Annotated in this window: 59 protein-coding genes; 40 read left to right on the forward strand and 19 right to left on the reverse strand. The window is 67.9% G+C overall.

Translation table 11 applies throughout. The features are described 5' to 3' along the window. The 26 genes from ACEQZY_RS19775 to glpK form a co-directional block, all read left to right on the forward strand. A partial coding sequence (locus ACEQZY_RS19775) for a beta strand repeat-containing protein (RefSeq protein WP_370156646.1) occupies positions 1-1,090 on the forward strand: 1,090 nt, incomplete at its 5' end. A gap of 63 nt (positions 1,091-1,153) precedes the next feature. Then, positions 1,154-1,804, forward strand: a complete 651-nt coding sequence (locus ACEQZY_RS19780; protein ID WP_341703521.1) for a TetR/AcrR family transcriptional regulator — start codon at positions 1,154-1,156, stop codon at positions 1,802-1,804. A 147-nt stretch (positions 1,805-1,951) separates the two neighbouring features. Continuing rightward, a complete protein-coding gene (locus tag ACEQZY_RS19785) occupies positions 1,952-2,965 on the forward strand; it encodes a tripartite tricarboxylate transporter substrate binding protein (protein ID WP_341703522.1) in 1,014 nt (337 codons plus the stop codon). Positions 2,966-3,046: 81 nt separating this feature from the next. Then, entirely contained in the window at positions 3,047-3,559 is a 513-nt protein-coding gene (locus ACEQZY_RS19790) for a tripartite tricarboxylate transporter TctB family protein (RefSeq protein ID WP_341703523.1), read from the forward strand. An 11-nt stretch (positions 3,560-3,570) separates the two neighbouring features. Next, positions 3,571-5,106 carry a tripartite tricarboxylate transporter permease gene (locus ACEQZY_RS19795; protein ID WP_370156647.1) on the forward strand — a complete coding sequence of 512 codons (1,536 nt, stop codon included), beginning with the start codon at positions 3,571-3,573 and terminating at the stop codon, positions 5,104-5,106. An 82-nt stretch (positions 5,107-5,188) separates the two neighbouring features. After that, complete coding sequence (locus tag ACEQZY_RS19800) at positions 5,189-6,028, forward strand: sugar phosphate isomerase/epimerase family protein (RefSeq protein WP_370156649.1); 840 nt, start codon at positions 5,189-5,191, stop codon at positions 6,026-6,028. Continuing rightward, the gene (locus ACEQZY_RS19805; protein WP_370156650.1) at positions 6,025-7,494 is read left to right on the forward strand and encodes an enolase C-terminal domain-like protein; all 1,470 of its coding nucleotides are present in this window, start codon (positions 6,025-6,027) and stop codon (positions 7,492-7,494) included. Before ACEQZY_RS19800 ends, ACEQZY_RS19805 begins: the two co-directional genes overlap by 4 nt. Before the next feature lie 12 nt (positions 7,495-7,506). Beyond that, the gene (locus ACEQZY_RS19810; protein WP_370156652.1) at positions 7,507-8,661 is read left to right on the forward strand and encodes a Gfo/Idh/MocA family protein; all 1,155 of its coding nucleotides are present in this window, start codon (positions 7,507-7,509) and stop codon (positions 8,659-8,661) included. Between the two features lie 4 nt (positions 8,662-8,665). Then, positions 8,666-9,832: a dihydrodipicolinate synthase family protein gene (locus ACEQZY_RS19815; RefSeq protein WP_341703528.1), complete on the forward strand. Its 1,167-nt coding sequence runs from the start codon at positions 8,666-8,668 to the stop codon at positions 9,830-9,832. Further along, a complete protein-coding gene (locus ACEQZY_RS19820; RefSeq protein WP_341703529.1) occupies positions 9,829-10,665 on the forward strand; it encodes a sugar phosphate isomerase/epimerase in 837 nt (278 codons plus the stop codon). The genes ACEQZY_RS19815 and ACEQZY_RS19820 overlap by 4 nt, the downstream gene beginning before the upstream one ends. Before the next feature lie 74 nt (positions 10,666-10,739). Continuing rightward, on the forward strand, positions 10,740-11,312 hold the full coding sequence (locus ACEQZY_RS19825; RefSeq protein WP_341703530.1) for a dTDP-4-dehydrorhamnose 3,5-epimerase family protein: 573 nt from the start codon (positions 10,740-10,742) through the stop codon (positions 11,310-11,312). Positions 11,313-11,314: 2 nt separating this feature from the next. Further along, positions 11,315-12,166: an urease accessory protein UreD gene (locus ACEQZY_RS19830; protein WP_341703531.1), complete on the forward strand. Its 852-nt coding sequence runs from the start codon at positions 11,315-11,317 to the stop codon at positions 12,164-12,166. Positions 12,167-12,460: 294 nt separating this feature from the next. Next, positions 12,461-13,753: an urea ABC transporter substrate-binding protein gene (urtA, locus tag ACEQZY_RS19835; RefSeq protein WP_341703532.1), complete on the forward strand. Its 1,293-nt coding sequence runs from the start codon at positions 12,461-12,463 to the stop codon at positions 13,751-13,753. Between the two features lie 146 nt (positions 13,754-13,899). Then, positions 13,900-15,864, forward strand: a complete 1,965-nt coding sequence (urtB, locus tag ACEQZY_RS19840; RefSeq protein WP_341703533.1) for an urea ABC transporter permease subunit UrtB — start codon at positions 13,900-13,902, stop codon at positions 15,862-15,864. Beyond that, entirely contained in the window at positions 15,857-17,008 is a 1,152-nt protein-coding gene (gene urtC / locus ACEQZY_RS19845) for an urea ABC transporter permease subunit UrtC (protein ID WP_370156654.1), read from the forward strand. Before urtB ends, urtC begins: the two co-directional genes overlap by 8 nt. A 73-nt stretch (positions 17,009-17,081) precedes the next feature. Further along, the gene (gene urtD / locus ACEQZY_RS19850; RefSeq protein ID WP_341703546.1) at positions 17,082-17,861 is read left to right on the forward strand and encodes an urea ABC transporter ATP-binding protein UrtD; all 780 of its coding nucleotides are present in this window, start codon (positions 17,082-17,084) and stop codon (positions 17,859-17,861) included. Between the two features lie 5 nt (positions 17,862-17,866). Continuing rightward, on the forward strand, positions 17,867-18,562 hold the full coding sequence (gene urtE, locus ACEQZY_RS19855) for an urea ABC transporter ATP-binding subunit UrtE (RefSeq protein ID WP_341703535.1): 696 nt from the start codon (positions 17,867-17,869) through the stop codon (positions 18,560-18,562). Between the two features lie 39 nt (positions 18,563-18,601). Next, a complete protein-coding gene (locus ACEQZY_RS19860) occupies positions 18,602-18,904 on the forward strand; it encodes an urease subunit gamma (protein ID WP_341703536.1) in 303 nt (100 codons plus the stop codon). A gap of 12 nt (positions 18,905-18,916) precedes the next feature. Beyond that, positions 18,917-19,225 carry an urease subunit beta gene (locus tag ACEQZY_RS19865; RefSeq protein ID WP_341703537.1) on the forward strand — a complete coding sequence of 103 codons (309 nt, stop codon included), beginning with the start codon at positions 18,917-18,919 and terminating at the stop codon, positions 19,223-19,225. Positions 19,226-19,239: 14 nt separating this feature from the next. Beyond that, complete coding sequence (gene ureC / locus ACEQZY_RS19870) at positions 19,240-21,012, forward strand: urease subunit alpha (protein ID WP_341703538.1); 1,773 nt, start codon at positions 19,240-19,242, stop codon at positions 21,010-21,012. A gap of 89 nt (positions 21,013-21,101) precedes the next feature. Continuing rightward, positions 21,102-21,689, forward strand: a complete 588-nt coding sequence (gene ureE / locus ACEQZY_RS19875; protein WP_341703539.1) for an urease accessory protein UreE — start codon at positions 21,102-21,104, stop codon at positions 21,687-21,689. Beyond that, positions 21,598-22,362 carry an urease accessory protein UreF gene (locus ACEQZY_RS19880; RefSeq protein ID WP_370156657.1) on the forward strand — a complete coding sequence of 255 codons (765 nt, stop codon included), beginning with the start codon at positions 21,598-21,600 and terminating at the stop codon, positions 22,360-22,362. The genes ureE and ACEQZY_RS19880 overlap by 92 nt, the downstream gene beginning before the upstream one ends. After that, positions 22,359-22,970 (forward strand): urease accessory protein UreG, encoded by a 612-nt coding sequence (ureG, locus tag ACEQZY_RS19885; protein ID WP_370156659.1) that lies wholly within the window; start codon positions 22,359-22,361, stop codon positions 22,968-22,970. The genes ACEQZY_RS19880 and ureG overlap by 4 nt, the downstream gene beginning before the upstream one ends. A gap of 144 nt (positions 22,971-23,114) precedes the next feature. Further along, the gene (eda, locus tag ACEQZY_RS19890; RefSeq protein ID WP_370156661.1) at positions 23,115-23,780 is read left to right on the forward strand and encodes a bifunctional 4-hydroxy-2-oxoglutarate aldolase/2-dehydro-3-deoxy-phosphogluconate aldolase; all 666 of its coding nucleotides are present in this window, start codon (positions 23,115-23,117) and stop codon (positions 23,778-23,780) included. A gap of 3 nt (positions 23,781-23,783) precedes the next feature. Continuing rightward, complete coding sequence (locus ACEQZY_RS19895) at positions 23,784-24,032, forward strand: DUF1272 domain-containing protein (RefSeq protein ID WP_341703544.1); 249 nt, start codon at positions 23,784-23,786, stop codon at positions 24,030-24,032. 18 nt (positions 24,033-24,050) lie between these two features. Beyond that, positions 24,051-25,538: a glycerol kinase GlpK gene (gene glpK, locus ACEQZY_RS19900; RefSeq protein WP_370156663.1), complete on the forward strand. Its 1,488-nt coding sequence runs from the start codon at positions 24,051-24,053 to the stop codon at positions 25,536-25,538. Positions 25,539-25,542: 4 nt separating this feature from the next. On the opposite strand, the gene ACEQZY_RS19905 is transcribed toward glpK, so the two are convergent. Then, positions 25,543-26,586: an AraC family transcriptional regulator gene (locus ACEQZY_RS19905; RefSeq protein WP_370156665.1), complete on the reverse strand. Its 1,044-nt coding sequence runs from the start codon at positions 26,584-26,586 to the stop codon at positions 25,543-25,545. A 288-nt stretch (positions 26,587-26,874) separates the two neighbouring features. Here ACEQZY_RS19905 and ACEQZY_RS19910 point away from each other — a divergent pair, with 288 nt between their 5' ends. From ACEQZY_RS19910 to ACEQZY_RS19945, 8 genes are all read left to right on the forward strand, one after another. Beyond that, positions 26,875-27,744 (forward strand): flagellin, encoded by an 870-nt coding sequence (locus ACEQZY_RS19910; RefSeq protein ID WP_341705700.1) that lies wholly within the window; start codon positions 26,875-26,877, stop codon positions 27,742-27,744. A 16-nt stretch (positions 27,745-27,760) separates the two neighbouring features. Beyond that, on the forward strand, positions 27,761-28,183 hold the full coding sequence (locus ACEQZY_RS19915) for a hypothetical protein (RefSeq protein ID WP_341705699.1): 423 nt from the start codon (positions 27,761-27,763) through the stop codon (positions 28,181-28,183). Positions 28,184-28,448: 265 nt separating this feature from the next. Beyond that, positions 28,449-28,838 (forward strand): hypothetical protein, encoded by a 390-nt coding sequence (locus ACEQZY_RS19920; RefSeq protein WP_370156668.1) that lies wholly within the window; start codon positions 28,449-28,451, stop codon positions 28,836-28,838. A 441-nt stretch (positions 28,839-29,279) separates the two neighbouring features. Further along, positions 29,280-29,840 carry a F0F1 ATP synthase subunit delta gene (locus tag ACEQZY_RS19925; protein WP_341705298.1) on the forward strand — a complete coding sequence of 187 codons (561 nt, stop codon included), beginning with the start codon at positions 29,280-29,282 and terminating at the stop codon, positions 29,838-29,840. Further along, positions 29,840-31,369, forward strand: a complete 1,530-nt coding sequence (gene atpA, locus ACEQZY_RS19930) for a F0F1 ATP synthase subunit alpha (protein WP_341705299.1) — start codon at positions 29,840-29,842, stop codon at positions 31,367-31,369. Before ACEQZY_RS19925 ends, atpA begins: the two co-directional genes overlap by 1 nt. A gap of 25 nt (positions 31,370-31,394) precedes the next feature. Further along, positions 31,395-32,294, forward strand: coding sequence for a F0F1 ATP synthase subunit gamma (locus tag ACEQZY_RS19935; RefSeq protein ID WP_341705300.1), 900 nt, complete (start codon positions 31,395-31,397; stop codon positions 32,292-32,294). A 45-nt stretch (positions 32,295-32,339) separates the two neighbouring features. Continuing rightward, positions 32,340-33,764: a F0F1 ATP synthase subunit beta gene (gene atpD, locus ACEQZY_RS19940; protein ID WP_341705301.1), complete on the forward strand. Its 1,425-nt coding sequence runs from the start codon at positions 32,340-32,342 to the stop codon at positions 33,762-33,764. Positions 33,765-33,787: 23 nt separating this feature from the next. Continuing rightward, entirely contained in the window at positions 33,788-34,189 is a 402-nt protein-coding gene (locus ACEQZY_RS19945) for a F0F1 ATP synthase subunit epsilon (protein ID WP_341705302.1), read from the forward strand. Between the two features lie 152 nt (positions 34,190-34,341). On the opposite strand, the gene ACEQZY_RS19950 is transcribed toward ACEQZY_RS19945, so the two are convergent. From ACEQZY_RS19950 to thiC, 3 genes are read right to left on the reverse strand one after another with little or no spacing between them, the layout of a single operon-like run. Further along, a complete protein-coding gene (locus ACEQZY_RS19950) occupies positions 34,342-35,934 on the reverse strand; it encodes a Na/Pi cotransporter family protein (protein WP_370156671.1) in 1,593 nt (530 codons plus the stop codon). A 2-nt stretch (positions 35,935-35,936) separates the two neighbouring features. Next, positions 35,937-36,605 carry a 5,6-dimethylbenzimidazole synthase gene (bluB, locus tag ACEQZY_RS19955; RefSeq protein WP_370156673.1) on the reverse strand — a complete coding sequence of 223 codons (669 nt, stop codon included), beginning with the start codon at positions 36,603-36,605 and terminating at the stop codon, positions 35,937-35,939. Continuing rightward, entirely contained in the window at positions 36,602-38,431 is a 1,830-nt protein-coding gene (gene thiC / locus ACEQZY_RS19960; protein WP_341705084.1) for a phosphomethylpyrimidine synthase ThiC, read from the reverse strand. The genes bluB and thiC overlap by 4 nt, the downstream gene beginning before the upstream one ends. Before the next feature lie 406 nt (positions 38,432-38,837). Here thiC and ACEQZY_RS19965 point away from each other — a divergent pair, with 406 nt between their 5' ends. Beyond that, positions 38,838-40,505, forward strand: a complete 1,668-nt coding sequence (locus tag ACEQZY_RS19965; protein ID WP_370156675.1) for an ATP-binding protein — start codon at positions 38,838-38,840, stop codon at positions 40,503-40,505. A gap of 8 nt (positions 40,506-40,513) precedes the next feature. Here the strand turns inward: ACEQZY_RS19965 and ACEQZY_RS19970 are convergent, their stop codons facing one another. The 9 genes from ACEQZY_RS19970 to sfsA all read right to left on the reverse strand — a co-directional run bounded on the left by ACEQZY_RS19970 (position 40,514) and on the right by sfsA (position 47,387). Next, a complete protein-coding gene (locus tag ACEQZY_RS19970; protein ID WP_341705086.1) occupies positions 40,514-41,152 on the reverse strand; it encodes a LysE family transporter in 639 nt (212 codons plus the stop codon). A gap of 26 nt (positions 41,153-41,178) precedes the next feature. After that, complete coding sequence (gene radC / locus ACEQZY_RS19975; protein WP_341705087.1) at positions 41,179-41,883, reverse strand: DNA repair protein RadC; 705 nt, start codon at positions 41,881-41,883, stop codon at positions 41,179-41,181. A gap of 42 nt (positions 41,884-41,925) precedes the next feature. Next, positions 41,926-43,509 (reverse strand): MFS transporter, encoded by a 1,584-nt coding sequence (locus ACEQZY_RS19980; RefSeq protein WP_370156678.1) that lies wholly within the window; start codon positions 43,507-43,509, stop codon positions 41,926-41,928. A gap of 84 nt (positions 43,510-43,593) precedes the next feature. Beyond that, entirely contained in the window at positions 43,594-44,319 is a 726-nt protein-coding gene (locus ACEQZY_RS19985; RefSeq protein ID WP_341704958.1) for a thioredoxin family protein, read from the reverse strand. A gap of 22 nt (positions 44,320-44,341) precedes the next feature. Continuing rightward, the gene (locus ACEQZY_RS19990) at positions 44,342-44,968 is read right to left on the reverse strand and encodes a glutathione S-transferase family protein (protein ID WP_370156680.1); all 627 of its coding nucleotides are present in this window, start codon (positions 44,966-44,968) and stop codon (positions 44,342-44,344) included. A 22-nt stretch (positions 44,969-44,990) separates the two neighbouring features. Then, entirely contained in the window at positions 44,991-45,437 is a 447-nt protein-coding gene (locus ACEQZY_RS19995) for an SRPBCC domain-containing protein (protein ID WP_341704955.1), read from the reverse strand. Beyond that, positions 45,332-45,766, reverse strand: a complete 435-nt coding sequence (locus ACEQZY_RS20000; RefSeq protein ID WP_341704954.1) for a metalloregulator ArsR/SmtB family transcription factor — start codon at positions 45,764-45,766, stop codon at positions 45,332-45,334. Before ACEQZY_RS20000 ends, ACEQZY_RS19995 begins: the two co-directional genes overlap by 106 nt. A gap of 80 nt (positions 45,767-45,846) precedes the next feature. Beyond that, entirely contained in the window at positions 45,847-46,638 is a 792-nt protein-coding gene (map, locus tag ACEQZY_RS20005) for a type I methionyl aminopeptidase (protein WP_370156851.1), read from the reverse strand. A gap of 44 nt (positions 46,639-46,682) precedes the next feature. Next, positions 46,683-47,387 carry a DNA/RNA nuclease SfsA gene (gene sfsA, locus ACEQZY_RS20010; protein WP_341704953.1) on the reverse strand — a complete coding sequence of 235 codons (705 nt, stop codon included), beginning with the start codon at positions 47,385-47,387 and terminating at the stop codon, positions 46,683-46,685. A gap of 10 nt (positions 47,388-47,397) precedes the next feature. Between sfsA and ACEQZY_RS20015 the strand changes: the two genes are divergently transcribed. The 5 genes from ACEQZY_RS20015 to ACEQZY_RS20035 all read left to right on the forward strand — a co-directional run bounded on the left by ACEQZY_RS20015 (position 47,398) and on the right by ACEQZY_RS20035 (position 49,878). Then, the gene (locus tag ACEQZY_RS20015; RefSeq protein WP_341704952.1) at positions 47,398-48,270 is read left to right on the forward strand and encodes a molybdopterin-binding protein; all 873 of its coding nucleotides are present in this window, start codon (positions 47,398-47,400) and stop codon (positions 48,268-48,270) included. A 10-nt stretch (positions 48,271-48,280) separates the two neighbouring features. After that, positions 48,281-48,703 (forward strand): Rap1a/Tai family immunity protein, encoded by a 423-nt coding sequence (locus ACEQZY_RS20020; RefSeq protein ID WP_341704951.1) that lies wholly within the window; start codon positions 48,281-48,283, stop codon positions 48,701-48,703. Positions 48,704-48,830: 127 nt separating this feature from the next. Continuing rightward, positions 48,831-49,208 (forward strand): hypothetical protein, encoded by a 378-nt coding sequence (locus ACEQZY_RS20025; RefSeq protein ID WP_370156683.1) that lies wholly within the window; start codon positions 48,831-48,833, stop codon positions 49,206-49,208. After that, positions 49,205-49,540: a hypothetical protein gene (locus tag ACEQZY_RS20030; protein WP_370156685.1), complete on the forward strand. Its 336-nt coding sequence runs from the start codon at positions 49,205-49,207 to the stop codon at positions 49,538-49,540. Before ACEQZY_RS20025 ends, ACEQZY_RS20030 begins: the two co-directional genes overlap by 4 nt. Before the next feature lie 2 nt (positions 49,541-49,542). Then, positions 49,543-49,878, forward strand: coding sequence for a hypothetical protein (locus ACEQZY_RS20035; protein WP_341704947.1), 336 nt, complete (start codon positions 49,543-49,545; stop codon positions 49,876-49,878). Here the strand turns inward: ACEQZY_RS20035 and ACEQZY_RS20040 are convergent. Genes ACEQZY_RS20040 through ACEQZY_RS20065 form a run of 6 tightly spaced genes read right to left on the reverse strand, consistent with a single transcriptional unit; the run spans position 49,862 to position 54,545 of the window. After that, the gene (locus ACEQZY_RS20040; RefSeq protein ID WP_370156687.1) at positions 49,862-50,869 is read right to left on the reverse strand and encodes an ABC transporter ATP-binding protein; all 1,008 of its coding nucleotides are present in this window, start codon (positions 50,867-50,869) and stop codon (positions 49,862-49,864) included. The genes ACEQZY_RS20035 and ACEQZY_RS20040 overlap by 17 nt on opposite strands. Further along, positions 50,866-51,876, reverse strand: coding sequence for an ABC transporter ATP-binding protein (locus tag ACEQZY_RS20045; protein ID WP_370156689.1), 1,011 nt, complete (start codon positions 51,874-51,876; stop codon positions 50,866-50,868). The genes ACEQZY_RS20040 and ACEQZY_RS20045 overlap by 4 nt, the downstream gene beginning before the upstream one ends. 4 nt (positions 51,877-51,880) lie before the next feature. Next, the gene (locus ACEQZY_RS20050) at positions 51,881-52,726 is read right to left on the reverse strand and encodes an ABC transporter permease (RefSeq protein WP_370156691.1); all 846 of its coding nucleotides are present in this window, start codon (positions 52,724-52,726) and stop codon (positions 51,881-51,883) included. Next, positions 52,719-53,669 carry an ABC transporter permease gene (locus tag ACEQZY_RS20055; protein WP_341704613.1) on the reverse strand — a complete coding sequence of 317 codons (951 nt, stop codon included), beginning with the start codon at positions 53,667-53,669 and terminating at the stop codon, positions 52,719-52,721. The genes ACEQZY_RS20050 and ACEQZY_RS20055 overlap by 8 nt, the downstream gene beginning before the upstream one ends. A 19-nt stretch (positions 53,670-53,688) precedes the next feature. Further along, positions 53,689-54,348 (reverse strand): class I SAM-dependent methyltransferase, encoded by a 660-nt coding sequence (locus ACEQZY_RS20060; protein ID WP_370156693.1) that lies wholly within the window; start codon positions 54,346-54,348, stop codon positions 53,689-53,691. Next, positions 54,345-54,545: a DUF1289 domain-containing protein gene (locus ACEQZY_RS20065; protein ID WP_341704611.1), complete on the reverse strand. Its 201-nt coding sequence runs from the start codon at positions 54,543-54,545 to the stop codon at positions 54,345-54,347. Before ACEQZY_RS20065 ends, ACEQZY_RS20060 begins: the two co-directional genes overlap by 4 nt. Positions 54,546-54,675: the final 130 nt, after the last annotated feature.

A 54,675-nucleotide genomic window follows, 5' to 3' on the forward strand; every position in this document is an offset into this window, starting at 1 on the left:
ATTCGGGCGGCCTGCCTCGACGCTCACGCCGATGGAGCGCCGCATGGCCGACCCCATCATGCGCGATGTCGACATCGTCAGCCAGGCCGGCGCCTTCGGTGCCGTCGAGACGGCGACCAGAACGGCAAATGGCAGCGCCATCACCGTGACCAGCAGTGCCAACACCAACAACACCAACGGCCTGGCCAACGCGGTCACGGCCGCGGGTGCCAATTCGACGGTCATCCTCTCTGGCGACTTCAGCTCCACCAGTCAGATCTCGCTGGCTGCCGGCCAGAGCCTGATCGGCGGCGGGTCGGTCACGGTACGCAGCGCCTCGGGCCGCACCGCCGTGCTTACCATGCCCGGCGCCACGCTTACAGATACCAACACTACCAACAATGTCGGTGCCATCACCATGGCCAACAACAGCATGGTCAGCGGCCTGACCATCACCCGCACCTACAGCCCCAGCTCGCAGAACAATTACGGCATCGTGGCGGACGGCGTCAGCGGGGTTACCATCGCCAACACCACGGTTACGGTGCAGTCGACCTCGAACAGCACCGCGCAGGGAATTCGGGTCATCAACAGCTCCGACGTCACGCTCACCGGCAACACCGTCACCGCGAGGAGCAGCAACGCTCCCGCTGTCGCCCTGCAGCTTGGAGGCGTCACTACTCTCACCGCGAGCGGCAACAGCTTCTCCGCCACCCAGGGCACCAACACCGTCGGCATCGGCAACGGTCTCGCCAGCACCGGCATCACGCTCAGGAACAACAACATCGAGGCCAGCGGCTCGGTCCAGAACAACACCGCTCTCCAGTTCAACGGCGACACCACCGGCAGCCTTTCGGGCAACACCCTGACCGCGACCGGCGGCCTAAACGCCCGTGCCATGGAATCGGTCGCCACCGTTACCATGACCGTCAGCGGCAACACCCTGAGCGCCAGCGGCGGCAGCGGCGTCAACCGCATCGTCGATGTCAGCGGCGGCACGTTCACGGCCAATGCGGGTTCCACCGGCAACCTGCGCAACGGCGGCACCTGCAGTAATGCAGCCACGTTCAACGGCACGGTCGACTTCACCAACGGTACGAGCTGCCCGTAAGCCGCGCCGCCGCTTGACGACACCCCCCGTGGCCCGGCAAGACTGGTCGGGGGAGAGTGCCGCATGACCAAGTCCAAAGTTGCCAAACCGGGACCGAAGCGCAGCCGCCAGCCGGAGGTGACCCGCCGCAACATCCTCGATGCGGCTTTGGTCGAGTTTGCCGAGAAGGGCCTAGCCGGCGCCCGGGTCGACGAGATCGCTGCCCGCTCGGGCAGCAACAAGCGGATGATCTACGAGTATTTCGGCAACAAGGACGGCCTGTGGCTGTTCGTGCTGGAACGCGCCTACGAGAAAATGCGCGAGGAAGAACATGCCATCGACGTGGCGCGCATGAAGCCGGAAGACGGCATGCGGTACCTGATGGAGTTCAATTTCAAATTCTGTTCGCGCAACCCGGAATTCATCGCCCTGCTGAACGCCGAGAACCTGCACAAGGCCGGATTTCTGCGCAATTCGAAGAAAATCCGCGAATTGTACACCCCGCTGCTGGCGGTGATCACCGACCTGCTGGAGCGCGGGGCGAAAGAGGGCGTGTTCCGCAAGGGTGTCGATCCGGTGGAAATGTATATCACCATCGCCGCGTTGGGTTTTTTCTACTTCTCCAATGTCCATACCCTGTCGACCATTTTCGGCCGCAACCTGCTGGGCCAGAAAAGCCAGAAGACCCGTCTCGACCACTCGATCGAGGTGGTGCTGGGATATCTGCGCCCGTGACCGGCGGGGATATCCGGCCGCTGCATAAAATTCTGTAACTGACCGGTTACTTGGTTGTTGACATCGCTGCCCGGCAACGGAATGCTGGGCGGCACCCGAAAGTGCGCGCCGCAGAGCAGCGCACGCAAACCAAGGAGGAGGAACGCCATGGCAGGCCATCATGTCATTCGTGCGGCTATTGCCGGTCTTGCGCTGGGGGCATTCGCCGCCGCCGCACCGGCGCAGGCCGATTGGAAGCCGAGCAAGCCGATCACCATCATCGTGCCCTGGGCGGCCGGCGGTTCCACCGACCAGGTCACCCGCGTCACCGCCGCCGAACTGGAAAACGCGCTCGGCCAGAAGGTCGTGGTGGTGAACCAGCCGGGCGGCTCGGGCTCGATCGGCACCAAGTCGGCACTGGATGCGCCCAAGGACGGCTATACCTGGACCGCCGGCGCCGCCAAGGATCTCGGCGCCTATCCGGTTTCCGGCCTGCTGGATACCCGCATCGGCGACTGGAATCTCTATCTCAACGTCGCCAACCTGACCGTGGTCGGCGTCAATGCCGATACGCCCTACAAGACGATGGATGACCTGCTGAAGGCCTTCAAGGCCAAGCCGGGCGAGATTCCGGTGGCCACCGCCGGCGTCAATTCGGCCGGCCATTACGGCATCGAGGGTCTCGCGCGCGCTGCCGGCATCACCTACAAGCACGTTTCGTATGACGGCGGCAATCCGGCGGTGATCGCCACGGTCTCGGGCGAGACCCAGGTGACCACCCAGCTCGGCGTCGAGCAGGCGGAAATGATCCGCGCCAAGCGCATCCGTCCGCTGGCCGTGCTGGCCGGCCGGCCGCTGACCCTCGACGGTTATGGCGACATCCCGCCGATCACCAACTGGATCAAGAACTTCCCGAACGACACGAACTATTTCGGCATCTTCATCCCGAAGGGCGTGCCGGCGGAAGTGACGGCCACGCTGGACAAGATCTGGGCCGAGAAGATTTCGAAGTCGGAAGCCCTGAAGAAATACGCCGCCAGCAAGGGTGCGCTGTTCGCTCCCGAGCATGGCGACGCCGCGCAGAAGGCGGTGTTCCCGGCGATCCAGAATGCCGCCTGGCTGCTGCAGGCCGGCGGCAAGGCCAAGGTTTCGCCCGACACGGTCGGCATCCCGAAGCCCTGACCGGATGATCCCGTCGCGGCCGCCCGGGTGCCGACCCGGGCGGCCGTTTGTTTCCATCCAGCGGTCCAGCAGCGAGCAAGCATGATGCAAGAGGACAAGCCGTCGCCCCGTGCCGACCTGTGGTCCGGCCTCGCCTGGATCGTGCTGGGGCTGGCCATTGCCTGGGGTGGCTGGACCATGGACCGGCTGGCCTATCTGAACGTCTCCTTCTACACGATACCCGGTCTGGTGCCGATGCTGCTCGGCTTTGCCATTGCCTTCATGGGTGCCGTGCTGCTGCTGCGCGCGGTGCGGGCCGGGGCGCTGGCGCCGGCGGCAACCGGCGGCCCGGTCAGGCTGGCCGACCACTGGCGCATCCTCACCATGCTGCCGCTCTGCCTGATCTTCGCAGTCGGCCTGCTCGGTCAGGGCGTGGTCTTCTGGCTGGCTGCCGCCCTGTTCATCGCCGCCTTTGTCTTCATTTTCGAATACCAGGACCGCCGCGCTGCCGGACAGCGGCTGCGCGGTGCCGTCGTGGCCGTGGCCTATGGCGTGATCGTCGGCCTGACCATCCAGTATGTCTTCGAAGACCTGTTCCTGCTGCGTCTGCCTTAAGGATCGGCATCATGTTTGACGGCCTGTTCGCCTTCGGTCACGCCATTGCCGGCATGCTCAGCCCGATGACCATTCTTTATGCGCTGGGCGCCACGCTGATCGGGCTGGTGATCGGCGCGCTGCCGGGCCTGACCGCCACCATGGGCGTGGCGCTGATGACCACGCTGACCCTGAAGATGACGCCCAACGAGGCGATCCTGGTGCTGATCTGCACCTATATCGGCGCCATCTATGGCGGCAGCCGCAGCGCCATCCTGCTCAATATCCCCGGTACGCCGGCCTCGGCTGCATCCTGCCTTGACGGCCATGCACTGGCCAAGCAGGGCCTGGCCGGCCGCGCCATGGGTATCGCCACCTCCGGCTCCGTCGTCGGCACCTGGATCGGCATGCTGTGCCTGGCCCTGTTCACCCCGGTGCTGGGCGAGATGGCGCTGAAGTTCGGCGCCTACGAATTCTTCTGGCTTGCGGTGTTCGGCGTGGTGATCTCCGGCAACCTGACCGGTACCGACCCGCTGAAGGGCTGGATCGCCGGCTTCCTCGGCCTGTTCATCGCTGCGATCGGCCAGGAGGGCATGTATGCCTATGACCGCTTCACCTTCGGCATCCACGACCTGTCCGGTGGCATCGGCCTGATCCCGGCGCTGGTCGGTGCCTTCGGATTTGCCGAGGTGCTGACCGTGATGAAGGATCCCCCGCGCAAATACATCATCAACACCTTCGACCGGGTGATCCCGAGAATCCGCGACGTGCTGCAATACTGGCGCACGGTGATCCGGTCGGGCCTGATCGGCACCTTCATGGGCATCGTGCCGGGCGTCGGCGAGGATGTCGCGGCCTGGAGCAGCTATGCCGCCGCCCGCCGGGCCAGCAAGGAAAAGGAAAAATTCGGCAAGGGCTCGGTCGAGGGCCTGATGGCGGCCGAGACCGGCGACAATGCCTGCATTCCCGGCGCGGTGATCCCGGTGCTGACCCTGGCGGTGCCGGGCTCGGCGCCGGCCGCCGTGCTGCTCGCGGCCATGCTGATCCACGGCGTGCGGCCCGGCCCGCTGATCATGATCGAGAATCCCGGCTTCGTGTACGACGTGGTGGCGATGATGCTGATCGCCAGCTTCGGCATCCTGTTCTACGGCCTGACCCTGACCAAGCTGCTGGTCAAGATCCTGCTGGTGCCGCGCACCCTGATCATGCCGCTGATCTTCGTGCTCTGCGCCGTCGGTGCCTTCGCCATCGCATCCCGCATGTTCGACGTCTATGTGATGCTCGGGTTCGGTGTGATCGGTTTTCTGCTGCGGCTGTTCAACTATCCGGTAGCCCCGCTGGTGCTGGGCATCGTGCTGGGCGACATCCTCGACAAGAATCTGCGGCGCGGCCTGGTGCTGTCGGATGGCGACCTGACGCCTTTCATCACCCGGCCGATCTCGGCGGTGATGCTGGCCGCCATCCTGTTCATCATCCTCATGAATGTGCCGCCTTTCCGGCGCCGCTTCGATGCCGCCTCGGCGGCCGTGAAGCTCCGGCTGCGGCAGCTTTTCGGCCGCACCGCCTGACGCGGAGCGGGGATTGACGCCGGCACCGGCCGGCTGCTAAAAGTAACTGGATAGTTACTTAACGACGGGGTGAAGGGGTCCGATGCGGATCGCGCTGTGCAACGAGGTGCTGGCCGGACGGCCTTTCCAGGCGCAATGTGCGCTGGCGGCCGAACTCGGCTATGACGGCCTCGAACTGGCGCCGTTCACGCTGTCAGATGATCCGCTGTCGCTGACCGCGGCCGAGCAGCGGGTGATCCGCCGCACGGTGGAGGAGGCCGGGCTTGCCGTTACCGGCCTGCACTGGCTGCTGGTGGCGCCGAAGGGTCTGTCGCTGACCGATCCCGATGCCGGGACCCGCCGCCGCACCATCGCGGCGATGCAGGCCCTGTGCGATCTCTGCGGCGAACTCGGCGGCCGCTATCTGGTGCATGGCTCGCCGCTGCAGCGCCGCCTGCCCGATGATGAGGGCGATGCCCGCCGCGCGGCCCGTGGCTGGGCGCTGGAGGCCTTCGCCGCCGCTGCCCGCGCGGCGGAACAGGCCGACGTGCTCTACTGCCTCGAGCCGCTGGCACCCCGTGAAACCAATTTCATCAATACCGTCGCGGAAGCCGCCGGCATCGTCGAGGGGATCGGCAGCCGGCATTTCCGCACCATGATCGACTGCAGCGCTGCCGGCCTGTCCGAGGCGCAGCCGGTGCCGGAACTGATCGGCCAGTGGCTGCCGACCGGTCTGATCGGCCATGTGCAGGTCAACGACCCGAACCGGCAGGGACCGGGTCAGGGCGAGATGGTTTTCGCGCCGATCCTCGCCGCCCTGCGCCAGGGCGGCTATGCCGGCGACATCGCCGTCGAACCTTTCGACTACCGGCCGGACGGTCCCGGTGTCGCCGCCCATGCCATCGGCTATCTGCGCGGCCTGCTGGAGGCGCTGCCGGCATGAGCACTGCATCTGTTTTCCGCATCGCCGCCATCGACCTTTTCGAGCGCCCGGTCACCCTGCGGCTGCCCTTCCGCTTCGGCGTGGTCACCCTGACCGAGGCGCCGCAGGCCTTCATCCACCTGCGCATCGAGACGCCGGACGGCCGTTCCGCCGAAGGTGCCGCTGCCGAGCTGATGGCGCCGAAATGGTTCGACAAGGACCCGGCGCTGAGCAACGGGCAGAATTTCGCCCAGCTGCGGCTGGCCCTGCAGAATGCCGCAGCAGCCTATCGTGCGGACGCCGCGCCGCGCACCGCCTTCGGCCATTCCGCGGCCCATCATGCCGCACTGGTCGCGGCCGGCAGCCGGCAGGGACTGAATGCGCTGGTGGCATCCTATGGTCCGGCGCTGGTCGACCGCGCGGTGATCGATGCCGTCTGCCGGCTGGCCGGGCAGAGCTTCGCCGCCATGCTTGGCGCCAATGGTTTCGGCATTGCGGCCGATGCGCTGACCCCGGATCTCGCCGGTTTCGACATCGATGGCTGGCTGGGCGCATTGCGGCCGGTGCGCGAGATCGCGGCGCGGCATACGGTCGGCATGGTCGATCCGCTGGCGGAAACCGACATTGCCGCCGCCGACCGTCTGGATGATGGCCTGCCGGAAAGCCTCGAAGGCGCCATTGCAGCCTATGGCCTGCGCTGGTTCAAGCTGAAGGTCGGCGGCGACATGGCGGCCGATCTCGCCCGCCTGCGCGCCATCGCTGCCGTGCTCGACCGCAGTGGCGCAGTCTATCAGGCCAGCCTCGACGGCAACGAGCAGTATGACGATGTCGACGGCATTGCCGCCCTGTGGCAGGCGATGCGCGGCGACCCCGCCCTCCGGCGCCTGTGCGACTCCATCCTCTATATCGAGCAGCCGATCCGGCGCGCGGCCGCGCTGAACCGTCCGGTCAGCGCCCTGGCGGCGCAGATTCCGCTGATCGTCGACGAATCCGATGCCGACTACGGTGTCTTCCCGGCGGCGCGCAGCCTCGGCTATGCCGGCATCTCGTCGAAGACCTGCAAGGGCGTATACCGGGCCCTGCTGAATGCCGCCCGCTGCAGCCGCTGGAATGCCCAGGCCGGCGGCAGCCGCCATTTCGTCACCGGCGAGGATCTGACCTGCCAGGCCGGCCTCGCGCTGCAGCAGGACCTGGCGCTGGTGGCGATGCTCGGCCTGACCCATGTCGAGCGCAACGGTCACCATTATGTCGACGGCTTCGGCACTGCGCCGGCGGCCGAGCAGGCGGCCTTTCTCGCGGCCCATCCCGATCTCTACGCCGCCGCAACAGGCACCGGCCGGCCGCGGCTGGCCATCCGCGGCGGCATGATCGCGCTGGGCAGCCTGCTCGATGCCAGCGGCTTTGCCTCGGCGGCGATGCCCGGCTGGGCCACGCTGGCGCCGATGCCGCCATCCGACTTCCGGCCCGATTTCAAGTCTGCACCATAAGGACAGAAGACCATGAGCAAGGATATCCGTCTCGGTATCATCATGAACGGCGTCACCGGGCGCATGGGCATGAACCAGCACCTGATCCGCTCCATCGTGGCGATCCGCAAGGATGGCGGCGTGGTGCTGAAGAACGGCCGCCGGGTGATGCCCGACCCGATCCTGGTCGGCCGCAGCCTCGACAAGGTGGCCCGGCTGGCGAAGCAGTACGGCATCGAGCGCTATACCGACGACCTCGATGCCGCGCTGAAGAACAAGGACGACACCCTGTTCTTCGATGCCGCCACCACCCAGGCCCGCGCCGGTCTGCTGAAGAAGGCGATGGCCACCGGCAAGGACATCTACTGCGAGAAGCCGACCGCCGAAACGCTGGCCGTCGCCATGGATCTGGTGAAGGCGGCCAAGAAATACGGCGTGAAGAACGGCGTGGTGCAGGACAAGCTGTTCCTGCCCGGCCTCGAGAAGATGAAGGTGCTGATCGACAGCGGCTTCTTCGGCAAGATCCTCTCGGTGCGCGGCGAATTCGGCTACTGGGTCTTCGAGGGCGACTGGCAGCAGGCGCAGCGGCCGAGCTGGAACTACCGCGTCAAGGACGGCGGCGGCATCATTCTCGACATGCTGTGCCACTGGCGCTACGTGCTCGACAACCTGTTCGGCAACGTCAAGGCGGTCTCCTGCCTTGGCGCCACCCATATCCCTAAGCGCTGGGACGAGCACAACAAGGCCTACAAGGCCGATGCCGACGATGCCGCCTATGCCACCTTCGAACTGGAAGGCGGCGTGATCGCGCAGATCAACTCCTCCTGGGTGACCCGGGTGCGCCGCGACGACCTCGTCACCTTCCATGTCGACGGCACGCTGGGTTCGGCGGTCGCCGGCCTGCACAAATGCTTCGTGCAGCCGCGCGTCGCCACGCCGAAGCCGGTCTGGAATCCGGATCTGCCGCAGGCCATCAACTTCTTCGACACCTGGCAGGAAGTCCCCGAGAACAAGGTCTATCCGAACGGTTTCCGCGCCCAGTGGGAGATGTATATCCGCCATCTGGTCGACAACGAGCCCTTCAAGTGGACCCTGCTGGAAGGCGCCAAAGGCGTGCAGCTGGCCGAGGCCGGCCTGAAGAGCTGGAAGGAACGCCGCTGGATCGACCTGCCGGAGCTGAAGGCGTAACGCCATGGCGATCACGCTGACCCTTCCCGCGGCGCCGGGGCAGACCGCGCCCTACACGCTGCAGCAGCCGAAGGCCTTTCCGGCCGCGAAACCGCCCTTCAGCCGCATCGCCTTCGGTGCGGCCCATGTGGTGGCCGATCCGCTGGCCGACAACGATCCGTGGCTAAAGCCGGCCATCGACTGGGACCGCACCATCGCCTTCCGCCGGCATCTGTGGTCGCTCGGCCTCGGTGTCGCCGAAGCCATGGATACCGCCCAGCGCGGCATGGGGCTCGACTGGAAGGACGCGCTGGAACTGGTGCGCCATTCGCTCGATGCGGCGAAGGACGTTCCCGGCGCGGTGATCGCCTCGGGTGCCGGCACCGACCATCTGGTGCCCGGCCCGGACGTGACCATCGACCAGGTGATCGCGGCTTACGAGGAGCAGTGCGGCGCCATCGAGAAGCTCGGTGGCCGCATCATCCTGATGGCCAGCCGGGCGCTGGTCGTCGCGGCGAAATCGCCTGACGATTACATCAAGGTCTACAGCCGGATTCTCTCCGGCGTGAAGCAGCCGGTGATCCTGCACTGGCTGGGCGAGATGTTCGATCCGGCGCTCGCGGGCTACTGGGGCAATGCCGATCACATGAAGGCGATGGATGTCTGCCTCGACATGATCGCCGCCAATGCCGCCAAGGTCGACGGCATTAAGATTTCCCTGCTCGACAAGGACAAGGAAATCGTGATGCGCCGCCGGCTGCCGGCGAGCGTGCGGATGTATACCGGCGACGATTTCAACTATGCCGAACTGATCGCCGGCGACGAGCAGGGCCATTCCGAGGCCTTGCTCGGCATCTTCGATGCCATCGCCCCGGCCGCCTCGGCGGCGCTGGGTGCACTCAGCCGCGGCGACGAGAAGACCTTCCACGACATCCTGGCGCCGACCGTGCCGCTGTCGCGGCATATCTTCAGGGCGCCGACCCGCTTCTACAAGACCGGCGTCGTCTTCATGGCCTATCTGAACGGCCACCAGGATCATTTCCTGATGGTCGGCGGCCAGCAGAGCACCCGCTCGGCCCTGCATCTGGCCGAACTGTTCCGGCTGGCCGATGCCGCCGGCCTGCTCAGCGACCCGGAGCGCGCCGCCGCCCGCATGAAGGCGGTGATGGCCGTGCACGGAATCGCGGCATGAAAAAGCCGGGCCCGCTGTCGCTGAACACCGCCACCGTGCGCGAGCAATGGTCGCTGAAGGACTGCATCGAGGGCTGCGCCCGCCACGGCATCACCGGCATCTCGCCCTGGCGCGACAAGCTGGCCGAATACGGCACGGCACAGGCCGCGAAGCATATCCGCGCGGCGGGCCTGACCGTCACCGGCCTGTGCCGCGGCGGCATGTTTCCGGCCGCCGATGCGGCCGGGCGCAGGGCGGCCATAGAGGATAACCGGCGCGCCATCGACGATGCGGCGGCGCTGGGCGCCCAGTGCCTGGTGCTGGTGGTCGGCGGCCTGCCGGCTGGTTCGCGTGATCTCGCGGGGGCCAGACAGCAGGTGCAGGACGGCATCGCCGCATTGCTGGAACATGCGAAAGCCGCCGGCGTGCCGCTGGCGATCGAGCCGCTGCATCCCATGTATGCCGCCGACCGCGCCTGCGTGAACACGCTCGCCCAGGCGCTCGACATCTGCGACGCGCTGGGCAGCGGTCCGGGCGACCGCCATCTCGGCGTCGCCGTCGATGTCTACCATGTCTGGTGGGATCCGCAGTTGAAGCAGCAGATCGACCGGGCGCGGAAACGCGTGCTGGCCTTCCATGTCTGCGACTGGCTGGTGCCGACCGCCGACCTGCTGCTCGACCGCGGCATGATGGGCGACGGGGTGATCGACATCCCGGCGATCCGCGCCATGGTGGAGGGCGTCGGCTATGACGGCTTCTGCGAGGTCGAGATCATGTCGGCGGCCAACTGGTGGCGGCGGCCGGCCGACGAGGTGCTGCGCATCTGCGTGGAACGCCACGCCACGGCGGTATAACGGCGCCCATGCCTTGATTTGCATCCGGCCATCGCCCAAAGATGGGGGCCCCTGTCCCCGTCGCCCGGATCGCCATGCTGCCGACCGCCCTGATTGCCGCCACTCCGCTCGCCGTGCCCGGACTTCTGCTGCTGCGACCCGCCGCCATGATGGACCGGCAGGGCTGGATCAGCGTGATCGCCGACGAGGCGGCCCTGGGCGCCGTCGGGGTGCATGACCGCTTCATCCGCGACACCATCATCTATGCCGAACATGCCGGTTCGGTGCGCGGCCTGCATTACCAGCTGGCGCCGCGCCGGCAGGCCCGCATCGTGCGGGTGCTGCGCGGCCGCGCCTATGTGGTGGCGGTGGATGTGCGGCGCGGCTCGGCCACATTTGGCCGCAGCGGTGCCGCCGCGCTGTCCTATATGGACGGTGCGCAGGTCTATGCCATGCCGGGCTTTGCGCTCGGCTGGTGCAGCCTCGATCCGGCCACCGAACTGCTGGTCAAGTCTTCGGCCGTCGACGATCCTGAACTGCAGCGCGGCATCAACTGGCGCGATCCGGCCCTGAAGCTGGACTGGCCGGTGCGCGCCGCCGATGCCCATATCGAGGTCGAGGATGTCGGGCTGCCGATGCTGGCCGACCAGCCCGACCTGCCGGACTGAGGATGACGGGAACCACCGCGCCGCGCCTGCAGCGTGCCGATGGGGCGCTGGTGCTCGGCTTCGATGGTGATGCCGCCGGCCGCAGCCGGCTGGCCGATCTCTACCAGCATGATCCCTGCCGGGCGCTGCTGCCGCGGCCCGATCCCGGCGAGCCGCTGACCGCGGTGCTGGTGACGACATCCGGCGGGCTGACCGGCGGCGACCGCCTGCGGCTGCAGGTGACGGCCGGGGCCGGCAGTGCCGCCCTCTGCACGCCGCAGGCCGCCGAGAAGATCTACCGGGCCGAAGATGCCGTGCCGGCAGCGCTCGACCTGACCCTGACGGTGGCAGCGGGGGCGGCGCTGGAATGGCTGCCGCAGGAGACGATCCTGTTCGACGGGGCCCGGCTGCGCCGGCAGATCCGCATTGACCTTGCCGCCGGCGATGCCCGCCTGCTGGCTGGCGACATCACCGTGTTCGGGCGCATCGCCCGCGGCGAGCGGTTCACCGGCGGCCTGCTGGCCGACCACTGGGAACTGCGCCGGGCCGGCCGCCGCCAGTGGGTCGAGTCCCAGCGGCTGGAGGGCGACATCCCGGCACAGCTGACGCATCCGGCCGGATTTGCCGGCGCCGTGGCCCAGGGGCTGATCCTCTGCGCCGCGCCGGAACCGGATGCGGCCCGTGCGCGGCTGCGCGCCCTGATCGAGGCGGAGGCGATCGCCGGCGCCGGGGTCACTTTGCTGGGCGATCTGCTGCTGGTGCGCCTGCTGGATGCCGATGCGGTCCGGCTGCGCCGGCATTTCGCCCTGTTCTGGGCGGCCCTGCGGCCGGGGCTCGGCCGCCCCGCTGCCATGCCGCGTCTGTGGCAGCTGTAACCGGCGCGCCACAGGAATAAGCCTATTTTACAGGCATTGATTAATTTTAAAGCAAATTTGGTAAAATTCTAAGCAGGGATCGCCCCTGGGTGGTAGTCCGGCGGCTGGCTGAATCCCTGCGGGTTTTTGCACCTGCGAACGGAGAAGGCGCATTCCCCCGGCGGAATCAGGCAATTAGGCGCTGCCGCCGTCCCGTCGCGACGATTGGTCCGGCCTTTGGCACGGTCCTTGCCACTTCTGCCGCATCGGCTGAGCCCATGGGGGGGCCGCCAGATGAGAGCAGGAGAGGAAATGATGAAAAAGTTTGTTCGGACGATGGCCATGGCTGGTGCCGTCGCCGCCGTCTCGGCGACCGCCGCGATCCCGCTGGCGGCCCGGGCCCAGGACACCATCAAGGTGGGCGTCCTGCATTCGCTGTCGGGCACGATGGCGATCTCCGAGACCACCCTGAAGGACACCGTCCTGATGATGGTCGACGATCTCAACAAGAAGGGCGGCCTGCTCGGCAAGAAGGTCGAGGCGGTGGTGGTCGATCCGGCCTCCAACTGGCCGCTGTTCGCCGAGAAGGCGCGCGAGCTGATCTCGAAGGAAAAGGTCTCGGTGGTGTTCGGCTGCTGGACCTCGGTGTCCCGCAAGTCGGTGCTGCCGGTCTTCGAGGAGCTGAACGGCATGCTGTTCTATCCCGTCCAGTATGAGGGCGAGGAAAGCTCGAAGAACGTCTTCTACACCGGCGCCGCGCCGAACCAGCAGGCGATCCCGGCGGTGGAATACCTGATGAGCAAGGAAGGCGGCGACGTCAAGCGCTGGGTGCTGGCCGGCACCGACTACGTCTATCCGCGCACCACCAACAAGATCCTCGAGGCCTTCCTGAAGTCGAAGGGCGTCGCGCCCGCCGACATCATGATCAACTACACGCCGTTCGGTCATTCCGACTGGCAGACCATCGTGGCGGACATCAAGAAGTTCGCCTCGGCCGGCAAGAAGACCGCCGTGGTCTCGACCATCAACGGCGACGCCAACGTGCCGTTCTACAAGGAACTGGCCAATGCCGGCATCAAGGCCTCCGACATCCCGGTGGTCGCTTTCTCGGTCGGCGAGGAAGAACTGGCCGGCATCGACACCAAGAACCTGGTCGGCCACCTGGCGGCCTGGAACTACTTCCAGTCGGTCAAGGCGCCGGTCAACGATGCCTTCATCAAGCAGTGGAAGACCTTCATCAAGAACGACAAGCGGGTGACCAACGATCCGATGGAAGCCACCTATATCGGCTTCAAGATGTGGACCCAGGCGGTGCTGCAGGCCGGCACCACCAATGTCGATGCCGTCCGCCAGGCCATGTACGGCCAGAAGGTGGCGGCGCCGTCGGGCTTCACCGCGGTGATGAACACCAACCATCACCTCTCGAAGCCGGTCTATATCGGCGAGATCCGTCCGGACGGCCAGTTCAACATCGTCTGGAAGACCAAGGGCCCGGTGAAGGCCGATGCCTGGTCGAAGTTCATCCCGGAAAGCGCCAAGCTGACCGCCGACTGGACCTATCCGTGGGTCTGCGGCAACTGCGAAAAGCCGAAATACGCGGCCAAGTAACAGTCGCCTGCCCAGTAACAGTTGCCTGAATGGCAGCCGCCCCTCTCCCCGCCGCGCGACCTGGCGGTGCGGGAGGGGGGGTTCGCTGCCACCGGGATCAAAGCGCCGCCAGAAGCCGCCACAAAGGCGCCACCGGGAGTAACGCCGTGTTTCTCGCCAAGTCCGTGACATCCGCCGCAAGACTTCTGCTGCTGGCTGCCCTGCTGGGCCTGCCGCTGCTGCTGGCCGCTGCGCCGTCGCGCGCTGCCGACAGCCTGGAAGACATCCTGACCGGCCTGACCTACGACAATCCGAAAGATGCCGTGAAGGCGCTGGCTGACAGTGCCGACGACAAGGCGAAAGCTGCCGCCGCGGCGCTCGCGAAAGGCCTGCTGTTCGTCCGCCTCGAGGACAATGCCGTCGTCATCGGCGAGAAGGACGGCGACCAGTATGTGATCACCAATGCGCTGACCGGCGATATCGAGGCGATGGCGGGCCCCGACGAGCTGCGCCCGGTCGAGCTGGATGCCGAGGGCAAGGCATTGCTGGGTGCGGCCGGCGGCGCCGAGACAAAGGATGCCGGGCCGTTCGACTTCGCCACCGGCGTGCGGGCGCTGAAGGCCGACGATTTCGCCGCCAAGGGGGAAGCCATTGCCAGGTTGACCGCGCTCGGCGACGTGCGTGCGATCCCGGTCTTCCGGGCGCTGGCCGATGGCCGGCTGTTCATCCGCAAGGCCGACGGTGCGCTGGTGATCGGCGACCGCAGCGGCAACGATACCCGCATCACCCTGGCCGAGACGCTGGAACCGGCCGGCATCGTCGCGCCGGACGTGCTCGATCCGCTTTTCGTCAACAACAACCTGCGCAACGTGCTGCGCGAGTCGGTCGGCCGCCTTGGTCTGCTGGGCGACGATCCCGCCCAGCGCCGCCGTGCCGCCGACGCGCTGCTGGACGGCATCACGCCGGATGCCGTCGCCCTGCTGCGCGAGGCCTATGCGCGGGAAACCAATGACGGCGTGAAGCAGGCCATGGCGCTGGCGCTGGCCGCCGCCGATCTCGCCGATCCCGATCGGACGCGGCGCCTGCAGGCGGTCGGCGTGCTGGCCGGCGGCTCGGATCTGCGCATCCGCTCGCTGCTGCAGGGCCGGCTCGGGCAGGAGCAGGATGCGGAGGTGAAGGCGGCCCTGCTCAAGGCCTTCGAGAGCATGCAGCTGCGCATCCGCATCTACTCCTACGCGGAAAACCTGGTGCAGGGCATTTCGCTGGGTTCGGTGCTGCTGCTGGCCGCGGTGGGCCTCGCCATCACCTTCGGCGTGATGGGTATCATCAACATGGCCCATGGCGAGATGATCATGCTGGGGGCCTATTCGGCCTATGTGACGCAGGAGGTGTTCCGTGCCTTCCTGCCGCCGGGCCTGATCGGGGCCTATCTGATCGCGGCACTGCCGGTCGCCTTCCTGGTGGCGGCGGCCGTCGGCGTGATCATCGAGCGCGGGGTGATCCGCTTCCTCTACGGCCGACCGCTGGAGACCATGCTGGCCACCTGGGGCGTCAGCCTCGCCCTGCAGCAGACCGTGCGCATGATCTTCGGTGCCCCGAACAAGGAGGTGGCCAATCCGGAATGGATGACCGGCGCCATCGAGCTGGCCGGTGGCTTCGCGGTGACCTGGAACCGGGTCTACATCATCATCTTCTGCTTTGCCGTGCTCGGCCTGATCGCGCTGATCCTGCGCAAGACCAGCTTCGGCCTGCACATGCGGGCGGTGACCCAGAACCGGCCGATGGCCGCAGTGATGGGCATTCCGACCGCCCGCGTCGATGCGATGACCTTCGCGCTCGGCTCCGGCATCGCCGGCATGGCCGGCGTGGCGCTCAGCCAGATCGGCAATGTCTCGCCCAATCTCGGCCAGCTCTACATCGTCGACAGCTTCCTCGTGGTCGTGTTCGGCGGCGTCGGCAACCTGATGGGCACTCTGGTCGGCGCGCTGACGCTCGGCATCGTCAACAAGTTCCTCGAACCCGTGGCCGGCGCCGTGCTCGGCAAGGTCGTGGTGCTGGTTTTCATCATCCTGTTCATCCAGAAAAGACCGCGCGGCCTGTTCGCGGCAAAGGGGAGGTCCGCCGATGCGTGAGCAGCTCGCCACACTCGCCAGGCCCGCGCCGCTGCTGGGGCCGCGCGGCTGGGCCGCCTTCCTCGGCATCGGTTTCATCCTCGTCGTGCTGGTGCCGCTGCTGAACCTGCTGCCGGCGGCCGGCTCGGCCGCCAGGCTGCCCGACTACCTGATCCCGCTGCTGGGCAAATATGCCTGCTATGCCATCCTCGCGCTGGCGCTCGATCTGGTCTGGGGCTATGCCGGCATCCTCAGCCTCGGCCATGGTGCCTTCTTCGCGCTGGGCGGTTATGCCATGGGCATGTACCTGATGCGCCAGATCGGCGACCGCGGCGTCTATGGCAATGCCGAGCTGCCGGATTTCATGGTCTTCCTGAACTGGAAGGAACTGCCCTGGTACTGGTACGGCTTCGACAGCTTCGCCTTCGCCCTGCTGATGGTGGTGCTGGTGCCCGGCCTGCTGGCGCTGGTGCTGGGCTGGTTCGCCTTCCGCAGCCGCGTCACCGGCGTCTACATCTCCATCGTCACCCAGGCGATGACCTTCGCCCTGCTGCTGGCCTTCTTCCGCAACGACATGGGTTTCGGCGGCAATAACGGCCTGACCGACTTCAAGGACATCCTCGGCTTCCCGATCCAGTCGCCAGATACCCGCATCGGCCTCTACGTGATCTCGGTGGCGATGCTGGGCGGCTGCTTCCTGCTCTGCCGCTGGGTCACCGGCTCCAAGCTCGGCCGGGTGCTGCGGGCGGTGCGCGATGCCGAAAGCCGGGTGCGCTTCTTTGGCTATTCGCCGACCGCCGTGAAGCTGTTCGCCTTCACCCTGTCTGCGGTGTTGGCGGGCATCGCCGGCGCGCTCTACGTGCCGCAGGTCGGCATCATCAACCCGTCGGAATTCTCGCCGGCCAATTCCATCGAGATCGCCATCTGGGTGGCGGTCGGCGGCCGCGGCACCCTCTATGGCGCCATTCTCGGCGGTGTCGTGGTCAATCTGGTGAAGACCTGGCTGACCGGCGCGGCGCCGGAACTCTGGCTGTTCGCGCTCGGCGCGCTGTTCATCGCCTGCACCCTGCTGTTCCCGAAGGGCATCGTCGGCCTGCTCGGGCAGTGGCAGGCCTGGCGGGCCGAGCGTCGCAGCTACGCGTCGCAGCCCGGCAATGGCGAATAGGGAGGGCCATGTCATGCATGCCGCACCGATCGCACCCACGCCGCTGATCCCGCCGGCCAGCCGGCACGAGAGCATGGCCGGCCTCGATCCCGCCGTGGCCGGCCGGCCGCGCGTCTCGGATACCCAGCTCTACCTGTCCGGCGTCTCGGTCAGCTTCGATGGCTTCCGGGCGATCAACAACCTGTCGCTGATGGTGGCGCCGGGCGAGCTGCGCACCATCATCGGCCCCAACGGCGCCGGCAAGACCACGATGATGGACATCATCACCGGCAAGACCCGGCCCGACGAGGGCGAGGTGATGTTCGCCGGCCGCATCGACCTGACCAGGCTCGACGAAACCGAAATCGCCAACCTGGGCATCGGCCGCAAGTTCCAGAAGCCGACCGTGTTCGAGAACCTGACGGTGTTCGAGAATTTCGAGCTGGCGCTGAAGGCGGCTCGCGGCGCCTGGAAGACGCTGGCGGCGCGGCTCGACAGCGCGGCCCTCGACCGCATCGCCTGGGCGCTGGATACCGTCGGCCTGTGGGAGCGGGTGGCGGAACCGGCCGGCGCGCTCAGCCACGGCCAGAAGCAGTGGCTGGAGATCGGCATGCTGCTGGTGCAGGACACCCAGCTGATCCTGCTGGACGAGCCGGTGGCCGGCATGACCGATGCCGAAACCCGGCAGACCGCCGAGCTGATCCTCGGCCTGAAGGGCGAGCGCACCCTGGTGGTGGTCGAGCACGACATGGAATTCGTTCGCGATCTGGGTGCGCGCGTCACCGTGCTGCACGAGGGCAGCGTGCTGTCGGAAGGCAGCGTCGACCACGTACAGAACGATCCGCGCGTGATCGAAGTCTATCTGGGGCGTTGACGCAGATGCTGAAGGCTGAAGGACTGAATCTTTATTACGGCGCCAGCCATGCCCTGCGCGATGTCAGCCTGACCGCCGAAACGGGCAGGATCACCTGCGTGCTGGGCCGCAACGGCGTCGGCAAGACCTCGCTGATGCGGGCGCTGGTCGGCCTGCAGGGGGTGCGCAGCGGCCGGGTGATGTGGGAAGGGCAGGACATCACCGCGCTGAAGCCGCATGAACGCGCCCGCCATGGCATCGCCATGGTGCCGCAGGGCCGCGAGATCTTTCCCCGCCTGACCGTCTACGAGAATCTGGAAACCGGCATGGCGCCGCTGCCGCGCGGCCAGAAGACGATTGACGAAGAGGTGTTTGCCCTGTTTCCTGTCCTGCACGAGATGCGCAATCGCCGGGGAGGCGATCTTTCGGGGGGACAGCAGCAGCAGCTGGCGATCGCGCGGGCCCTGGTCACGCGCCCCCGGCTGCTGCTGCTGGACGAACCCACCGAAGGCATCCAGCCCTCCATCATCAAGGATATCGGCCGGGTCATCCGCGACCTTGCCAACCGCGGCACCATGGCGATCGTTCTGGTCGAGCAGTATTTCGATTTCGCCCGCGAACTGGCCGACCGCTTCATCCTGCTGCAGCGCGGCGAGGTCGTCGTCGAGGGGCCCGCTTCCGGGCTGGATACCGACGAGGTCCGCAGGTATCTTACCGTCTGATTCCGGACTTCGGTTACTGGCTTCGGGGAGGCTCGCGGCATGAATCTCACGCCCCGCGAAAAGGATAAACTGCTGGTGGCGATGGCCGCCAATGTCGCCCGCCGGCGGCTGGAACGCGGCGTGAAGCTCAATCACCCCGAGGCCGTCGCCCTGATCACCGACTATGTGGTCGAGGGCGCCCGCGACGGCCGCAGCGTGGCCGAACTGATGCGCGACGGCGCCACCGTGCTGACCCGCGCCCAGGTGATGGACGGCATCGCCGAGATGCTGCACGAGATCCAGGTCGAGGCAACCTTTCCGGACGGCACCAAGCTGGTGACCGTCCACAACCCGATCCGCTGAGGAGCCACGCCCATGATCCCCGGCGAAATCATCTGCGCCCCCGGCGATATCGAGCTGAATGCCGGCCGGCCGACGCTGACCCTCGATGTGGCCAATACCGGTGACCGGCCGATCCAGGTCGGCAGCCACTATCATTTCTTCGAGACCAATCCGGCGCTGGAATTCGACCGGGAAAAGGCCCGCGGCATGCGGCTGAACATCCCCGCCGGCACCGCCGTGCGCTTCGAGCCGGGCCAGACCCGCGCAGTCACGCTGGTCGCCTATGCCGGCCGCCGCAATGTCTTCGGCTTCCGCGCCGAGGTCATGGGCACCCTGCGCTAGGAGGAGGCGAGATCATGGTCACCCGCATCCCGCGTTCCGCCTATGCCGGCATGTTCGGCCCCACCGTCGGCGACAAGGTGCGCCTCGCCGATACCGACATCATCATCGAGGTCGAGAAGGATTTCACCGCCCAGCCGCCTTCGGGCCATGACCCGAAGCTGGTCGGCAGCGGCTATTCCGCCAACACCCCGCTCTATGGCGAGGAAGTGAAGTTCGGCGGTGGCAAGGTGATCCGCGACGGCATGGGCCAGAGCCAGGCCACCAATGCCGAGGGCGCGGTGGATACCGTGATCACCAACGCGCTGATCCTCGATCACTGGGGCATCGTGAAGGCCGATATCGGCCTGAAGAACGGCCGCATCCATGCTATCGGCAAGGCCGGCAACCCGGACATCCAGCCCGGCGTCGACATCGTCATCGGCCCGGGCACCGAAGCCATCGCCGGCGAAGGCAAGATCGTCACCGCCGGCGGCTTCGATGCGCATATCCATTTCATCTGCCCGCAGCAGATCGAGGAAGCGCTGTATTCCGGCGTCACCACCATGATGGGCGGCGGCACCGGACCAGCGGCCGGCACCTCGGCCACCACCTGCACGCCGGGGCCGTTCCATATCATGCGCATGCTGCAGGCCGCCGAGGCCTTCCCGATGAATATCGGTTTCCTCGGCAAGGGCAATGCCGCCCTGCCCGAGGCTTTGGTCGAGCAGGTCGCCGCCGGCGTCTGCGGCCTGAAACTGCACGAGGACTGGGGCACCACCCCGGCCGCCATCGACAACTGCCTGTCGGTGGCCGAGCAGCACGACATCCAGGTGGCCATTCACACGGATACGCTGAACGAAAGCGGTTTCGTGGAAGACACCATCGCCGCGTTCAAACATCGCACCATCCACGCCTTCCACACCGAGGGCGCCGGCGGCGGCCATGCGCCGGACATCATCAGGGTGGCCGGGCTGGCCAATGTGCTGCCCTCCTCGACCAACCCGACCATGCCCTACACGGTGAATACCGTGGACGAGCATCTCGACATGCTGATGGTCTGCCACCATCTGGATTCAAAGATCCCGGAAGACGTGGCCTTTGCCGACAGCCGTATCCGGCGCGAGACCATCGCGGCGGAAGACATCCTCCATGATCTCGGCGCCTTCTCGATGATGTCGTCGGACAGCCAGGCCATGGGCCGGGTCGGCGAGGTGATCATCCGCACCTGGCAGACCGCCGACAAGATGAAGAAGCAGCGCGGCCGCCTGCCCGAGGAAAAAGGCGACAACGACAATGTGCGGGCCAAGCGCTATGTCGCCAAATACACCATCAATCCGGCGCTCAGCCACGGCGTGGCGCACGAGATCGGCTCGGTCGAGGCCGGCAAGTTCGCCGATCTGGTGATCTGGTCGCCGGCCTTCTTCGGGGTGAAGCCCGACATGATCCTCAAGGGCGGCAGCATCGCGGCGGCGCCGATGGGCGATCCCAATGCCTCGATCCCGACGCCGCAGCCGGTGCATTACCGGCCGATGTTCGCCAGCTTCGGCCGCAACATGGTGCAGTCGAGCCTGACCTTCGTCAGCCAGGCCGGGCTGGATGCCGGCATCGCGCAGAAATTCGGGCTGCAGCGGCCGCTGGTCGCGGTGAAGGGCTGCCGCAAGGTGACCAAGGCGGACATGGTGCACAACGCCTACATGCCGAAGATCGAGGTCGATACCGAGACCTATACCGTGCGCGCCGACGGCCAGCTGCTGACCTGCGAGCCGGCGAAGGAACTGGCCATGGCGCAGCGGTATTTCCTGTTCTGAGATTTGTTGTCGTCCCCGCGGAAGCGGGGACCCGGGATCGTGGCGCGACTGGGTTTCCGCTTTTGCGGGAACGACGAAGGGAGAAAACAGTGCTGAAAGCCACCTCCGTCATCCCCGCCGGCCGCTGGCCTGCCGCCGAGTGCAGGGCGTCGGTCACGCTGGCGCATCACGACCGGCACCGCCGACGCATCCGGCTGACCGCCGATGACGGCGCCGCCTTCCTGCTCGATCTGCCCGAGGCCACGGTTCTGCGCCATGGCGACGGTCTGCAGCTGGAGAAGGGTGGCGGTTATATCGAGGTTCGGGCCGCGCCCGAGCCGCTGGTCGAGGTGCGCGCGCCGACGCCCGCGCTGCTGGCGCGGCTGGCCTGGCATCTGGGCAACCGGCATCTGCCGGCCGAAATCCATGCCGACCGGATTCTCATCCGCGACGACCATGTGATCGTGGATATGCTGAAGGGGCTGGGCGCCGCCGTGCAGGCCGTGGAGGCCCCCTTCGATCCGGAAGGCGGCGCCTACGGCCAGCACAACCACGATCCCTCGCATCCCTACGGCCTCGGCTCGCGTTACGGCCAAGATAGCAAATATGGGGGCGGTGAGGGTGCCGGCGGCCACGGCCACCATCATCACCATGATCACGGGCACCATCACGGCCATGACCACGACCACCAGCATTAGTGCGGGCGACCTCTACCGCCTGATGGCGTGGTTCTCGCCCGGCTATCCGATCGGGGCATTCTCCTACAGCCACGGCATCGAATATGCCGTCGAGACCGGGGTAGTGAAGACCGCCGCCGATCTCAGCCAGTGGATCGGCCATGTGCTGCGCCACGGCGCCGGGTGGGTGGATGCCGTGCTGCTGAAAGAGGCCTATGCGGCCGCCGATGATCCGGCGGCGCTGGCCGACCTCGCCGATCTCGCCGCCGCCTGGCGCGGCAGCCAGGAAATGGCGCTGGAGGCCAACCAGCAGGGCGGCTCGTTCCTCTCGGTCACCCGCGCCACCTGGGGGCATCCGGCGCTGGATGATTTCGCGCAGTCGCGTGGCGACGAGCCGGTGCCGCTGTGCATTGCCGTCGGGCTGGCCGCCGCCGCCCACCGGCTGGATTTGCCGGCCGTGCTGGCGGCCTACCTGCATGCCTTCGCCGCCAATCTGGTCTCGGCCGCCGTGCGGCTGATCCCGCTCGGCCAGACCGACGGCCAGCGTGCGCTGGCCGCCCTGCTGCCGGTGGTGGACTCCGTGCTACCCTGTGCGCTCGCCTGCCCGCTCGAAGACTGCGGCACGGCGGCGCCGATGGTCGACCTGTGCTCGATGCGGCACGAAACCCAGTATACGAGGCTGTTCAGATCATGAGTTCCAACCCCTTACGAGTAGGCATCGGCGGCCCGGTCGGGTCGGGCAAGACGGCTCTGGTCGAGCGGCTCTGCCGATACTTGCGCGATGACTGGAACATTGCCGTCGTCACCAATGACATCTACACCCGCGAGGATGCCGAGTTCCTCACCCGCGCCAATGCGCTGGCGCCCGAACGCATCACCGGGGTCGAGACCGGCGGCTGCCCGCATACGGCGATCCGCGAGGATGCCTCGATCAATCTCGCCGCCGTCGCCGACCTGCAGAAGAAATTCCCCGGCCTCGACATCATTTTTGTGGAATCCGGGGGCGACAACCTGGCCGCCACCTTCTCGCCGGAACTGGCCGACATCACCATCTACGTGATCGATGTCTCCGCCGGCGACAAGATCCCGCGGAAAGGAGGTCCGGGCATCACGCGGTCGGATCTTCTCGTGATCAACAAGACCGACCTCGCGCCGCTGGTCGGCGCCTCGCTCGAGGTCATGGACCGCGATTCGAAAAAGATGCGCGGCCAGCGCCCCTTCGTCTTCGCCAATCTGAAGGCCGAGCAGGGCGTTGCCGAGATCGCCGGCTTCATCCTGCAGGCGGGCGGCCTGAAGGAATAGCGCATGCAGCCTCTCGGCCGCATCCGCATGAATTGTCACCCGCGGGTCCCATTAAACGGGGTGCGCGGCCAGAAAGTATTTCTTCAAGTCCGCGCATGACGGGCAGGGCTGTCTGTGCTATCCCGGAAGAAAACGGGAGGAACCATGCCGGACAAGACCGACCGCGTCGCCGAACGCGCAGCCGCCCTCGACCGCCTGATCGGCCGTGCGCCGATCGTGCCGGTGCTGGCCGTCGACGACCCGGAGACCGCGGTGCCGCTGGCCCGGGCGCTGGTCGCCGCCGGGGTGCCGGCGCTGGAGATCATGCTGCGCACGGCGGCGGCGCTGGAGGCGATCCGCCGGGTCGCCACCGCCGTGCCCGAGATCGCCGTCGGTGCCGGCACCGTGCTCAATCCCGCGCAGTTTGCCGCCGCGCAGATCCATGGCGCGCAGTTCATCGTCTCGCCGGGCGCGACCCCGGCCCTGTATGCCGCCGCCATCGATACCGGGCTGCCCTTCCTGCCGGGCGTCGTCACGCCGGGCGAGATCATGGCGGCGCTGGATCACGGCTTCACCCGGGCCAAGTTCTTTCCGGCGGTGACGATCGGCGGGCCGGCGGCCCTGCAGATGCTGGCCGGCGCCTATCCGGCGATGCGCTTCTGCCCCAGCGGCGGGCTGACGGCCGCCAATATCGCGAGCTTCGTCCGCGAGCCCAACGTGTTCACGGCGGTTGCCGACTGGGTGGCGCCGAAGGAGATGCTGGCGGCCGGCGACTGGGCCGGCATCACCGCCCTGACCAAAGCCGCCCTGCAGGCGGCGAAAGGAGCCTGAGCCATGCTGGAACTGCGCCCCAACTGCGAATGCTGCGATCGCGACCTGCCGCCCGACAGCCCGGCCGCGATGATCTGCACCTTCGAATGCACCTTCTGCCGCGACTGTGCGGCCGGGATTCTCTCCGGCACCTGCCCCAATTGCGGCGGCAACCTGGTGCAGCGGCCGGTGCGGCCGGCACGGCTGCTGGAGAAATATCCCGCCGGCACCAAACGCGTGCTGAAGGCGGAAGGCTGCCGGCAGGTTGCCTGAGAGACGAAGGGCCGGTCCATGAAGAAGCATGTTCTCGCCATCGACCAGGGCACCACGTCGAGCCGCGCCATCGTCTTCGACGAGGCCGGCCTGGCCCTGGCCGTCGCCCAGAAGGAACTGACCCAGCATTACCCGGCCGATGGCTGGGTCGAGCATGATGCCGAGGAAATCTGGCGCGACGTGCAGAGCGTGATGCGCGAGGCCGTGGCGAAGGCCGGTCTGCGCGCCGGCGACATCGCCGCCATCGGGATCACCAACCAGCGCGAGACGACCGTGGTCTGGGAACGCAGCTCCGGCCGGCCGATCCACCGCGCCATCGTCTGGCAGGACCGCCGCACGGCGGAAACCTGCCGGCAGAAACTGGCCGACGGCATCGGCAGCCTCGTGCAGCAGAAGACCGGCCTGCTGGTCGATGCCTATTTCTCGGCCACCAAGATCGCCTGGCTGCTGGACCATGTGCCCGGCGCGCGGGCGCGGGCCGGGAAGGGCGAGCTGTGTTTCGGCACCATCGACAGTTTCCTGCTGTTCCGCCTGACCGGCGGGCAGGTGCATGCGACGGATGCCACTAATGCCGCCCGCACCATGCTGTTCGACATCACGACGCAGGACTGGGACGACACGCTGCTGCAGATTTTCGACGTGCCGCGTGCTATGCTGCCGGTGGTGAAGGACTGCAGCGGCGAATTCGGCGCCACCCTGCCGGAAATCCTCGGCGCGCCCGTTCCGGTGGCCGGCATTGCCGGCGACCAGCAGGCCGCCACCTTCGGCCAGGCCTGTTTCCAGCCCGGCATGATGAAATCCACCTACGGCACCGGCTGCTTCGCGCTGGTCAATATCGGCGACAGGCCGGTGCAGTCGACCCACCGGCTGCTGACCACCGTGGCCTACCGGCTGGACGGCCGGGTCACTTACGCGCTGGAGGGCTCGATCTTCGTGGCCGGCGCGGCCGTGAAATGGCTGCGCGACGGTCTCGGCATCGTCGGCAGCGCCGCCGAGACCGCCACGCTGGCGGCCTCGCTGTCGCAGAATCACGGTGTCTACATGGTGCCGGCCTTCGTGGGCCTGGGCGCGCCCTACTGGGACCCGGATGCGCGCGCCGCCATCCTCGGCATGACGCTGGATACCGGCCGCGCCCATATCGCCCGCGCCACCCTCGAATCCGTCGCCTACCAGACCCGCGACCTTGCCGCGGCGATGAAGGCCGATGGCGCCCAGCCGCCGACGGCTCTGCGCGTCGATGGCGGCATGGTGGCGAATGACTGGTTCTGCCAGTTCCTTGCCGACATGCTGCGGGTGGCGGTCGAACGCCCGAAGGTGATCGAGACCACGGCCCTGGGTGCGGCCTATCTGGCGGGACTGGCCACCGGCGTCTATGCCGGGCTGGATGCGGTGGCCTATGGCTGGCATTGCGAGCGCCGGTTCGAGCCGCGCCGGCCGGCGGCGGCCTGCGATGCCCTCTATGCCGGCTGGCAGCAGGCGGTGCGGCGGGTGCTGGCGCCGGCCTGAGGCGTCAGCCGCCGGGTGGCCGCGCCAGCGTCTTCGCCCAGTGCCGCATCAGCGCGGCCGGGTCGCCGTCACTGCCGGCGGCACCGGGATCGGCCTGGCGCGGCGCGGCCTCGCGGGCCTGGCGCGGGGTGATGCCGAACTGGGCGCGGAACAGGCTGCTGAAATGGCTGGCCGAGACGAAGCCGTAATCCAGCGCGATGTCGAAGATGCGGCGGTGGCGCTGTGCCGGCGCCGAGATGGCGCGGTAGCAGGCCACCAGGCGGCGGCGCTGGATATGCTCGCGCACGCCGCCCAGCGGCTTGAACAGCCGGTACAGCGTGGCGCGCGAGCAGCTGAAGGCCCGGCACAGGCTTTCGATATCCAGTGCCGGGTTGTCGAGATGGCGGTCGATATGGCGGCAGATCGCCGCCAGGGTGGCCGCCTGTGCCGGCGCGGCGGCAATGTCGCGCTGCCGCGTCAGTGCATCCAGCAGGCCGAGCGTGCCCTGCATGATGGCGGGCAGTTCGGCCGTCGTGGCGCGGTCGACATGCCGGCGCAGGGCCCGCATATGGTCGGCAAAGACCAGGGCCGCCGCCGAATCATCCTCGAAGATCGCGCCGGAGGCATCCAGCAGCTGCGGCAGTTCCGCCTGCAGCAGGTCGCGCGGCAGCATCAGGGTCAGGGTGTCGCCGCCCGGCGAGGCGGCATGGGTCTCGCGGCTGAGATTGACGGCGAAGACATTGCCGGGCCGCTGCCGGAAGCTGCGATCGCCGTTTTCGACGTCGTTGCTGCCGTTCAGGTACAGCTGCAGGCCCAGATGGTCGGAATCGTCGTGGCGGGCCATCCAGACCGGATCGCGGTGGAATTGCTGGTGGGTGAAGCTGGCATCGATCAGCAGCGCCTGGCCGAGATGATACTGGTGGATCGTATGGCGCTGCGGGCCGGGCGGCGGATCGCCGAAGGTGCGGACATCGAAATAGGCACCGATGCTCTGCTGCCACAGCCGGGTCAGTTCCTCGTCCGGCACCATGCCGGGCACCAGCGATGCCCGCGGAATTGCAGTGGCCATGCAGTCCAGTCCCCCCGGCGGCATTCCATGAAACGGAAAATATTCGCTCCCCGGCCTTTTTCTAGCAGCTTCGCGGCGGCAACGGAAGGTTGTCCGCGAATGATCCGCAACTGGAGCAAAACGGGTCGGAAAAATCCGGCAATTGAGACGCTGACGCCAGCAGAATGAGAAAAACAGGCAAGACAGGGCGCGCCCGCTGCGGTAGAGTGCGGCCTGCTCCAGAACGGGGTGGCCGCAGGGGGCTGCGGCAGGTCCAGGTAAATCCGGTCCACAGAAGGGGGAAGGATTATGGCCAACTCGGTTAATACCAATGGCGGCGCGCTGGTCGCGCTGTCGTCGCTGCGGGCCAACACGGCCACGCTCGACCGCACATCCAAACAGGTTCAGACCGGCCTCCGGATCGCCGACCAGAACGACGATGCGGCCATCTTCGCGATCGCCCAGGGCGTGCGCGCGAATGTGAAGGCCTATGCCTCGGTGCAGTCCTCGCTGTCGGCCGGCATCGGACTGGGCGAGGTGGCCCTGGCCGGCGCCAACCGCATCTATGATCTGGTCAGCGACATCCAGGGCAAGATCGCCAACCTGGCCGACGGCTCGCTGTCCACCGCCCAGCAGAATGTCTATCGCAACGACATCGTCCGGCTGATCGATTCGATCAACCAGATCGTCCAGCAGGCCGACTACAACGGCAAGAACCTGCTGTCCGGTGATGCGCAGGCTTCGACGGCCACGATCACCTTCGTGGCCGATGTGAACGGCACCACGCTGAACTATTCCACGCCCTACCGGCTCGACTGGGATTCCGACGCCTTTCTCGGCCCGAATGTGCTGTTTCCCGGCACCACCGACGTCTACGAGAACATCTTCGAAAACCCGCCCGATACCGCCACTGCGCTGGTCGGCCTCAATGCTTTCAAAAGCCGCCTCGACAGCATGGCGTCGACGGTGGCTGCGCAGAAGCGGGCGTTGGAGCAGCAGAAGGATTTCGTCGACAACCTGGTCGACGCGATGAAGGGCGGACTCGGCTCGCTGGTCGATGCCGATGTGGCGGCCGAAAGCGCGGCGCTGGAATCCGGCAAGGTGGCCCAGCAGCTTTCGATCCAGTCGCTGTCGATCGCCAACCAGCAGCCCAACGTGCTGCTGACCCTGCTGCGCTGACGCGGGGGATCGCGCCATGGCGGACGGAATCCTCGATGCTGCCGCACCGCGGCAGCGGCGCCTGCGCTGGCCGCGCTGGGTGCTGTCGCTGCTGCTGTCGGGCGGCGCCTATCTGGCGGCGGAATATGCCGTCGAACAGGCCTCCTTCACCCATGCCGGGGCGCTGGAGCGCGCCATCGGCCAGATGATCGACACTTGCCGCAGCGAATGCCTTGCCCGCGGCGTGCGGCTGGAAGATCTCGACGGCCCCTACGAGGCGCCGGTCAATGCCCAGCCCGGAACCCGGCATTTCCAGTTCCTGTGGAAGACCGGTGCCGCCGAAGACCTGGTGGTGGTGGTCTACAACAACCGCCTGTTCGTCGATGCCGAATCCTGGTGGGAGCGGCAGGACTGGTGGTACAAGCCCGGCCAGGCGCCGGGGCACGCGGCCACCCGCTAAGCAGTTGATATAAAAACAAAACTGTCCGAGTAATTATTTTATTCCTACTGTTCTTGATTTATTCTTTTCACACCCTATATGCCGGCATGTCGCTGTTTTCCGCCACCCGGAAAGAAGCCGGAAAGAAGAAGGAATGCCGCCATGACCGATCCGGATCTCCCGCTGCCGCCGGCGGCGCCGGTCCCCCCGTCTGCAGCCCTGCCGTCCGCAGCCCCGCCATCCGCATCCGCCCCGCCGCCTCGACTGGGCGCGCGCCGCTGATCTGATGGCGCGCGGCGAAACCGCCGAGGAGGTCGCGCGCCTGCTCGGCTGCCCGCCGCAGCGCATCCTGCGCAACCTGCGGCGCAGCCGCAAATTCCGCCTCGCCATCGAAAGCGCCCATGCCCGGCTGCGGCTGGCGGCGCAGCTGCGCTTCGCGCTGCTCGGCGATCTCGCGCTCAGCCATCTGCGGCAGAGCGAGCGGCTCGATACCCGGCTGCTGCAATGGCTGGGCGACCGCACCGGCATTGCCGGCATCGGCGACCCCGAGGGCGTGCTGGCGGCCCGGCTGGATGCGGCGATGCGGCCGGAAACCGTGGCGCCGCCGCGGCCCGGCGATCCGCCGCGCGTGATCGATGCGGCTGCACTGAAACGCATGCTGGGGGAGGACGATTGACCGCAATGGCGTGCGCAAACCGGCCGCAACTGGCCTTTCCGCCGGAAAACCACGGAATCCGCTGGCTCGAACGGGATCGCGCCGGATTTTCCGGGACAGCGCGGGACTTTCCGGGCCGCAACCGGCCGCGGGGGGACGGAACGGGAATCGCCCGGCGGCAACCGGGCGGCATGGTCGCGGCCCCGCCGGCCGCCGGCCGGCGGCGGCCCCGGGCCCGCGTGAAATGCCGCATAATTGCGGCCGGGCCTCTCTGTTGCGCCGCCCAAACCCATATGCTAACTAAGCGCGGCTTTCGCGCCGGGGGGCTGCTGACGGCTGTTTCCCGCCGCGTGAATTCCCCAGGCGGATCAAGAGTTTGGCTGCCATGCCGAGAGGGTACGGGACCGCTGGGTCCGGCGCCTGACCGGAATCGGCGGCTTCCATAAAGAAGAAGGGTCGTTCGTGGCTCAGGAAACCTCGCTCGTCTCCGGCATTGCCGGCCGCTACGCGACTGCGCTGTTCGATCTGGCGCGGGAAGCCGGCCAGCTCGATGCCGTCGCCCGTGATCTCGACATGCTGGCCGCCCGGCTGGCCGACTCGGCCGATCTGGTCCGCCTCGTCCGCTCGCCGGTCTTCGGCCGCGACGAGCAGGCCCGTGCCATCGCCGCGGTGGCCGAAAAGGCCGGCTGCACCGACCTGGTGCGCCGCTTCCTCGGCGTTGCCGCCGCCAACCGCCGCCTGTTCGTGCTGGCCGACATGATCGCGGCCTTCCGCGCCCTGCTCAGCCATCATCGCGGCGAGGCGGTTGCCGAAGTGGTTTCCGCCGTGCCGCTGGACGATGCCCAGCTGGCGCAGCTCAAGTCCGCGTTGTCGTCGGAAGCCGCCGGCAATGTCGTCATCAAGGCCTCCGTCGATCCCGATCTGATCGGCGGCCTCGTCGTCAAGCTCGGGTCGCGCATGATCGATGCCTCGATCCGCAGCAAGCTCAACAACCTGAAGACCGCCATGAAAGGGGTTGCGTGATGGACATCCGCGCCGCAGAGATTTCCGAAATCCTGAAGACGCAGATCAAGAATTTCGGCGCTGAAGCCGAGGTTTCCGAAGTCGGCCAGGTGCTCAGCATCGGTGACGGCATCGCGCGCGTTTACGGCCTCGACAAGGTCCAGGCCGGCGAAATGGTCGAGTTCCCCGGCGGCGTGAAGGGCATGGCCCTGAACCTCGAGACCGACAATGTCGGCGTCGTGATCTTCGGCGACGACCGCGGCATCAAGGAAGGCGACACCGTCAAGCGCACCGGCGCCATCGTCGACGTGCCGGTCGGCAAGGGCCTGCTCGGCCGCGTGGTCGACGCGCTCGGCAACCCGATCGATGGCAAGGGCCCGCTGAAGGATGTCAGCCGCGCCCGCATGGAAGTGAAGGCGCCGGGCATCATCCCGCGCAAGTCGGTGCACGAGCCGATGCAGACCGGCCTGAAGGCGCTCGACGCCCTGGTGCCGGTCGGCCGCGGCCAGCGCGAGCTGATCATCGGCGACCGCCAGACCGGCAAGACCGCCGTCGCCGTCGACGCGATCCTGAACCAGAAGGCGACCAACGCCGGCGCCGACGACAAGAAGAAGCTGTTCTGCATCTATGTCGCGGTCGGCCAGAAGCGTTCGACCGTTGCCCAGGTGGTGAAGACCCTCGAGGAAGCCGGCGCGATGGAATACTCCATCGTCGTTGCCGCCACCGCCTCGGAGCCGGCGCCGCTGCAGTATCTGGCGCCCTATACCGGCTGCGCCATGGGCGAGTTCTTCCGCGACAACGGCATGCATGCCGTGATCATCTATGACGATCTGTCCAAGCAGGCCGTCGCCTACCGCCAGATGTCGCTGCTGCTGCGCCGCCCGCCGGGCCGCGAAGCCTATCCGGGCGACGTGTTCTACATCCACTCGCGCCTGCTCGAGCGCGCCGCCAAGATGTCGGACAAGATGGGCGCCGGCTCGCTGACCGCGCTGCCGGTCATCGAGACCCAGGCCGGCGACGTCTCGGCCTACATCCCGACCAACGTGATCTCGATCACCGACGGCCAGATCTTCCTCGAGACCGACCTGTTCTACCGCGGCATCCGCCCGGCGATTAACGTCGGCCTCTCGGTCAGCCGCGTCGGCTCGGCCGCGCAGATCAAGGCGATGAAGCAGGTGGCCGGCTCGATCAAGCTGGAACTGGCGCAGTATCGCGAAATGGCGGCCTTCGCCCAGTTCGGTTCGGACCTCGACGCCTCGACCCAGCGCCTGCTGAACCGCGGCGCCCGCCTGACCGAGCTGCTGAAGCAGGCCCAGTACCAGCCGCTGCCGGTCGAAGAGCAGGTCGTCTCGATCTATGCCGGCGTGAAGGGCTATCTCGACAAGGTGGCGGTGAATGCCATCACCCGCTTCGAGCAGGGCTTCCTCGGCCTGATGCGCAGCAAGCACGGCGACGTGCTGAAGGCGATCCGCGAGCAGCAGGCGCTGACCCCGGACATCGAAGAGAAGCTGAAGGCGATCCTCGAAGACTTCGCCAAGACCTTCGCCTGAGGCGGCCGGATAAGGGACGAGCGTCATGCCCAGCCTTAAAAGCCTCCGCATTCGCATCAACTCGGTCAAATCGACCCAGAAGATCACGAAGGCGATGAAGATGGTGGCGGCCAGCAAGCTGCGCCGCGCCCAGGAGGCCGCCGAAGCCGCGCGCCCCTATGCCGAGCGCATGGCGGGCATCCTTGCCTCGCTGGCGGCCGGGCAGAACGGCGCCGAGAACGCGCCGCGCCTGCTGGTCGGCACCGGCAGCGACCAGGTGCATCTGCTGGTGGTTGCCACCGCCGAGCGCGGCCTGTGCGGCGCCTTCAACTCGTCGATCGTCAAGCTGGCCCGCCGCAAGATCGAGGAACTGACCGGTCAGGGCAAGACCGTGAAGATCCTCTGCGTCGGCAAGAAGGGCCGCGACCAGCTGCGCCGCGACCATGCGTCGAAGATCGTCGACACCGTCGACATGTCGGCGGTCAAGCGGCTCGGCTTCACCGATGCCCAGGCCATCGCCGACCGCGTGCTGGCGATGTTCGAGGCCGGCGAATTCGACGTCGCCCATGTCTTCTTCAATAACTTCAAGTCGGTGATCAGCCAGGTGCCGACCGCCCAGCAGCTGATCCCGGCCATGGTTGCCGGAAATGCTTCTGGCGATGCGGCCGCGGCCGGCCCCGATCTGGGCGGCGCCATCTACGAATACGAGCCGGACGAGGAGACGATCCTCGAACAGCTGCTGCCGCGCAACCTGTCGGTCCAGGTCTACCGGGCGCTGCTGGAGAACGCGGCTTCCGAGCAGGGCGCCCGCATGTCCGCGATGGACAACGCGACGCGCAATGCCGGCGAGATGATCAAGAAACTGACGACCGTCTACAACCGGTCGCGTCAGGCCCAGATCACCAAGGAACTTATCGAAATCATCTCCGGCGCCGAGGCCGTTTAAGGCCGCGCGCGGGACGATACGGAACAGAGAGAGCGGAGCAGCATCATGGCTACGAACAAGGTGGGTCGCATTACCCAGGTTATCGGCGCGGTCGTCGACGTGCAGTTCGACGGGCATCTGCCGGCGATCCTCAACGCCCTGCATTGCACCAACCAGGGCAATCATCTGGTGCTGGAAGTGGCCCAGCATCTCGGCGAGCACACCGTGCGCACCATCGCCATGGACTCGACCGACGGCCTCGTCCGCGGCATGGACGTCACCGATACCGGCGCGCCGATCTCGGTGCCGGTCGGCCCGGAGACGCTGGGGCGCATCATCAACGTGATCGGCCAGCCGATCGACGAGCGTGGCCCGGTCAACGCCAAGTCCGCGGCGCCGATCCATGCGCCGGCCCCGGCCTATATCGACCAGTCGACCGAGCAGAAGGTGCTGGTCACCGGCATCAAGGTGGTCGACCTGCTGGCGCCTTACGCCAAGGGCGGCAAGATCGGCCTGTTCGGCGGCGCCGGCGTCGGCAAGACCGTGCTGATCATGGAGCTGATCAACAACATCGCGAAGACCCACGGCGGCTATTCGGTGTTCGCCGGTGTCGGCGAGCGTACCCGCGAGGGTAACGACCTCTATCACGAGATGATGGAATCGGGCGTCATCAAGACCGACGGCCCGGGTTCCAAGGTGGCGCTGGTCTACGGCCAGATGAACGAGCCGCCGGGCGCCCGCGCCCGCGTCGCGCTGACCGGCCTGACGCTGGCGGAATATTTCCGCGACCAGGAAGGCCAGGACGTGCTGTTCTTCGTCGACAACATCTTCCGCTTCACCCAGGCGGGTTCGGAGATGTCGGCGCTGCTCGGCCGTATCCCCTCGGCGGTGGGCTACCAGCCGACGCTGGCCACCGACATGGGCCAGCTGCAGGAGCGCATCACCTCCACCAACAAGGGCTCGATCACCTCGGTGCAGGCCATTTACGTGCCCGCCGACGATCTGACCGACCCGGCGCCGGCCACCTCGTTTGCGCATCTGGACGCCACCACCGTGCTGTCGCGCCAGATCGCCGAGCTGGGCATCTATCCGGCGGTGGACCCGCTCGACTCGACCTCGCGCATCCTCGATCCGCGCATCGTCGGCGACGAGCATTACGCCATCGCCCGCCGCGTGCAGGAAATCCTGCAGAGCTACAAGTCGCTGCAGGACATCATCGCCATCCTCGGCATGGACGAGCTGTCGGAAGAAGACAAGCTGACCGTCGCCCGCGCCCGCAAGATCCAGCGCTTCCTGTCGCAGCCCTTCGACGTGGCGCAGGTCTTCACCGGCTCGCCGGGCGTGCAGGTGCCGCTGGCCGAGACCATCCGCGGCTTCAAGGAAATCTGCGACGGCAAGCACGATCACCTGCCGGAGGCCGCCTTCTACATGGTCGGCACCATCGACGAGGTGATTGCCAAGGCCAAGAAGATGGCCGCCGAGGCGGCCTGATCCAGCGCACAGGGAGCTGACCCATGGCCGAGACCTTCGGGTTTGAACTGGTATCGCCGGAACGGCTGCTGCTTGCGGTGCAGGCCGAGCAGGTGGTGGTGCCCGGCGAGGCCGGCGATTTCGGCGTGCTGCCGGGCCATGCGCCGGTGATCTCGACCCTGCGCAACGGCATCATCGAGGTGACCGGGGCGGACGGCAAGGTCGAGCGCATCTTCGTGGCCGGCGGCTTCGCGGAAGTGGCCGGCGACAAGCTGACCGTGCTGGCCGAAGAGGCCGTGCCGGTGGGCAAGATCGACCGCGGCAAGACGGAAGCGGCGCTGAAGGATGCCCGCGAGGATGCCGAGGATGCCAGGGACGAGCATGCCCGCGCCCGCGCCCAGGCGAAGGCCGACAAGCTCGCCGCCATGCTGGACGCGGCGGCGTAAGGCGGCAGCGCCGCCGGGCAGTCTGTATCGTCATCCCCGGGTCTGACCCGGGGAGCCTATTTCAAGGCCCGCGTTTCCCATAGCCGGGCCTTGATTTTGGATCTGTATGTACCTGTTTTGTTTCATGCCGCTGTTGGACATCGTGAAGAGGATCAGGTGGCGTCGGCTGGCGGTAGTTGCTGCCCCGCCGGCGGCAGCAAAGGCGCCAGCCGGCGGGCGGCTTTCATGGCGCGGGCGGCGGCATCGCGCAGGCTCGCCGCGGCCATCAGCTGGCGGTCGAGCCGGGCTGCCGGCAAAGCCGGCCCGGCTTTCTGCAGCAGGGCAGTCTTGAACTGCTGATAGGCGGCATCGCAATCCGCCGCGGCGGCGATGGCGGCCGGCAGCGAGAATTCCGGCCGCTGGGTATCGGCCGCAACCAGCGCGGCCCGGCAGGCGGCAAGGAAGTCTTCCGCGCCCGGGCCGGGATCGTCGCCGCCCGCCGCGGCAATGGCCTGGTAATGCTGGGCGGCGCGCAGCACGTCGGGCAGGGTGCGCGCCACCGGCTCGGACAGGTCGCCGCGGTTGAGCTGCAGCGCGAATTCCTTGATCGCATCGCCCAGCGCCAGCGCCGCCTCGCGCCGCATCGCCTGCTCCGGCCCGGTGGCGCGGCCTGTCGCTGGCCCGAGTGCCAGCCCGAGCGCGATGCCGCCCAGCCGCTGCAGTTCCAGCCGCAGGCTGCCCAGTGCCAGTGCCGGAACCACCGCCGCGGTGGCATCGAGGAATTGCGGCCGGGCCAGATCCTCGCCGGCGCTGCGGAAGCGGCCATGCAGCCAGACCACCAGCCGCGAGACCGCCGGCGCCAGCAGCAGCACGCCCAGCAGGTTGAACAGGCTGTGGAACAGGGCGGTGGCCAGCGCCGGGTCGTCGCCGCTGGCCCGCCGGGTGGCGGCGACCAGCAGCGGCAGGATTAGGAAGGCCACGGCTGCAGTCACCAGGTTGAAGATCACATGGGCGGCGGCGCTGCGGCGGGCATTCGGGGTGGCACCGATCACCGCCAGCACGGCCGTCACCGTGGTGCCGAGATTGGCGCCGATCACTGCCGCCGCCGCGGCTTCCAGCGGAATGCTGCCGCCGGCCACCGCCGCCACGGTGATCGCCGAAGCGGCGCTGGAGGACTGGGTCAGCGCGGTCAGCAGCATGCCGAAGCCAAGGAAGATCAGCCGGCCGCCCCAGCCCCCGGCCGGCAGGTCCTGCGGGCCGACCATGCCGCCCAGCACCGTGAAGCCCTCTTGCAGCGCGCCGATGCCGGCAAAGAAACAGCCGAAGCCGGCCAGCGCCTCGCCCCAGGCGCCGCGCGCCCGGCCGCTGCCGGTCAGCCGCAGCAGCATGCCGATGCCGATCAGCGGCAGTGCCACGCGGCCGATCTCCAGCTTCAGGCCGACCAGCGCCACCAGCCAGCTGGTCATGGTGGTGCCGACATTGCTGCCGAAGATCACCCATACCGCCTGGGACAGGTTCAGCAGGCCGGCATTGACGAAGCCGATGGTGGCCACGGTGACGGCGCTGGACGACTGCACCAGCGCGGTGACGGCGAAGCCGGCGGCCAGGCCGCGCAGCGGCGTGCCGGTGCCGCGCGCCAGCACCGCCTGCAGGCTGCGGCCGGCGGCGCGTTTCAGTCCGTCGGTCATCAGCCAGAGGCCGAGCATGAACAGGCCGATGCCGCCAAGCAGGCTGCCGGACATGGCAAGAAGGCCGGCCTGGTTCATGGTCAGCGCCGCAGGATGACCGAGGCGGCCGGCCGCCGGTGCTCCCAGCCGCGCTTTTCCAGTTCCGGCGTATCCGTTTCCTCGGCGGGCCAGCCGACGCAGAGATAGGCGACCAGCCGCCAGTTTTCTTCTGTGATGTCGAGGTCGCGGGTGGCGCGGTCGGGATCGAGGATCGAGACCCAGCCGCAGCCCACCCCATGGGCCCGCGCCGCCAGCCAGAAGCCGTAGACGGCCATCACCGCGGAATAGTCCAGCATCTCGGGCATGGTGCGGCGGCCGAGACCATGGCCCTGCGCGGTGCCCTCGTCGCAGAAGACGGCGAGATGCACCGGCGCATCGCGCAGGCCGGCCAGTTTCAGCGACGCGTAAAGCTTCGCCTGCGCGCCGCGATAGTCGCTTAAGGCTTCCGCATTCGCCGCCTCGAAATTGGCGATGATCTTCGCCCGCCGGCCGGCATCTTCGACCAGCACGAAGCGCCAGGGCTGGCTGTTGCCGACGCTGGGTGCCAGGGCCGCCATGTCCAGCAGGCTGGCGATCAGGCTTTCGGGCACCGGCCTGCCGGCCCGGAAATGGCGCACGTCGCGCCGCCAGGCCAGCAGGTCGGTCAGCTTCTGCCGGAAGGCCTCATCGAAATCGGGCGGGGTCCCCGGTGTATCGGATGGCGTGCTCATGACGGGGCATGATAAATCTCCCCGCCCTGTTCGCGGAAGCGTTCCGCCATCTCATTCATGCCCTGGTCGATATCGTTCTGGGCCACGTCGTTCTGCTGGCGGGCAGCGTCGCGCAGCTCCTGGCTGATTTTCATCGAGCAGAATTTCGGTCCGCACATGGAGCAGAAATGCGCCAGCTTATGCGCTTCCTTCGGCAGGGTCTGGTCGTGGAAATCCCGCGCCGTTTCCGGGTCCAGCCCGAGATTGAACTGGTCCTCCCAGCGGAATTCGAAGCGGGCGCGGCTGAGCGCGTCGTCGCGGCGCCGGGCCCCCGGATGGCCTTTCGCCAGATCGGCGGCATGGGCGGCGATGCGGTAGGTAATCACCCCGGTCTTCACGTCCCTGCGGTCGGGCAGGCCGAGATGCTCCTTCGGTGTCACGTAGCACAGCATGGCGCAGCCGAACCAGCCGATCATCGCAGCACCAATCCCGCTGGTGATGTGGTCGTAGCCCGGTGCGATGTCGGTGGTCAGCGGCCCCAGCGTATAAAACGGTGCCTCGCCGCAGGTGGCCAGCTGCTTGTCCATGTTGGCCTTGATCTTGTGCATCGGCACATGGCCGGGGCCCTCGATCATCACCTGCACGCCCTTGTCCCAGGCGATTTTGGTCAGCTCGCCGAGCGTTTCGAGTTCGGCGAACTGCGCGGCGTCGTTGGCATCGGCGATCGAGCCCGGCCGCAGGCCGTCACCCAGTGAAAACGAAATGTCATAGGCCCGCATGATGTCGCAGATCTCGGCGAAATGGGTGTAGAGGAAATTCTCCTGATGATGCGCCAGACACCATTTCGCCATGATCGAACCGCCGCGGCTGACAATGCCGGTCACCCGGCCGGCGGTCAGCGGGATGTAAGCCAGCCGCACGCCGGCATGGATGGTGAAATAGTCGACGCCCTGCTCGGCCTGCTCGATCAGGGTGTCGCGGAACACCGCCCAGGTCAGGTCTTCCGCGCGGCCGTTCACCTTTTCGAGGGCCTGGTAGATCGGCACGGTGCCGATGGGAACGGGAGAGTTCCGGATGATCCAGTCGCGGATATTGTGGATGTTGCGCCCGGTGGAGAGGTCCATCACCGTGTCGGCGCCCCAGCGGATCGCCCAGACCATCTTGTCGACTTCCTCGGCCACCGAGGAGGTGACGGCGGAATTGCCGATATTGGCATTCACCTTCACCAGGAAATTGCGGCCGATGATCATCGGCTCCAACTCCGGATGGTTGATGTTGCAGGGGATGATGGCGCGGCCGCGGGCGATCTCGTCGCGCACGAAGTCCGGCGTCACGTAATCGGGGATGCTGGCGCCGAAATCTTCGCCATCGCGGGCGGCGGCCTGCGCCAGCGCGGCGCGGCCCTCGTTCTCGCGGATCGCGACATATTCCATCTCCGGCGTGATGATCCCGCGCCGCGCATATGCGAGCTGGGTGACCGCCCTGCCTGCCATGCCGCGCAGGGGCCGGCTGGTCACCGGAAAGACCGGCACGGTGGCGGCGCCGCCATTGTCTTCCGGGCGCACCATGCGGCCGTCATAGCTTTCCACATCGCCACGCGCCGCGATCAGCGCCGTGCGCCAGCGCGGCAGGCCGCGGCTGATGTCGATTTCGGCCGCCTCGTCGCTGTAGGGCCCGGAGGTGTCATAGACCGGCAGCGGCGGCTCGTTTGCGGTGGGGTGCGTGGCGATCTCGCGATGCGGCACGCGGATATCGGGATGCAGTTTCCCGGCCGTGTAGCACTTCACGGAAGCAGGCAGGGCCCCCGTGGTGATCTGGAAGTTCGGCGCGTCGGTAAGCTTGTCCATAAGGATCTCCTGCAGCAGCTGCGACATGGAGATCCGGGATGTGGTGGATGTTCGCGGAATGCAGGCGCGGTTGCAGCGCGCCTGAACGACCGTTCCCTCCGCCGGCATGACCCGGATCAGGTTCACAAGCCCCGCCGGTCCGCGACAGCGGGGCGGACGGGACTTCAGGGTCACGGCGTTGCAGAAACCTCTGCCGGCCGAATCTCAGCGCCCTAGCGGCGCCCCCCTCGGTAGCCGCGACCCTGACGGGTTTCCGGCCCGCCGTCAATGTCGCAACCTTTGGTCGCACAAGCCGCCAGCTTTTGCGATTTACTTGAGCCGGTTTCCAGCGCCATTCTGAACCCACTGATTCTGCGGGCGAATCGCCAGCAACGGGGCCGGTACAGCCGGTGCCGGGGGAGGAAGTATGAGTGTGATCGCGGATTTCTTCGCCACCGACGGGTTTATGCCGCATGGCGTCTGCCTGCTATGGAAGCCGGAGGTTTTCTGGCTGCACCTGGTGTCCGACCTGCTGATCGCGGCCAGCTATTTCGCCATTCCCGCCATCCTGCTCGATCTCGCCATCCGCCGCACCGACCTGGTACCGCGCGGCATTCTCGCGCTGTTCAGTGCCTTCATCCTGCTCTGCGGCCTGACCCATCTGTTCGGCGTCTGGGTGCTGTGGAATCCCGATTACGGCGTCGAGGGGCTGGCCAAGGCGGCCACCGGGGTCGTCTCGCTGGCGACTGCCGCGGCACTGGTGCCGGCGGTGCGCTGGGCCCGGCTGGTTCCCGGCGCCGGGCAGTGGGCGACCCTGAATGCCGATCTCAATCGCGAGATCGCCGACCGCCGGGCCGCCGAGGCGCAGGTGCGGGCCCTGAATGCCGAACTGGAACTGCGCATCCGCGCCCGCACGGCCGAACTGGAAGAGGCGAATGCAAGGCTGCGCCGCGAGATCGACGACCGCCGCCATGCCGAGCGGCGCTTCCGCGACGTGGCAGCGCTGAGTGCCGACTGGATCTGGGAAACCGATGGCGACCTGGTCTACACCTACATGTCCGACCAGGTGGAGCGGGTAACCGGCATGGCGGCCGGCGAATATGTCGGCCATTCCCGCATTGCGCTGTTCGGCGATATCGGCAGCGACTATTTCCTGCAGCAGCATGTCGGCGACCTGCAGGCCCGCCGGCCTTTCTCCGATTTCGTGCAGTGGCTGAACCGGCCGCGCGGCCTGGTCTGCATCTCGATGAGCGGCATGCCGCGTTACGACGACGCCGGCCGCTTCATCGGCTATATCGGCATCGGCCGCGATGTCACCGAGGAACAGAGCCAGCGCCGCCGGCTGGAAGAGATGAACGAGGCGCTGGCCGCCGCCCGCGACCAGGCCCTGCGCGCCAGCACCAGCAAATCCTCCTTCCTCGCCCATATGAGCCACGAGCTGCGCACGCCGCTGAATGCCGTGCTGGGCTTTTCCGAGGTGATGAAGGAACAGCTGCTCGGGCCGCTGGAAGACCGCTATCGGGCCTATGCGGCGCATATCTACGACAGCGCCCTGCATCTGCTCAGCCTGATCAACGACGTGCTCGACCTCTCGAAGATCGAGGCCGGCGCCTATGAACTGCATGAAACCGGCATCGAGCTTGCGGCCCTGGCCGGCCGGGCGATCCGCCAGGTGGAGGCCGAGGCCAGGCGGGCCGGCATCGCCGTGGCGCTCGACTGCGCTGCCGGCCTGCCGCAGGTGCGGGCCGACCAGCGCGCGGTGTTCCAGATCTACCTGAACCTGCTGTCGAACGCGGTGAAATACTCCGCCGCCGGCGGCCAGGTGCGGGTCTTCGCCCGGCTGGAGGAAAACGGCGGCATCGCCTTCGGCGTGCGCGATACCGGCATCGGCATGACCGCGGACGAGATCGACAAGGCCCTGCAGCGTTTCGGCCAGGTCGAGAACGTGATGACCCGCGACCGGCAGGGTACCGGCCTCGGCCTGCCGCTGGTGCGCGAACTGGCGCTGCTGCATGGCGGCAGCGTCGAGATCGAATCGGAACCGGGCGAGGGCACCATCGTCACCGTGCGTTTCGGTGCCGACCGGGTGGCCTAGGCGGCGCGTCAGCCCGCGGTGAAGACGAGAAAGGCGCCGGTCGCGATCATCACCGCCCCGGCCGCCACCGTCAGGATCCGGCCGCCGCGGGCGCCGAAAACGGTGCCGGCGCGGCTGGCCGCCCAGGCATAGCCGAGCTTGGCGCCGCCCACGGCCAGGATCGTGCAGATCATGATGATGGCGATGTCGGCCGGTGCGACCGCCGCCAGGTCGACGAAGGCGGGCAGGAAACCGAGATAGAACAGGATCGCCTTCTGGTCGCCCAGCGTGACCGTCAGGCCCAGCATGAAGCTGGCGGCCAGCGAGGAGGGGCCGGTCGTTCCGGCCGGATCGCGGCCGGCCTGCCTGGCCGCGCGCAGCAGGCTGATCCCCAGCAGCAGCAGATAGGCGCCGCCGAGATATTTCACCAGCCCGAAGGCCGGCCCCAGGGTTTCCGCCAGCAGGGCAAGGCCGAACACCGCCGCCAGGATGAACAGCAGGTCGGCGGCGATGATGCCGAGACTGGCGGCGGCGCCATGCCGGAAACCGGCGCCGGCGGCACGGGCGGTGACGGTGAGAACGCTGACGCTGGGGATCAGGGCCAGCACGGCCATGGCACCGAACAGGGCGGCAATGGCGGCGGGGGTCATGGTGGGGACGAGGCTCATCCGCCGAACGTAGCAGAGCGCCGTGGTTACATCAGCCCTTTCTCGCGGAAGGAGACATGCCCCTTGCGACCGATGACGAGGTGATCGTGCAGGGCGATGCCGAGGGCTGATGCCGCCTGCGCCACCTGCCTGGTCATCTCGATGTCGGCGCGCGAGGGCGTCGGATCTCCGGACGGGTGGTTGTGCACCAGGATCAGGGCGGCGGCATTCAGCTCCAGTGCACGCCTGACCACCTCGCGCGGATAGACCGGCGTGTGATCGATGGTGCCGCGCTGCTGCGCCTCGTCGGCGATCACCTGGTTCCTGCGGTCGAGAAACAGGATGCGGAACTGCTCGGTCCCCTCATGCTGCAGGGCGGCGCGGCAGTAATCGAGCAGGGCCTGCCAGTTGGCGATGGCCGGTCGTGCCATCGCCTCCGCTTTCAGCAGCCGCAGGCCGGCCTCGCGGGTGACTTTCAGGGCGGCAATGGCCGCCGCGCCGCAGCCGGGGATTTTCGCCAGCCGCTCGGCCGGTGCCGAGAGGACGGCGGCGAGGCTGCCGCCGCAGCCATCGATCAGGGCCTTGGCCAGCGGTTTGACATCGCCGTTGCGGAACACGCCGAACAGGATCAGTTCAAGGATTTCATAATCAGGTATGCCGGCGCCGCCGCTGTCGAGGAAGCGGGCCCGCAATCTTGCGCGATGGCCGTGGAAATGGGGTCTGGTTTCCGCATCCCGGTCCGCGGCGTCCATGCTGCGAGGCTAGCATGGTCGCCGCGGGCCGGGCAGGGGGAATCAGCCGCCGCCGGCGCCGAGATCGGCAGCCGGCACCGGCTCCGGCGTCGGCCCGCGCCGGCGCAGCATCAGGGCGGCCAGCAGGGCCGAGGCCAGGGCGATGGCGGCGCAGATCGCGGCACAGAGGATGAAGCCGTCGGTAAAGGCCGTGCGGGCCGCCGCCGCCAGCGCGGAGCCGGTGGCCGGCGGCAGTTCCGCCGCCACCGCCAGCGCGCCGGCGAGGGTGCCGATGCTGGCCTCGGCATCGGCAGCCGGCAGGCCGGCCGGCAGCTGCGGCGCCATGGCGCCGCGGTAGATGGCGGTGGCGATGCTGCCAAGGATGGCGATACCGAGCGCCCCGCCGGTTTCCGCACCGGTCTCCGAGATCGCCGCGGCCGCGCCGGCGCGCTCCGGCGGGGCGGCGCCGACGATCAGGTCGGTGGTGAATGTGAAGACCGGGGCGAGGCCGAGCGCGAAGACGATGAAGGCGGTCATCAGCAGGGGGAAGCTGCCGCTGCCGGCGGCCTGTCCGAGCAGCGCGAAGCCGATGGCGGCAAGGGCCATGCCGCCGGCCACCACATGGGCCGGCCGCATCCAGCGCACAAGGGCAGGGGCCAGCATCGAACCGGCGACGAAGGCCAGGCCGGATGGTGCCGTCCACAGGCCGGCCCTGAAGGGGTCCATGCCGAGCACCAGCTGCAGATATTGCGCCAGATAGAGGAATGTGCCGAAGGCGGCAAACAGCCCCAGCACGTTGATCGCCAGCGCGGTGCTGAAGGCAGGATTACGGAACAGCGCCAGGTCGATCAGCGGATCGGCCAGCCGCTGCTGGCGGCGGACGAACAGCGCGCCGATGACCAGACCGCCCAGCAGGGCCGCGGCAGGCACCGGCCCGGCGCCGTCCTCGGCAAAGCGCTTGATGCCGTAGATCACCGCCAGCACGGCCCCCAGCGACAGGGCCGCGCTCGGGATGTCGAGCCGGCCGGCCTGCGGATCGCGGTATTCCGGCAGCAGCACCGGCCCGAGCAGCAGCAGCAGCAGCATCACCGGCACGGCCACCAGGAAGACCGAGCCCCACCAGAACCAGCTGAGCAGCAGGCCGCCGATCAGCGGGCCCAGCGCACCGCCGGCAGAGAAACTGGCAATCCAGATGCCGATGGCGAAGGTGCGCTGCTGCGGATCGTGGAACATGTTGCGGATCAGCGACAGGGTGGACGGCGCCAGGGTCGCGGCGGCGATGCCGAGCAGGGCGCGGGCCGCAATCAGGGCCTCGGCCGTCGGTGCGAAGGCCGCCAGCACCGAGGTCAGGCCGAAGGCGGTGCCGCCGATCATCAGGATGCGGCGGCGGCCGATGCGGTCGCCCAGTGTGCCCATGGTGATCAGCGAGCCGGCCACCAGGAAACCGTAGATATCGACGATCCACAGCAGCTGGGCACTGGTCGGCTTCAGGTCGGCACTGAGATGCGGCACGGCCAGATTCAGCACCGTCAGGTCCATGGAATACAGCAGGCAGGGCAGGGCGAGCACGGCCAGCCCGATCCATTCGCGGCGGCTGGCCTTCGGCGGCGGGACAGCGCCCGCCGCTCCGGCGGCATGATCGGTCATGGGGACATTCTTTTTCTGGGGCGGACGGATAGCTGCGCGCAGACTAGCACAGGGCCGGGCGGTCGTGGATTCCGGATTGCGGGGTCAGTCGCAGCAGGATGGCGTCTTCGGTTCCGCCTCGTATTCGTCGTGGCGCCGCATCCAGTCCATGGTGGATCTTTCGTTGCGCCCCTTCGGCGTGAGGTCGAGATAGTTGTGGGCGCCGATCAGCAGGTCGCCACCGCGGGCATAGCTGGAATAGGTGTGGAATACCGCACCGCTTTCGTCCCGGCAGAACACGCTGATCCCGTGCAGCTCGTCATGGCCGCGGCTGGTGAGGGTGTAATTGTAGAAGACGTCGCCGGCGGCCAGCTGTTCGGGCGTGAAGGAGACGTGGTAATCGTAGTTGAAGTCGCTGCCGAAGGACGACGCCCAGTCGAACTGCCAGCCCATCCGCTGGCGATAGGCCTCGATCTTCGCCAGCGGCGCCCGCGACACGGCCACCAGCGACACGTCGTGATGCCGCAGATGCAGGTTGGCGCCATCCATGTGATCGGCAAGGAAGGAGCAGCCGGAGCAACCGGCCTCCCAGTCCGGGCCGAGCATGAAATGGTAGACGATCAGCTGGCTGTTGCCGCCGAACAGCCCGGCCAGCGTCTTGTGGCCCTGCCGCGTCTCGAACCGGTATTCCTTGTCGACCTTCACCCAGGGCAGGGCGCGGCGTTCGGCACGGACCATGTCGTGCAGGCGGGTCAGCGCCTTTTCGTTGCGCAGATGGGTGCGGCGGGCCTCGAGCCATTCCTCGCGGGTGACGATGCGGTTGGGCTGCATGGCGGGTTCCTTCCGGGTGGAGTCAGGCGGCGGCGCGTTCGGCCGGGAACGGGTCCAGCCAGTCGGGCAGGGCGCAGAGCCGGTCATGCCAGCGCCGCACATTGGCATAGCCGGCCAGCGGAATCCGCGCCTGTTCGGCATAGGGCAGGCTGACGCCGACCGCGAAATCCGCGACGCTGAGCTGGTTGGCAACGATGTAATCGCGCCCTTCGAGATGTGCATCGAGCACGGCGAGAAAGCGGTGCATGTAGCCGATCGCCTCGTCGACGGCCTTCGCATCCGGTTCGCCGAGGCCGAATTTCGGCCGGATGACGTGCTCGAAATACAGGTTGCCGCCATGGCGTGAGAAATGCTGGCCGTCCCAGCACAGCCAGCGGACGATCTCGATCTGGCGGTCGCTGTCGGCGGGCCAGAGGTCGGATCCCGCGATCTGCGCCAGCCGGCAGATGATCGCATTCGATTCCCACAATGCGCCGGTGGCGGTCTGCAGCACCGGCACCTTGCCGTTCGGGTTCATCGCCAGGAAGGCCGGTGTCGTATGCTCGCCCTTGCCGAGATGGACGCGAACGAATTCGACCGGGCTGCCGAGATAGCGGGCGGCGGCACAGGCTTTGCGCGGATTGAGGGTCTCGTCGTAATAGAGCTTCATGGTCGTCTCCGGGTCTGGCGGGTCAGGCGAACAGGCGTTCGAGCTTGTCGAGGCTGCCGGTCCAGCCGCGGTTATGCCCGTCGCGGGCGGCCTGGTCGAAGAACTGCTCGTGCAGCAGGGTAAGCAGCGTGCCGCCGCCATCGGCCTTGAGGCTGACGGTAACCTGGGACACGCGCTCCGGCGTGCTGATCCAGGACCAGCTGAAAACCAGCTTCGTATCCGGCACGATCTCGCGATAGGCGCCGCGCACGGTGTGGCGCTCGCCGTCTTCCGTGCGGAAGGCGATGTCGAAGCGGCCGCCGATGCGCAGGTCGATCTCGGCCTTTTCCACCGGCCCGGCATCCGGGCCGAACCAGCGGGCGATCAGCGCCGGCTCGGTCCAGGCGGCGAAGACTTTCGCCGGCGCGGCGTTGATGCGCCGCCTGATGGTGAGGCTGGGCCTGTGGGTGAAGGCGGGGTCGGCGGACATGCATCCTCCTCAAGGAAAGCGGCAAGGCGATCAAGGCGCTCGGACCAGAAGCGCTGGTAACGGTGCAGCCATTCCATCGCCTGCTCCATCGGTGCCGCATTCAGGCGCACGCTGACGGTGCGGCCGGCCTTGCTGCGGGTGACAAGTCCGGCATCGGACAGCACGTCGAGATGTTTCATGATCGCCGGCAGCGAGACCGGGAAGGGTTTCGCGAGATCGCTGACCGACAGCTCGGCGGTTGCCTCCAGCCGCGCCAGCAGGGCCCGCCGGGTCGGATCGGCGAGGGCGGAAAAGGTGCGGTCGAGGCCGGAATCTGAATACTTAACCATCAGGTTAAGTATTGATGCGAAAACATGCCGGAGTCAAGACGCGATTCTTCAGCGATGCGGTAGGGCGGAAATCCGCAGAATCAGGCGTAGGGGGGCTTGTGCCAGCCCTTCGGCGACTGGGTGAAGATCTCGTAGCCGGTCTCGGTCACGCCGATCGAATGCTCGAACTGCGCCGACAGCGAGCGGTCCTTGGTCACCGCGGTCCAGCCATCGGACAGCAGCTTCACCTGCCACTTGCCGGCATTCACCATCGGCTCGATGGTGAAGAACATGCCGGCCTGCAGCGGGATGCCGCGGCCGGCCTCGCCGTAATGCAGGATGTTCGGCGGTTCGTGGAAGATGCGGCCGAGGCCATGGCCGCAGAAATCGCGCACCACCGAAAAGCGTTCCTTCTCGACGAAGCTCTGGATCGCATGGCCGATATCGCCGGTGGTGGCGCCGGGCTTCACCACCTCGATGCCGCGCATCATCGCCTCGTAGGTGATGTCGCAGATGCGGCGGCCCTTCACGCCGACATTGCCCAGCAGGAACATGCGGCTGGTATCGCCATGCCAGCCGTCGAGGATGACGGTGACGTCGATATTCATGATGTCGCCGTCTTCCAGCACCTTGTCGCCCGGGATGCCGTGGCAGACCACATGGTTGACCGAGGTGCAGATCGATTTCGGAAAGCCGCGGTAGCCCAGCGGCGCCGGCACCGCGCCATGCCGGACGATGAAATCGTGGCACAGCCTGTCGAGCTCGCCGGTGGTCGTGCCCGGCACCACATGCGGGGTGATGAAGTCGAGGGTCTCCGCGGCCAGCCGGCCGGCCCGGCGCATGCCCTCGAAATCCTCGGGCTTGTGCAGCCGGACGGCGCCGCCTTCCAGCAGGTCCTCGTCCCCGTCTTCCGCCGCAGCTTGCGCTTGGTTCTGATTCACCGTTCTTTTCCAGTCACTTGGTCTTCAACAGGCAGGCGGTGACGGAGGGTGATGCCGGTCTCCGTCACGGCGCAGTCGTAACATAGGGCCTCGACCCCGGCTTTCCTAGCTTCGGCATAGGCAGCGGCATAGCCCGGGTCGCGGTCGGCGGCCAGCCGGAAGCGGCGGCAATCCGGCCGCTGCACCAGGAACAGCATCACCGCGCGGTGGCCGGCCGCGGCCATGGCGGCCAGTTCGCGCAGATGCTTGGCCCCGCGGGCGGTCGGGCAGTCGGGGAATTCCGCCAGCCCGGCTTGCCGCATCAGATGCACGTTCTTCACTTCGAGGTAGCAGTCCGGCCGGCCGGAACCGGACAGCAGGAAATCGATCCGGCTGTTCTCGCTGCCGTAGCGCATCTCGGGCCGGCACTCGTCATAACCGGCCAGTTCGGGGATGCGGTCCTCCGCCAGCGCCTCGGCGACCAGCCGGTTGGGCAGCGTCGTGTCGATGCCGACCAGGGCGCCGTCGGCTTCGGCCAGCACCCAGCCCCAGCCGAGCTTGCCGCGGCCCGGCTTCAGCCAGGCCCGGCTGCCCGGCATATCCAGCCCCAGCATGGCGCCCGGGTTGGGGCAGTGCACGGTTTCCTCGTGGCCGTCGGCAAAGCGCATGTCGGCCAGGAAGCGCTTGTAGCGGCGCAGCAGCACGGCCGGGGTCAGGGGCACGGGAAACTCCATGTCCCGCCTAATACAGGCCGGCGGACGCTGCGGCAACCGGCCGGCAATCGCGGCGCTGGCCTGCACCCGTGGCGCGTGCTATCTCCTGTGCGCCATGACGGAAACGCCCGGAAACGCCCAGCCCAGAATCGTGACGGCGGCCATGCTGGTGATCGGCAACGAGATTCTCTCGGGCCGCACCCGCGACGCCAACATGCATTTCCTGGCCGGCCGGCTGACCGAGCTGGGCATCCGCCTGCGCGAGGCGCGCGTGGTGCCCGACATCCCCGAAGCCATCGTCGCCGCGGTGAACGACCTGCGCGCCCGCCACGATTATGTCTTCACCTCGGGCGGCATCGGGCCGACCCATGACGACATCACGGCAGACTGCGTCGCGCAGGCCTTCGGGGTGGGCATCGACATCCAGCCGGAAGCGCGCCGCCGGCTGGAGGCACATTACGAGGCCGGCATGCTGAATGCGGCGCGGCTGCGCATGGCGCGGATTCCCGATGGTGCCGCACTGATCGACAACCCGGTATCGGCGGCGCCCGGCTTCCGCATCGGCAATGTGATGGTGATGGCCGGGGTGCCGGCGATCTTCCAGGCCATGGTGGCCAGCGTGGCACCGGGCCTGACCGGCGGCGACCCGCTGCTGTCGCGCACGGTGATCGCCCAGGTGCCGGAAGGCATGGTGGCGGAGGATCTTGGCGCCTTGCAGCGGCAGTTCCCTGATGTCGACATGGGCTCCTACCCGGCTTTCCGGGGCGGCAGGGCATCGACGGCGATCGTGCTGCGCGCCACCGACCGGGCCAGGCTGGATGCCGCCGCCACGGCGATGCACGGGATTTTCCGCCGCCTCGGCGGCGAGCCGACCGAAAACGAGATCGTGTGAGCCCGCGACCATGTTCCCTGCCCCCTGCCGCCGCCTGCCCGCCCTGCTGCTCTGCAGCCTGATCCTCGCAACGCAGCCGGCCGGGGCGCAGCAGACCGCAGCGCCGGCCGATGCCGGTGCGATGCCGGCCGCCCTGCAGCCGCCGCCGAAATTCCTCGCCCGCGACCTGCTGGCCGGCTGCGAGGCCGCCGACGGCACGGCCCGGCAGACCGGCTGCCTGCGCTACCTGCTGGGTGCCGCGGCGATGTACGAACTGGCGGTGGGTGCCGGCGGCAAGGAGCTGGGCTGGTTCTGCACGCCGCGCGACGCGCCGGCCGCCCTGCTGCGCCAGCAATACGTGGCCTGGGCGAAGGACAATGCCGACCAGATGACGCTGGAAGCGATCCAGGCGGTGCGGCTGGCGCTGGCCGATGCCTTTCCCTGCCAGGAATAGGCTGCCTGCCGCGATTCCGCCGCCCTGATTCTGCCGTAAAGGCGCGCCAACCTGCCCGGGCTACCCTATGATCAGGGGCGGCCGCTCCGGCATCCGGACGGCCGTGACCGTCATGCCGAAGATCGTCATGCCGAAACTGACAGCCTTTCTGCCCCTTCTGGCCGTCCTGGCCTTCATGGCCGGCTGCGGCCCGGCGCTGGAATGGACCCGGCCCGATACCGGTCTGGCCCAGGCGCGGCTGGATTCGGCCGAATGCGGCAGCCTCGCGCGCCAGCAGGCTTTCCGCGAAAGTTTTTTCTACGGCCCGGTCATTCCCGGTCCGCCCTATTACGGCCCGGCTTATTACGGCCCGGGCTATCCGTGGCATGGCCGGTACGGACCTAGCCTCGCATACCGGAATGATTTCATGTGGCAGGCCCGGCGCGAAAGCGACCTGCAGGATTTCTGTCTGCGGGCGCGCGGCTACAGCCTGACACCGGCGCGACAACCGGGAGGGCGGTCATGAGGCGCCCTGCTGTTGCCGCCCTGCTGTTGCTGCTGGGCGCCTGCGCGCCGGCCACCGAATATGTCCGCGCCGGCACGCCGGCCGTGCAGCGCGATGCCGACGAGCAGGATTGCCAGCGCATCGCCGCCGAACAGGCGCTGGACGAGAGCTTCGCCTCGGGGCCGAAATATCCGCCCCTGCGCGATACCCAGTTCACCGTGGATGGCGGCGGCGCCGGCGAGCCCGGCGGTGGCATCACCGCGTCCTACAGCCGGCGCGGCGCCCGGCAATACGAACTGGCCGAATACTGCATGCAGCAGCGCGGCTACCGGCTGGTGCAGGTGGCGGAATGAGGATGTGCGTTCCGGCCGCGGCCGGGCTGCTGCTGGCCCTGGCGGCCTGCACGACGACACCGACCGAATGGACGCGGCCGGAAACCGCGGCCGCCCAGCGCGACCGCGACCAGAAGGAGTGCGAGGACAGGGCCTACTGGCAGGCACTGGACGAGAGCCAGTCGACCCGCCAGCTTTACCCGCCCTGGACCGGCACCGGCTTCGGCTGGGGGCCGCCTTTCCGCATGTCGGTGGAATCGCCGTCCTATTTCGCGCGCGGCCCGCGGCAATGGGAATTCACCGACTATTGCATGCGCCAGCGCGGCTATGTGCTGACCCCGGTCAGGCCGGCGTCGTAACCGGCACGTCCAGCACCGCTTCGGCGCGGTGACAGGCCACGGCGCGGCCATCCGGCAGCGCGCGCAGCGGCGGCGCCTCGCTGCGGCAGCGCTCGATGGCAAAGCGGCAGCGCTCGGCCAGCGCGCAGCCCGGCTTCAGCTCGGTCTGGCTCGGCGGATTGCCCTGCAGCTGGGCATGGCGGCGCGGCTGGCCGGGCGGTGGCGGCGCCGGCTGCGGCAGGGCGGCCAGCAATGCGCGGGTATAGGGATGGGCCGGCCGTGCGAAGACGGTGGCGGTGGCGCCGGTCTCGACCACGCGACCGAGATACATCACCGCCACCCGGCTGCAGAGATGGTCGACCACCGCAAGGTTGTGGCTGATGAACAGGTAGGTGACGCCGTGTTTCTGCTGCAGGTCGGCCATCAGGTTCAGCACCTGCGCCTGCACCGAGACATCCAGGGCCGAAACGGCTTCGTCGGCGACGATCAGCTTCGGCCGCGTGATCAGGGCGCGGGCGATGGCGATGCGCTGGCGCTGGCCGCCGGAGAATTCATGCGGGTATTTCGCCGCATCGGCCGGGCGCAGGCCGACGGTCATCATGGCATCGGCCACCCGGTCGCGGCGCTCGCCGCGCGGCAGCCGTTCCAGCGCCTCCAGCGGTTCGGCGACGATGCGTTCGACGCTCTGGCGCGGGTCGAGCGAACCGTAGGGGTCCTGGAACACCATCTGGAAATCGCGCCGCGCCCCGCGCAGGGCCAGCGGTGCCAGCCTGTTCAGGTCCTGGCCGGCGAATTCCACGCGGCCGCTGTCCGGCGCTTCCAGCGCCATGACGAGGCGGGCGAGAGTGGATTTGCCGCAGCCGCTTTCGCCGACCACGCCGAGGCTGTCGCCGGCCCGGATGTCGAGCGACACGCCATTGACGGCATAGACCTGCCGGCGTGGCACGAAGGGCGACGACCGCGGCAGCGGATAGGTCTTGCGGACATCCTGCAGCCGGACAAGGGCTGTCATGCGGCCCCCCCGATCGGCAGGGCACGGGCGTCCTCGGTGCGCCAGCAGGCGGCCCAATGGCTGCCGCTGCCGCTGCTGACGGGCGGCGGCGGTTCGGCCCGGCAGCGTGCTTCCGCCAGGCTGCAGCGGTCGGCGAAGGCGCAGGCCGGGCCGAGGTCATGCAGGTCGGGCACGATGCCGGGGATGGTGGGCAGCGGCGGGCGCGGATAGGCGCCGCCGGCGGCCAGCCGCGGCATCGCCGCGAACAGGCCGCGGGCATAGGGATGCGACAGGTCGGCGAAAACCTCGTGCACCGGGCCTGCCTCGACGGCGCGGCCGGCATACATCACCAGCACACGGTCGACGGTCTCGGCAATGACGCCGAGATCGTGGCTGATCAGGATCAGCGCCATGCCGCTGGCTTCCACCAGGTCGCGGATCAGGTCGAGGATCTGGCCCTGGATGGTCACGTCCAGCGCCGTGGTCGGTTCGTCGGCGATCAGGATGTCGGGGTCGCAGGCCAGTGCCATGGCGATCATCACGCGCTGGCGCTGGCCGCCCGACAGCTGGTGCGGATAGGCATCCAGCCGGCTGCGCGGATTGGGGATGCCGACGCGGCCGAGCAGGTCGACGGCGCGTTCGCGGGCCTGGCGGCGGCTGAGGTCCGTGTGCAGCAGCAGCGGCTCGGCGATCTGGTCGCCGATCCGGTGCAGCGGATTGAGCGACGTCATCGGCTCCTGGAAGATCATGCCGAGCCGGTTGCCGCGCAGGTCGCACAGCCGCTTCTCGCTGGCAGCCAGCAGGTTTTCGCCGCCGAGCGCGACGCTGCCGCCGGCCTGCGCGCCCTCGGGCAGCAGGCCCATCAGCGCGAGCGCGGTCATCGACTTGCCGCAGCCGCTTTCGCCGACGATGCCGAGCGTCTCGCCCTTCGCCAGGTCGAAATCGAGGCCGCGCACGGCCATCGCCGGCCCGCGCGCGGTCGGCAGGGTGACGGTGAGATCGCGGACGGACAGCAGCGGACCGCTCATCGCCTCACCTCCGCCGGGCCAGCCGCGGATCGGTCAGATCGCGCAGGCCGTCGCCCAGCAGGTTGAGGCCGAGCACGGCCATGGCGATGGCGATGCCGGGCCATACCGCCAGCAGCGGCGCCCGGAACACGTAGGACTGGGCCTCGTTCAGCATGCGGCCCCAGGACGGTGTCGGCGGCTGGGTGCCCAGCCCGAGATAGGACAAAGCGGCCTCGGCGAGGATGGCCAGCGCGAACTGGATGGTCGCCTGCACCACGATCACCGACAGGATGTTGGGCAGCACATGCTCGATGGTGATGCGGAAGGCGCCCTTGCCGGCGGCGCGGGCGGCGAGGATGAAATCCCGCGCCCAGACCGAATTGGCGGCGGCCCGCACCACGCGGGCGAAGATCGGGATGTTGTAGATGGCGATCGCGATGATCGAGTTCAGCGCGTTCGGCCCGAGAATGGCGGCGAACATGATCGCCGACAGGATGGCCGGGAAGGCATAGGTGAAATCGGCGAACCGCATCACCAGTTCCTCGATCCAGCCGCGGCGGGCGGCGGCCAGGAAGCCGAGCAGGCTGCCCAGCAGCAGGCCGATGCCGACCGAGACGACCGCCACCATGATCGAATTCTGTGCGCCGGCAAGGATCAGCGACAGCACGTCGCGGCCGAGTGCGTCCGTGCCCAGCCAGTGGGTCGCCGAAGGCAGGGCAAGGCGATGGCGGATGTTCAGCGCGGTGGCCACATAGGGCGTCCAGATCAGCGACAGCAGGGCCATGCCCAGCACGAGGGCGGTGAGCAGGCCGCCGGCCACGAAGCTGCGATGCCGGAGCGCCCGGCGGAAGAAGGCGGCCGTCTCAGACATCGTGCATCTTCAGGCGCGGGTCGATCACGGCATACAGCACGTCGACGACGAAATTGACCAGCACGACGGTAAAGGCCAGCAGCACCACGGCCGCCTTCACCACCTCGATGTCGCGGTTGCTGATCGCCTGGAAGATCAGGCGGCCGAGACCCGGCAGCGAGAAGACCTGCTCGACGACGATGGCGCCGGCCAGCAGGTTGCCGAACTGCAGGCCGATCACGGTGATGACCGGGATCAGGGCGTTGCGCAGCACATGCCGCCACAGCACGGCGCGGCGGCCAAGGCCCTTGGCGCGGGCGGTGCGCACGAAATCCTCGCCCAGCACCTCGAGGACCGACGAGCGGGTGATGCGGGCAAGGATGGCGGCCTGCACCGTGGCCAGCGACAGGCTGGGCAGGATCAGGCCGAGCAGCGCCGGGCCGGGGCCGTCCGCCCAGCCGGCAAAGCCGCCGGCCGACAGCCAGCCGAGATTGACCGCGAACAGCAGGATCAGCAGCAGGCCGAACCAGAAATTCGGAATCGAGATGCCCAGCTGGCTGATGCCCATGACCACGAGATCGCCGGGCCGGTTGTGGCGGGCGGCGGCATAGATGCCCAGCCCCAGCGCCAGCACCACGGTCAGCAGCATGGCGAGGATCGCCAGCGGATAGGTCAGGGTCAGCCGGTCGGCGATCAGCGGCCAGACCGGGCTTTTGTAGGCGTAGGAGATGCCGAAATCCCCGGTCAGCAGATGTGCGAGCCAGTCGGCATAGCGTTCGAGGACCGGCCGGGTCAGGCCATACTGCTCGCGGAAGGCCGCCAGCTGCTCGTCGCTGGCATCAATGCCGAGCACCAGCAGGGCCGGATCGCCGGGCAGGATTTCCAGCACCAGGAAGACGATCACCGAGGTCGCCCACAGGGTGGCGAGCAGGGTTGCGAACCGCTTGATCAGGAAGAAGGGCATCGCGTCCGGTTCCGGCCTGTCAGCGTTTCACGGCCAGGGTGATGCCGTCGCCGACCGGCAGCATGGCGATCCGCACGCGGCCGTCGGCCGCCAGCATGGCGTTGAAGCCGCGCAGGGCCGTGGTGTCTTCCGAGCGGTCGGCCGCGTCGGCGACGCTGCCGCCCCACAGCACGTTGTCATACGCGGCAAGGCCGCCGGGCCGCAGCAGACGCAGCACCTGTTCGTGATAGCCGGCATAGCCGGTCTTGTCGGCATCGACGAAGGCGAAATCGTATGTGCCGGCTTCGCCGCCGGCCAGCAGGCTGTCGAGGGTTTCGCCGGCCGGCCCGAGCCGCAGGTCGATGCGGCCGGCCAGTCCGGCCCGGTCCCAGAATTCGCGGGCGATGGCGGTGGTGTCCGGGTTGATGTCGCAGGCGGTGATCCGGCCGTCCGGCGGCAGCGCGAGGCCGACCGCCAGGGCGCTGTAGCCGGTGAAGACGCCGACCTCGAGGCAGCGCCGCGCGCCGGTCAGTGCCACCAGCAGCTGGAACAGTGCCCCCTGGTCGCGGCCGATCTGCATGCCGGCACCGGGAAGCCCGGCCGTGCGCTGGCGAAGTTCGGCCAGCAGGGGGTGTTCCGGCGGCGAAACCGACAGCAGGTAGCCGTAGAGCCGGGGATCGAGACCGAGCGAGCGGGTCACCGGGCCCGCCTTCCGGCCGGCAGCCGCTGCCAGGGGCGGCGGGCCAGTTCGTCGAGCAAGGCCCGTTTGCCGGCGGCATCGAGGCCCGGCCAGGCGCCGATCTCGGCGCCGCTGCGGCCGCAGCCCAGGCACCAGCCGGTGCGCCGGTCGATCTGGCAGACCTTGTTGCAGGGCGAGGGCGGGTCGGGGCGGTCCATGGCTGATCGTGGCGAAAATATGGCGGCGTTCGTGTTAAGACCCGGTCCCGGGCGGCTTTGTTAAGGGCAATTAATGACCGGGGGCTTGAACCATGCGGGGAGAAACACTTATCTAGCGGTCGCCGCGCGA

Origin of the sequence: Ferrovibrio sp. (assembly GCF_964218355.1) — a bacterium.
Lineage (GTDB): Bacteria > Pseudomonadota > Alphaproteobacteria > Ferrovibrionales > Ferrovibrionaceae > Ferrovibrio.

What these genes read in the sequence shown, in the direction of transcription:
- ACEQZY_RS19780 (WP_341703521.1), top strand. Translation starts at nt 1,154, where the DNA reads ATGACCAAGTCCAAAGTTGCCAAACCGGGACCGAAGCGCAGCCGCCAG.
- ACEQZY_RS19785 (WP_341703522.1), top strand. Translation starts at nt 1,952, where the DNA reads ATGGCAGGCCATCATGTCATTCGTGCGGCTATTGCCGGTCTTGCGCTG.
- ACEQZY_RS19790 (WP_341703523.1), top strand. Translation starts at nt 3,047, where the DNA reads ATGATGCAAGAGGACAAGCCGTCGCCCCGTGCCGACCTGTGGTCCGGC.
- ACEQZY_RS19795 (WP_370156647.1), top strand. Translation starts at nt 3,571, where the DNA reads ATGTTTGACGGCCTGTTCGCCTTCGGTCACGCCATTGCCGGCATGCTC.
- ACEQZY_RS19800 (WP_370156649.1), top strand. Translation starts at nt 5,189, where the DNA reads ATGCGGATCGCGCTGTGCAACGAGGTGCTGGCCGGACGGCCTTTCCAG.
- ACEQZY_RS19805 (WP_370156650.1), top strand. Translation starts at nt 6,025, where the DNA reads ATGAGCACTGCATCTGTTTTCCGCATCGCCGCCATCGACCTTTTCGAG.
- ACEQZY_RS19810 (WP_370156652.1), top strand. Translation starts at nt 7,507, where the DNA reads ATGAGCAAGGATATCCGTCTCGGTATCATCATGAACGGCGTCACCGGG.
- ACEQZY_RS19815 (WP_341703528.1), top strand. Translation starts at nt 8,666, where the DNA reads ATGGCGATCACGCTGACCCTTCCCGCGGCGCCGGGGCAGACCGCGCCC.
- ACEQZY_RS19820 (WP_341703529.1), top strand. Translation starts at nt 9,829, where the DNA reads ATGAAAAAGCCGGGCCCGCTGTCGCTGAACACCGCCACCGTGCGCGAG.
- ACEQZY_RS19825 (WP_341703530.1), top strand. Translation starts at nt 10,740, where the DNA reads ATGCTGCCGACCGCCCTGATTGCCGCCACTCCGCTCGCCGTGCCCGGA.
- ACEQZY_RS19830 (WP_341703531.1), top strand. Translation starts at nt 11,315, where the DNA reads ATGACGGGAACCACCGCGCCGCGCCTGCAGCGTGCCGATGGGGCGCTG.
- urtA (WP_341703532.1), top strand. Translation starts at nt 12,461, where the DNA reads ATGAAAAAGTTTGTTCGGACGATGGCCATGGCTGGTGCCGTCGCCGCC.
- urtC (WP_370156654.1), top strand. Translation starts at nt 15,857, where the DNA reads ATGCGTGAGCAGCTCGCCACACTCGCCAGGCCCGCGCCGCTGCTGGGG.
- urtD (WP_341703546.1), top strand. Translation starts at nt 17,082, where the DNA reads ATGGCCGGCCTCGATCCCGCCGTGGCCGGCCGGCCGCGCGTCTCGGAT.
- urtE (WP_341703535.1), top strand. Translation starts at nt 17,867, where the DNA reads ATGCTGAAGGCTGAAGGACTGAATCTTTATTACGGCGCCAGCCATGCC.
- ACEQZY_RS19860 (WP_341703536.1), top strand. Translation starts at nt 18,602, where the DNA reads ATGAATCTCACGCCCCGCGAAAAGGATAAACTGCTGGTGGCGATGGCC.
- ACEQZY_RS19865 (WP_341703537.1), top strand. Translation starts at nt 18,917, where the DNA reads ATGATCCCCGGCGAAATCATCTGCGCCCCCGGCGATATCGAGCTGAAT.
- ureC (WP_341703538.1), top strand. Translation starts at nt 19,240, where the DNA reads ATGGTCACCCGCATCCCGCGTTCCGCCTATGCCGGCATGTTCGGCCCC.
- ACEQZY_RS19880 (WP_370156657.1), top strand. Translation starts at nt 21,598, where the DNA reads ATGGGGGCGGTGAGGGTGCCGGCGGCCACGGCCACCATCATCACCATG.
- ureG (WP_370156659.1), top strand. Translation starts at nt 22,359, where the DNA reads ATGAGTTCCAACCCCTTACGAGTAGGCATCGGCGGCCCGGTCGGGTCG.
- eda (WP_370156661.1), top strand. Translation starts at nt 23,115, where the DNA reads ATGCCGGACAAGACCGACCGCGTCGCCGAACGCGCAGCCGCCCTCGAC.
- ACEQZY_RS19895 (WP_341703544.1), top strand. Translation starts at nt 23,784, where the DNA reads ATGCTGGAACTGCGCCCCAACTGCGAATGCTGCGATCGCGACCTGCCG.
- glpK (WP_370156663.1), top strand. Translation starts at nt 24,051, where the DNA reads ATGAAGAAGCATGTTCTCGCCATCGACCAGGGCACCACGTCGAGCCGC.
- ACEQZY_RS19905 (WP_370156665.1), bottom strand. Translation starts at nt 26,586, where the DNA reads ATGGCCACTGCAATTCCGCGGGCATCGCTGGTGCCCGGCATGGTGCCG.
- ACEQZY_RS19910 (WP_341705700.1), top strand. Translation starts at nt 26,875, where the DNA reads ATGGCCAACTCGGTTAATACCAATGGCGGCGCGCTGGTCGCGCTGTCG.
- ACEQZY_RS19915 (WP_341705699.1), top strand. Translation starts at nt 27,761, where the DNA reads ATGGCGGACGGAATCCTCGATGCTGCCGCACCGCGGCAGCGGCGCCTG.
- ACEQZY_RS19920 (WP_370156668.1), top strand. Translation starts at nt 28,449, where the DNA reads ATGGCGCGCGGCGAAACCGCCGAGGAGGTCGCGCGCCTGCTCGGCTGC.
- atpA (WP_341705299.1), top strand. Translation starts at nt 29,840, where the DNA reads ATGGACATCCGCGCCGCAGAGATTTCCGAAATCCTGAAGACGCAGATC.
- ACEQZY_RS19935 (WP_341705300.1), top strand. Translation starts at nt 31,395, where the DNA reads ATGCCCAGCCTTAAAAGCCTCCGCATTCGCATCAACTCGGTCAAATCG.
- atpD (WP_341705301.1), top strand. Translation starts at nt 32,340, where the DNA reads ATGGCTACGAACAAGGTGGGTCGCATTACCCAGGTTATCGGCGCGGTC.
- ACEQZY_RS19945 (WP_341705302.1), top strand. Translation starts at nt 33,788, where the DNA reads ATGGCCGAGACCTTCGGGTTTGAACTGGTATCGCCGGAACGGCTGCTG.
- ACEQZY_RS19950 (WP_370156671.1), bottom strand. Translation starts at nt 35,934, where the DNA reads ATGAACCAGGCCGGCCTTCTTGCCATGTCCGGCAGCCTGCTTGGCGGC.
- bluB (WP_370156673.1), bottom strand. Translation starts at nt 36,605, where the DNA reads ATGAGCACGCCATCCGATACACCGGGGACCCCGCCCGATTTCGATGAG.
- thiC (WP_341705084.1), bottom strand. Translation starts at nt 38,431, where the DNA reads ATGGACAAGCTTACCGACGCGCCGAACTTCCAGATCACCACGGGGGCC.
- ACEQZY_RS19965 (WP_370156675.1), top strand. Translation starts at nt 38,838, where the DNA reads ATGAGTGTGATCGCGGATTTCTTCGCCACCGACGGGTTTATGCCGCAT.
- ACEQZY_RS19970 (WP_341705086.1), bottom strand. Translation starts at nt 41,152, where the DNA reads ATGAGCCTCGTCCCCACCATGACCCCCGCCGCCATTGCCGCCCTGTTC.
- radC (WP_341705087.1), bottom strand. Translation starts at nt 41,883, where the DNA reads ATGGACGCCGCGGACCGGGATGCGGAAACCAGACCCCATTTCCACGGC.
- ACEQZY_RS19980 (WP_370156678.1), bottom strand. Translation starts at nt 43,509, where the DNA reads ATGACCGATCATGCCGCCGGAGCGGCGGGCGCTGTCCCGCCGCCGAAG.
- ACEQZY_RS19985 (WP_341704958.1), bottom strand. Translation starts at nt 44,319, where the DNA reads ATGCAGCCCAACCGCATCGTCACCCGCGAGGAATGGCTCGAGGCCCGC.
- ACEQZY_RS19990 (WP_370156680.1), bottom strand. Translation starts at nt 44,968, where the DNA reads ATGAAGCTCTATTACGACGAGACCCTCAATCCGCGCAAAGCCTGTGCC.
- ACEQZY_RS19995 (WP_341704955.1), bottom strand. Translation starts at nt 45,437, where the DNA reads ATGTCCGCCGACCCCGCCTTCACCCACAGGCCCAGCCTCACCATCAGG.
- ACEQZY_RS20000 (WP_341704954.1), bottom strand. Translation starts at nt 45,766, where the DNA reads ATGGTTAAGTATTCAGATTCCGGCCTCGACCGCACCTTTTCCGCCCTC.
- ACEQZY_RS20015 (WP_341704952.1), top strand. Translation starts at nt 47,398, where the DNA reads ATGTCCCGCCTAATACAGGCCGGCGGACGCTGCGGCAACCGGCCGGCA.
- ACEQZY_RS20020 (WP_341704951.1), top strand. Translation starts at nt 48,281, where the DNA reads ATGTTCCCTGCCCCCTGCCGCCGCCTGCCCGCCCTGCTGCTCTGCAGC.
- ACEQZY_RS20025 (WP_370156683.1), top strand. Translation starts at nt 48,831, where the DNA reads ATGCCGAAACTGACAGCCTTTCTGCCCCTTCTGGCCGTCCTGGCCTTC.
- ACEQZY_RS20030 (WP_370156685.1), top strand. Translation starts at nt 49,205, where the DNA reads ATGAGGCGCCCTGCTGTTGCCGCCCTGCTGTTGCTGCTGGGCGCCTGC.
- ACEQZY_RS20035 (WP_341704947.1), top strand. Translation starts at nt 49,543, where the DNA reads ATGTGCGTTCCGGCCGCGGCCGGGCTGCTGCTGGCCCTGGCGGCCTGC.
- ACEQZY_RS20040 (WP_370156687.1), bottom strand. Translation starts at nt 50,869, where the DNA reads ATGACAGCCCTTGTCCGGCTGCAGGATGTCCGCAAGACCTATCCGCTG.
- ACEQZY_RS20045 (WP_370156689.1), bottom strand. Translation starts at nt 51,876, where the DNA reads ATGAGCGGTCCGCTGCTGTCCGTCCGCGATCTCACCGTCACCCTGCCG.
- ACEQZY_RS20050 (WP_370156691.1), bottom strand. Translation starts at nt 52,726, where the DNA reads ATGTCTGAGACGGCCGCCTTCTTCCGCCGGGCGCTCCGGCATCGCAGC.
- ACEQZY_RS20055 (WP_341704613.1), bottom strand. Translation starts at nt 53,669, where the DNA reads ATGCCCTTCTTCCTGATCAAGCGGTTCGCAACCCTGCTCGCCACCCTG.
- ACEQZY_RS20065 (WP_341704611.1), bottom strand. Translation starts at nt 54,545, where the DNA reads ATGGACCGCCCCGACCCGCCCTCGCCCTGCAACAAGGTCTGCCAGATC.